This window comes from Brucella pseudintermedia (assembly GCF_008932435.1).
GTDB lineage: Bacteria > Pseudomonadota > Alphaproteobacteria > Rhizobiales > Rhizobiaceae > Brucella > Brucella pseudintermedia.
The window spans coordinates 1-42394 of sequence record NZ_WBWE01000021.1; the positions used below are offsets into that span (position 1 = coordinate 1).

Here is a 42394-nt window from a genome sequence, read left to right on the forward strand (position 1 = left end):
CGCGCCCGGTGCTGACGCGTTCGGTGATGCTGTGGGCGCATGAGCCCTGCCTGTTTGGCTGGGTTCGCGGCAAGAAGCCAAGGATCAATCGCGAGGGTTTTGAAAGCTGGCCGACCACGGTGTGGAATATTCCGTCGTCCGAGATTGAAACCCGCGAGCACCCGACATCAAAACCGGTGCGCGTGTTCACGCTGCCAATGCTGTTGCACACAAGAACCGGTGATATCTGTTACGAGCCGTTTTCAGGCTCCGGATCGCAGCTGATCGCTGGTGAGAAGACCGGCCGCAAGGTTTATGGCCTCGAACTGTCAGAAGCCTTCTGCGATGTCGTCGTCAAACGCTGGCAGGAATATACCGGCAAGCCGGCGACGCTGGATGGTGATGGCCGCAGCTTTGACGCGATCACGGCAGAGCGTGTGCCGGAACAGGCTGATGCGGCATGAAGCAATCGCGCACCATGTCGCTGGTAGAAGCCTTCGCCAATGTCGCAGTTGGTTATGGCATCGCGGTCATCACCCAGATTGTGGTGTTCCCACTGTTCGGACTGACGACCACACTCGCCGAGAACATGGCGATGGGCGCCATCTTCACCGTCGTCAGCATCGCCCGTAGCTACTGTCTGCGCAGGGCGTTTGAAAGCTTGTGGCTGAGCAGAAAACCCAGCGCATGAAGCTTCGGTGTCGAGCTTTTCTGGTCAAGCTTTCCTGGCGCTTGGGAAAAACAATGCGGCAGATTTGCCCCTGAGATCCTCGGCTTCTTTGGCCAGACGAGCGCTGCGTAACCGCAGTGTCTTTTCCTGGCGAGCCTGAGCGATCGGGTCGCATTTTTGGTCGGCGGGCTTCCGGAGAAGAAAGGGTGTTTGAATTTTAGCGAAAGCTATCTCAGCTGTTTGGCGAGATATGCTGTGTGTTGGTGTCATTGTTGGTGTTGTCTTCCAGAGGCCAGCTTCGGTGAGCAGCCATAAAAAAAGGCCAGGCAAATTGCCTGACCTTGATTGGTATTATGCTTTCGCAGTGCCAGTACATCCGTGGTCAAGGGAAAGCGGATACCGTTTTAGGCAGCTTGCAGGTTGCAAGCCGACATTTTGCCCGACTTCATGTCGCGCTCCATGTCATAGGCAATCTTCTGGCCTTCGACGATTTCGCGCATTCCGGCGCGCTCGACGGCAGAGATGTGAACGAAGGCGTCAGCGCCGCCGTTGTCAGGCTGAATGAAGCCGAAGCCTTTTGTGGAATTGAACCATTTAACTGTGCCAGTGGTCATAACGAACCCTTTCATAGCAACATAGAGGACTGCAGCGCCGAGGCGTTACGGATGATGATAGCGATGTTTTAAAGGGAGGGTTCGTTCAAGGCGCGGTGCCAATCGCGCAATAAAAAAGCTCAACAAGAAAATATCGATGGCCTTCAATAGGGGCGATTGGACTTGGTGTCAACTTTTACTTTTGCCAATCGTTACGCGAACCGAAATTATCTGGTGCTCACACAAGGAGTTCTGACATGGCCGGCCGCAAGCCGCTGCCAACACATCTGAAGCTGGTCAAGGGCACGGCCCGTCCGCACCGCATGAACAAGGCCGAGCCAAAGCCGGTGGTGGCAGTTCCCGCGCCGCCGGATCATCTCGACGAGGAAGCGCAGGCGAAGTTCGCCGAGATGGCCGAGATGCTGGCGCGCCATGGCGTGATGACCAAGCTCGATACCGGTGCGCTCGCCCGTTACGTCGTCATCTGGCGGCGCTGGCTCGACGCAGAACAGGAAGTGAAGCGCCGTGGGCCGGTGGTGAAGACGTCAAACGACAACATCATCCAGAACCCGTTCCTGGCCGTCGCCAACAAGTGCCTGGCACAGATGGCGCAGATTGAAAGTGAGTTCGGGCTGACGCCGTCGAGCCGCTCGCGGATTCGCATGGCGGAGCCGGCTGAGACCAAAGACCCGTTCGAGGATTTTTTGACCCGTGGCAGAAAAGCGTAAATCCGGATCGGCGAGGAAAGCGCCGTCCTGTCCGGTCGAGGCGTACGCGCGCGCTGTCGCCAGCGGCAAGATTGTTGCCGGGCGCCTGGTGCGGCTTGCCTGCGAGCGTCATCTCGCCGATCTAAAGATGGGCGCCAAGCGCGGCCTGGTCTGGGATGGCGCTGCGGCACGCCATGCGATCGACTTCTTCGGTCATCTCCGCCATTCGACCGGCGAATGGGCCGGCGAGCCGTTCGCGCTGCAGCCCTGGCAGCAGTTCGTCGTCGGTTCGCTCTATGGCTGGAAGCGAAAGAATGGGCTGCGCCGTTTCCGTACAGCTTACGTCGAGGTGGCGAGGAAGAACGGCAAGTCGGTGCTGCTGGCCGGCACGGCGCTTTATGCCTTGATTGCCGATGGCGAGCCCGGCGCGCATGTCTATTCGGCGGCAACGACACGGGATCAGGCGAGGATCGTCTTTGGCGAGGCCGAGCGCATGGTGGCGGCAAGCAGCGCCCTGCAGGCAAGGATCACCAGGACGGTGAACAATCTGGCGGTGCTGCCAACCTCGTCCTGGTTCCGGCCGTTGTCAGCGGATGCCACCAAGATGGACGGTTTGAACATTCATTTTGCGGCTGTCGACGAGGTGCATGAACATCCTGGACCCGAGATCATCCAGAAGCTCAACACCGCGACGGGTGCTCGGCGGCAGCCACTGATCTTCGAGATCACCACGGCGGGTTATGATCGCCATTCCGTTTGTCGCCAGCATCATGAGTTCTCGGTCAAGGCGCTGGAGGGCACGGTGCCGACAGACTCGTCCGACAGCTGGTTCGGCTATATCGCCACCATCGACGACGGCGACGACTGGACTGACCCAGAAGTCTGGGTGAAGGCCAATCCGAGCCTCGGCGTCACCGTCAAACGCGATGACCTCAAGCGCCAGATCGACGAGGCGAAAGAAATGCCGGCGCAGCAGAATGCGATCCGCCGGCTGCGCCTCAACGAATGGACCGAGCAGGTCACGCGCTGGCTCGACATGAGCGTGTGGGAGGAAGGCGGACTGCCAGCTGCCACCGACTGGCGCATCGTCAAACACGAACTGGAGGAACTGGAAGGCAAGCTGCTGGGGCGTGAATGCTATGGCGGGCTCGACCTGGCCCGCGTCAACGATCTGTCGGCCTTCGTGTTGGTCTTCCCGCCGACACTGGATGAAACGCTTGGAAAGCTTGCCGACAAATGGATCGTCACCTGCCGGTTCTGGATTCCCGAGGACGACATAGTCCGCCGTGTGCGGCGCGACCGCGTGCCCTATGACGTCTGGCGTGATCAGGGATTCCTGACCGCCACCCCCGGCAACGCCACCGACTTCGCCTTCGTCGAGAAGGAAATCCTCGAACTGGCATCCCGCTACGATCTGCGTGAACTCTCCTACGACCGCACCTTTGCCGGCGAGATTGTCCAGCATCTGCAGGATGAAGGCCTGAACCTCGTCCAGTTCGGCCAGGGGTTCTTGTCCATGGCGGCGCCGACGGCGGAACTGGAGCGGTTGTCGGTCTCTCGCGCCCTCTGGCATGGCGGGCATCCGGTGTTGCGCTGGAACGCATCGAACGTTGCCGTGCGCCATGATCCGGCCGGCAACATCAAGCCCGACAAGGAGCGCTCGAGCGAACGCATCGACGGCATTGTCGCGATCTGCAACGCGCTTGGTCGGGCGCTGGCGCGTGACGTCAATGCCGGCCGCTCGGTTTATGAGAGTCGCGGCATCCTGATGCTGTAGGCGCAGGCGCGAAAGAAACGGGAAAAAATGGCATTCTGGTCGAACTGGTTCGGCGGCGCAAAACCGCCGGCCGCATCTCCGCGCGCGTCGTTCCAGGATGCGGGTGGCGGGATCGTCATCACCACGGCGCAGCAGCTGGAAGAGGCGCTGCGGTCCGGAGCGGTGACGGCATCGGGCACGACGGTGACACCCAACAGCGCCATGCGGGTGGCGGCTGTCTATGCCTGCGTGCGCATCATCTCGGGTGCGGTGGCGACACTGCCCTTGCACATCAAGCGCCGCGTCGATGAGCGCACCCGGCAGGATGCGTCCGACACGCCGATCTGGACGGTGCTGCGACGACGGCCGAACCGCTGGCAGACGCCGTCGCAGTTTCGCCGCATGCTGCAGGCGCATCTGCTTTTGCGCGGCAATGCCTATGCCATGATCGTGCGCTCGCGCGGGAATGTGCAGGAACTGATCCCGCTGCATCCCGATCGGGTCGAGGTGAAGCAGACCGACGATCTGACGCTCGAATACACATACAAAAGACAGGACGGACGGCGCATCCAGCTTGCTCAGACGGAAGTGTTCCATCTGGTCGGCCTGACGCTCGACGGCGTCCATGGTGTGTCGGCAATCTCTTACGCTCGCGAGACCATCGGCCTGTCGCTGGCCATGGAAGATCATGGCGCTTCGACCTTCCGCAATGGTGCGCGTGTCAGTGGGGTGCTGAAGCACCCCAACAAGCTCGGGCCAGAGGCTGTCGCCCATCTCAAGGCCGGGCTCGAGGAGTTCCGCTCCGGCGGCGAGCAGGAGGGAAAGAACCTGATCCTCGAAGAGGGCATGGACTATGCCCGCATCGCCATGACGGCCGAGGATGCGCAATGGCTGGAGGCCAGAAAGTTCAGCCGCACCGACATTGCCATGTTCTTTGGGGTGCCGCCGCACATGATCGGCGACACCGAAAAATCCACCAGCTGGGGCACCGGCATCGAGCAGCAGTCGATCGGCTTCGTCGCCTATACGCTCGAAGACCATCTGACCATGTGGGAAGAGGCGATCAACCGCGACCTGATCGACCCAGAGGGAAAGCACAACGACAATCTCTATGCCCGCTTTAATCGGGCGGCGCTCGTCAAGGGCGACATCAAGGCGCGCTGGGAAGCTTACGTCAAAGGCCTGCAATGGGGCGTCTACAGCCCGAACGAAATCCGAGCACTCGAAGACCAGAACCCGCGCGATGGTGGGGATGTCTTCTATCCACCGCCTAACACGGCGGGGATGCCGATCACCAACGATGGCGACAATGGCGACAATGATCGGCCGCTCATCGAAAAGGACACTGACACATGAGCCTTCGCAAACTGCCCGAGGCACGGACGTTCCCTCGGCCGCAGAACTACCAGTGGGATACGCCGAGCGACGTGCTGGCGAAATGGGCAGAGCACCCTTTTGCCGCTGCGCCCGATGCCGACGCCACCATCTCCATCTTCGACGTCATCGGCGACGATGGCTGGACAGGCGGCGGCGTCACGGCAAAGCGCATCTCGGCGGCGCTCCGTTCGATCGGAAACAAGGACATTACTGTCCGTATCAACTCGCCGGGCGGCGATATGTTCGAGGGGATTGCGATCTACAATCTGCTGCGTGCCCATCCGGCCAAGGTTACGGTCGAGGTGCTGGGCTGGGCGGCGTCTGCCGCCTCGATCATCGCCATGGCCGGGGATGACATTCGCATGGGGCTCGGCTCCTTCATGATGGTGCACAATGCTTGGGGGCTGGTGATCGGCAATCGCCACGACATGCGTGACGCCGCCACCCTGTTCGACCAGTTCGATGCTGCCATTGCTGATATTTACGCAGCACGCACCCGCATGAAGCGCGCCGACATCGAACAGCTGATGGATGCGGAAACCTTCATGACGGCGGCACAGGCTGTCGAATATGGTTTTGCCGATGTCGTCGACGATGCCGAAATCCACCCAGAGACCAATGCGCCCGCGCAGGTCCGTCCTGAAATCCACGCCAAGCGCCGCATCGATGCGGCGTTGGCACAACAGGGCATCTCGCGGACGGAGCGGCGCAAGATGTTCAACCAGATTGCCGGCATGCACGACGCTGCCGAAACCGCCATGCACGACGCTGGCTCCCATGCAGCCGCCATTCAGCGGCTGATCGACACCATTAGATCATAGGAGACCCGAGATGGGTATCGAACTGAACCCCGGTGGCCGCGGGCCAGTCCGGGGTATCCTCGGCGTGCGCGCCGAAACCGGTAACGCCACCAAAATCCTGGCCGAACTGCAGAAGACCTTCGAGGACTTCAAGGTCGAGCGCGACAAGGAACTCGCCGACATCCGGGCCGGCATGGCCGATGTGGTCCAGACCGAAAAGGTCGACCGTATCAATGCCGAGATCACCGCCCTGCAAAAGGCCCTCGACGAGACCAATGCCGCGCTGGCAGCGGTCAAGGTCGGTGCTGTTGGCGGGACGACCGATCCGGACAAGGCCGAACACGCGCAAGCCTTCGACCGCTTCTTCCGTCGCGGCGTCGATGCCGGCCTGCGTGATCTGGAGGTCAAGGCCAAGCTGACCACGCAGTCCGACCCCGACGGTGGCTATCTGGTGCCGGAAGAAACCGAAGCCGGCATCGACCGTGTTCTCGGCACGGTGTCGACGATCCGTTCGCTGGCCCGCACCATCTCGATCTCGACCAATACCTACAAGAAGCTGGTCAATATGGGTGGCGCAACGTCCGGATGGGTCGGCGAGGAACAGGATCGTCCTGGTACCGCCACCCCGACCTTGCGCGAGATCGCCATCAATACCGGCGAGATCTACGCCATGCCCGGCGCCACGCAGACATCGCTCGACGATGCCGGCATCGATCTGGCGGCGTGGCTGGCCGATGAAGTGTCGATCGAGTTCGCTGAGCAGGAAGGAGCTGCCTTCGCCAATGGCGATGGCGTCAACAAGCCACGCGGCATTCTTGCCTACGACACGGTGGCGAATGCTTCCCATGCATGGGGCAAGCTCGGCTTTATTGCCTCGGGCAAAGCGGATGGCTTCCTGGCTGCGACCGCTTCGGTCAGCCCGGCCGATTGCCTGATCGATCTCTACTATGCGCTCAAGTCCGGCTACCGGAACGGGGCATCGTGGCTGATGTCGGATGCGACCATGAACACGGTGCGCAAGTTCAAGGATGCGGAAGGCGCCTATATCTGGGCGCCGCCATCGGGTGCAGCCGAAGTCGCCACTATCCTCGGCAAGCCGGTCTACACCGACGACAACATGCCGGCGGCAGAGGCCAGCAAGTTCCCCATCGCCTTCGGGGACTTCGGTCGCTCCTACCTGATCGTCGACCGCATCGGCATCCGGGTGCTGCGTGATCCGTTCACCTCCAAGCCGAACGTCCTGTTCTACACGACCAAGCGCGTCGGCGGCGGCGTGGTCAACTTCGAGGCGCTCAAGCTGCTGAAGGTCAGCACCTGATCCACATGACGGGCGGCTCCGGCTGCCCGTCTCTTCACAATTCCCATTCATCGAAAGGACTCCTGTCATGAAGGACGGTATCTCCGGCCTCAGCCTGGTTGCGTCTCTGGTTCCGGCCGTGGTCACGGCCACCACCAAGGGCAGCCATGCCGATCTGCAGGGCTACAACGCGGCAACGCTGATCATCACCACCGGGGCGATTGCCGGCGACGGCGTGTTCGACGTGAAGCTGCAGCATGCCGACACCACGGACGACGGCGACTTCAGCGACGTTGCCGCAGCCGACCTCCAGGGCACTCTACCGGCAGCGCTCGAAGCCGACACGGTCTGCAAGCAGGGCTACAAGGGCAACAAGCGCTACATTCGTGCCGTCATCACCAAAACCTCCGGCACGTCGATCGCCGCGGGTGCGATCTTTGCGCTCGGCCATCCCCACGACGCGCCGGTCGCCTGATCGGTCAGAGCGGCCAGACAGTCGGCAGCGCCGAGATTCTGGCCACCCCCCGTTCATCAACCTGTTGGAAGACAGCCATGCTCGCTCCCGTCCGCACGGTTGCGCCCGCGACCATGCCGGTGACGCTGGCCGAGGCCAAAGCCCATCTGCGTGTTGATCATGATGACCAGGACGATCTGATCACCGCCCAGATCAAGGCGGCGACGGCATATCTCGACGGCTATGCCGGCATTCTCGGCCGGGCGCTGATCACTCAGACCTGGCGGCAGGATCTTGCCGGCTTTGCCGATCGCCTGCCTCTGCCAGTATCGCCGGTGATCGCCATCGTCAGCGTCAGCTACTGCGACGTCGGCAATGTGGTGCAGACATTGGACGCCGGCGTCTATGACCTGTTTACCGACACGCGTGGCGCCTATCTCACCCTGCGGCCGGGGCAATCCTGGCCGGCCACCTTCCGTCGCGCTGACGCCGTCTCCATCACCTTCATCGCCGGCTTTGGCGCGGCGGCCGACGTGCCTGAGCCCATCCGCCAGGCCATCCTGCTCATCGTCCAGCGGCTGTTCGATGGCGCTGACACCGAAATCGATATCGCCATCGAGGGCACCGTTCATGCCCTGATTGCACCCTACCGGAAAAGTCCGATCTGATGGCCAGGATCACCGCCAACGATCTGCGTGATCGTGTCAGCTTCGAAAAGCGCGAGGAGATCGATGATGGCTATGGCAACACCTATGGCCAGTGGGTGCCACAGTTCGAGCGCGACGCCTGCATTCTACTCTCCAAGGGCGGCGAGACCGTCATTGCCGCACGCCTGCAAAGCGTTCAGCCGGCGCTGATAATCGTGCGCTACGATGCCGAGACCGCAACCATTACCGCTGCCTGGCGGCTGATCGAGACCCGTTCCGGCACCACCTACAACATCCGCACATCCGCCGACATGGAGCGGCGCGGCCGCTTCATCACCATGCTTTGCGAGGCCGGCGCGCCAACGTGACCGTAACCCTGGCGTGGGCCGTGGCGGGCCAACGATAAGAACGAAACCCTGATCGCACCCCGCCTGGCGCAAGAGCTATGCGTCCTGCCTTTACACTGGCATGCCCGCGAAAGGACATCATCATGAACGCCAACGTGCCCACCGGCGCGGCGACCCTGCCTGCGTCCGACAAATATCATGTTTACCGGCCCATGCTCGACTTGATCGGTTTTGCCGAGGGTACCGACCGAAAGCGCGGCTATAATGAAACGCTCGCCTATGGCGCCTTTACCGGCGGCGACGTCGATCTGGTTGCCATGACATTGCAGGAGGTTGATGCGCTGCAGACCCGGATGCTGAAGCATCCGGACAACCGCTTTAACTCATCAGCGCTCGGCCGCTACCAGATCGTCCGCACCACGCTGCGGACGATCGCCAAGACGCTCAAGCTTCCGCCGTCGGCACTGTTTGATGCCGAGATGCAGGACCGATGCGCCTGCTACCTCCTCGGCCTGCGTGGCATCGACAAGTATCTGGCGGGGCGGCTCTCGGAAGATACGCTGATCAACAATCTTGCCCATGAATGGGCTTCGCTCCCCACTGCGATGGGCAAGGGTGCTTATGCCGGCCAGAACGCAGCTGTCGGTCCGGATCGCGTACGTCAGGTTCTTGTCGAGGTTCGGAAACGCCATGGCGCAACCCAGCCAGCACGCGAGATTGTGGTTGAGAAGGAAATCGACAAGCCTGTGGTTCCGGTCAGCGTTGAAACAGAAATCCGCAAGCGTACCGATCAGTGGAGCTGGATCACCACCATCTTCGGCTCGGGCAGTGCCGGACTTGCCGCACTTGCTGGCATGGACTGGCAGTCTGTTATGGCAATCGGCGCGCTTGCGCTGGGCGGGCTCATCATCGCGCTGCTGTTACGGCGTCAGATTGTGTGTGCCGTCAGAGACGTGAGAAGAATTATCGAGGGGTGACCGTACAAATTGAGACAATGGTATTAGGCATAAGCAGCGCTCAATAAACAAATTTCACGCACTCACGAAATTGCTCACAGAACTTGCCACCGTTCGATTGCGACCGCTCCTTTTAGCTTCGTAAAGGCGATTATCGGCCGACTTATAAAGATGCTTCCATCGACCGCCCGTCGCGGTCGCTATGCCGAAGCTGGCTGTTATGCGGGCTCGATCAACAACATGCGAAAAATTTGCCTCCGAAATAGCGGTGCGAAATCGCTCCGCGCATTCGTAAGCTTCTGTGCCGTCTGTGTCTGACAGAAAGATGGCGAATTCTTCGCCCCCAACGCGCCCGACTACATCGCGTTTGCGCTTGGTTCGCACCAGGACCTTTGCGATCTCCTGCAGCACCCTGTCTCCGACCTCATGACCAGGGGCATCATTGATCGATTTGAAGTGATCGATATCGCATAGAATTAGCGAGGCGGTTACGCTACCAGACCGCCGAACAGCAGTTGCTATAGCGTCTTCGAAGCCACGGCGATTTAGGATCCCGGTCAGATGGTCAATATCCCGCTCATGGCGAAGGTCATCTATAACATCTGCGACGGATGCAGCGAGGATCGCCAAGGCAAACCCTGAGCCCAGCACTGCAAGTGAGAGTTGAAGCGCTTGCCAGAATACTGAATTTTCAAAGACCGCTGGGTCAATCGGCTCCGAGAAGCCGATTGTTAAAATAGTGCGGGGAAAAAAATGCAGGCCGAAAGCAAGCAGACTCCAGAAAAGGATACGGTCTCCCAAGCGCCCTCCTGCGAGACCTGACAAGCGATACGCTGCCACGAGAAGAATAATGCCATAGCCGAAATTCTGGATGTAAATCCGAGCTATCAGGTTTCGGTCAACGTAGAAGAAATACCAGAGCAGCCCCCAGAATACGACAAAAATCGCGATGTTTGCGCCGAGGCCAAGGCTTCTTTCGGAGCGCAAAAGAACACCTTCGACGGCCATCAAAACCGCCGTCGTGTACAGCGCTCCCGAAACCATCGCGTTGAGGCCAATATCCACAGGACAGTGGAGAATCTGGCTAGCAGCGCCCATTGCGAAGAGCATACACGCGCCGGCTAGCAGCAGGAGATAGTTCCGCTTTCGGTCGATCAACCATGCAGAGGCGAACGCAATCCCGAATACGACGAGTATTCCAGGACCGATTAAGGATAGGGTAATTCGGACGATGGCGGGATCCATACTATTGGTCTGCTGTCATTTTGTCAGAAATCGCACAAAGTGCGGCCGTATAAACGAAATTTTCCGTTAAATTGCAAATGTCCGTGGCGCCCTGTGAGCGAATGGAAAGAGATTTCAATCTGATTGGCGGAATGGGCAGTAGAAAAGAAGGCCAGCGTTCTGATGCTGGTGCGCCCGACGACTATGTATTCCCGGGCGCGCCGATAGCCTTTGTGAAGCCGATGGTGGAAGGCGCAGAAGAAGTCATCCGCAATGCCACTACGCTCGGGCCACAACGCGGCAGTTCGGCGGCGGTGGCGCTGAACGTCTGGTAGCCATTGGATAGACGGCCTCGACATCGAGCGTTTTATGAGGCTCACGGCTTGGCGTTATCGTCCGGATTGCCCCTTCTGGCCCATATGATGCGGCACGCCTCGTCAATCTACTCATCTTCATCAAAATCAGCTAGCGTTTGCTATCTCAGGGAACCCTGTCCGACCGCTATAGTGAGCGCAGGGAGACAGCGGCGAAGGTCGAAGAGCGTGTTAAACTGGCGGCCATGTGAGACGCCACGGCGGGACGAAGCAGTCCCGCGCTTGAGCGCCATCAAAGAGCAGACTTACATCTTGTGTAGTATCGGGAAAGGAGAACTCTCATGCGTGGATTTGTTGATGATATCGAAGAACTGACCGAGGGGAATACGGATTTCCGCCGTGTGCTCTACACAGCGAAAAACATGCAGCTCGTGGTGATGGCCCTTGATTGATGGGGTGGTAAGCAAGATCAAGTCCGATATGGCCATGATCGTACCCGCTGGCGCGCGGCACAATGTGAAGAACACAGGCGACAAGCCGTTGAAGCTTTATACGATCTATAGCCCCCCGGAGCATGTTGATGGCGTGGTTCACCCAACCAAGAGCGATGCCGATACTGACCATGAGCACTTCGATGGAAAGACAAGCGAAGGGTAGTTCGCCATTTCCAGGGCAGTCGCCTGTTAGTCGAAGCGGGAGAACAACGAAGCAGTATCTAACCAGGAGATAACGTGAAGGCCCTGATTAATCTCGATCGTTCGATCGCCCTAACCACGCTGACCGTTATCGGGATGCTGCTGGCCATTCTCGCGTTCTGGCCGCTGCGAGGGGATGTCGCCGGCCTCGTTTCGGCGGTGGGTCTTGCCCTTGTCTATCTTGCAGGCGGTCTGCCCGCAGGCTGGCGGGCTGCCGTCACCTTGTGGGAAGAACGCATCCTCGACATCGACCTTCTCATGGTCGTTGCCGCCGTCGCTGCGGCAGCGGTCGGCGCTCCGTTCGAAGGCGCGGTTCTGCTGACGCTGTTCAGCATTTCGACCACACTGGAAGAGCGCGCGCTCGGTCGCGCCCGCCGGGCTATCGAGGCGTTGATGGCGCTGCGCCCGGAAACGGCGCTGCGCAAGGAGGCGGACGGGTCGGTGTCGGAAATCCCCGCCGCCGATCTGCGCGTGGACGACATCGTGATCCTGCGTCCCGGCGCGCGCGTTCCTGCCGATGCGGTGATCGTCAGCGGTCGCGGCTCTCTCGATGAGGCGAACATCACCGGCGAATCCATGCCGGTCGCCAAGGAGCCCGGAGCGCAAATCTTCGAGGCCACGGTCAATATCGACGGCGTGCTGGAAGCCGCTGTGACGAAGACGGTCGCGGAAAGCACTGTGGCGCGCATGATCGCGCTGGTCACCGAAGCGCAGGCAGCCAAGGCTCCTTCGGAGCGGTTCAGCGCATGGTTCGGTCAGCGCTACACGATTGCGGTGATGGCGGGCGCAGTCCTTGCCTTCTTCGCCTTCTATTGGCTGGGGCGCGATTGGGAGGAAGCGCTTTATCGATCCGCAACCCTGCTGGTGGCGGCAAGCCCCTGTGCGATCGTCATTTCGGTGCCCGCCGCCATTCTGTCGGCGCTGTCAGCGGCTGCGCGCGGCGGCGTGCTGTTCAAGGGGGGAGCCGCCCTTGAAACGCTGGCAGCCGTGGACGCCTTCGCTTTCGACAAGACCGGCACACTGACTACCGGCAAAGCGTCCGTCACGCAGGTGGTCGCGCTCGATGGCGACGAGCAGGCTTTTCTGTCGCTGCTTGCCGGTCTCGAAGCCCAGTCGGAGCATCACAGCGCCGCAGCCATTCGGCAGGAAGCCGCCATCCGGGGCGTTGCACCGGTCGAGGTCAGCGATGTCGCCACGCGACCGAGCGCGGGCATTGTCGGCAGTGATGGCGCAGGTCTCCTATGGGCGGGCAACCCGCGCCTTGCCGAGCAGATGGGCGCTTCCATCGGCCATCCGGCGCTGCGGGCATTGGCGGCGGATGCGCAGACGGTCATCTATGCGGGTCGTGACTCGCATGTTCTGGGCGCGGTCACCGTGGCCGATACCGCGCGCGCAACCTCCAAGCCTGCACTTGCGGCACTACGCAAAGGCGGGGTCGAGAGTATCGTCATGATGACCGGAGACCGGCTCCCTGTCGCTCTGCGGATCGGCACGGAACTTGGGCTCAGCCCTGAGGAAATCCACGCCGACATGCTGCCCGAAGACAAGGTGCGGATGGCTGGCGAACTTGCGGCAAAGGGCAAGGTGGCGTTCGTGGGGGATGGCGTCAATGACGCGGCGGCACTCGCCCGCGCCGATGTGGGGATCGCCATGGGCGCGGCGGGATCGGACGTCGCGCTTCAGGCCGCCGATGTGGCACTGCTCTCGGAAGACATGGGGCGGCTTGCCGACGCGCACCGGCTCGCTCGCAGGACGGCAGTGATCATCCGGCAGAACCTGACCTTCGCCATGGGAGCCATGGCGATACTCGTCATCGGCGGCCTATTTTTCGAGCTGCCCTTGCCATTGGCGGTCATCGGCCACGAAGGCGGAACGGTGCTGGTGGTGCTGAACGGCCTGCGGCTGCTCAGGGACCCCATCCGCGCCAGAGAGGCAAAGCCGACATCCACTTTCCGTGCGGAGAGTACTACGGACGAGGGCAGTCCTGTGAAGCGCCATGCCTACACCAGAAAGGTGCCACGGCGGGCGGCGTGACCAAGGTAGTTGCGCGGCGCGTCTGTCGAAAGACGGTGCTCCTGCCCCTTGTCGTGATCCATCTTCGATAAGATGGCGCGCATCCGATCCGCGGGAGGATTGGCCATCGCGTCACGTGCAGCAGGGCCGATCCAACGGAGGGTTATGGCCAGTAAGCGCAAGTCGTTGCAGCGCTCATGAACAGCACTGTTGATCTGGATAACTGCCGCCATGCAGAGGGCAGCTTCCCGGCATCTATTCCCCTGTGGAGGGCGGCGTACCCGAACTGATGCAGCTACACGGTTTCAAGGTGACGATTTTCTTACCGCTCTCTGTGAACGGCGCTCGGGCGAGGGCTTCCACGGTTATGGCGTCCAGCACCTGCAAGCGCTCAAGCAGCAGTGAGAAATTGCGATCGAGTTCGGCATCGAACAAATCCTCGCCTGAGAGCATTGCACGGCTCTGTTCGACCCTGTCGCGCACGAGCAAATAGACTGATGGCATTGGTCCTTCCACCTCCTGTAAGAACAATTCCAAGATGGCTGATCTGCTCCCAGAACCAAAGCCGAAACAGGCAGTCAGCATTGCCAAAGGCATAACAAAACTGGTGCAATTCTAAGGGAATTGTTTCATTATCATTTGCCGACCTCGCAAGGAGGCTGGGAGGATACGCATTTTCTCTTCCGACGATTACCTGTCTGAAGGCATTATGATTTAAGGTAAGCAGCCGCGCGTAGCGCGTGTTCGATAAACCGGATCCACCACATGGCTCTTTTGCTGACATTGCAATTCATCGCGCTTTCGCTGTTTCCGCTATATTTTACCACGCTACCTGCGCCAATGCGGCGGGTTCATTTCTATGTCTATATAGCGCTCGTCCTGCTCATCGGCGGCTTTATGGGGAACGTCTATTCGGTGCCGATAGCCGATGGTGCCGTAATCTCGGGCGGCAACCTCTGCTACGGCGCCTTCATGATGGCGTCTGTGATGTTTGTCTGGGTCGAGCGAGACACGTTCATCTTGCGACATCTCGTCCGGCTTGTGATTTTCGTCAATATTTTCAAGATCGTTTTTGCCTTTCTCACTCAAGCCCTTTTGAGGGCGGACGGCGTTATCAATACCCACAATGTTCCGCCGGACATGTTTGAGGCGTCCACCTACCTGATTGTTGTAGGCGGCGTTCTCATTATCGCTGAATTGCTGATCCTTCTGTTCATTTTCGAGGCGGCCAAAAAGAGGATAAGCTCGCCGCTCGTCAATGGCGCGATCTACATCCTCGCGTTCATTCTTGTCCTCGTGTTGGATGGCTTTGCCTTTTTCTTCATTGCCTTCGGCGTCGGTTCGGAAATCGTGGACATTGTTTTCGGAGGCATTCCCGGCAAGGTGTTGATGGCGACGGCCTTCAGCATACCGCTCGGTCTGTTCATGTTCTGGCAGCGAGAGGCATTCGTCGATTATCTTGAGAGCGACGTAGTCCGCTGGCGTCTTCTGACTTCCAGTAGCGCCGGCCTCATCAGGGAGATGGCCAGAAAAGATGAGGAGGTCCAGCGCGGAGCTGCCGTGTTCAGGAACTCGTCCGAAGGCCTTGCGATTGTTGATGCGTCCGGTGCGCTGCTCAAGGCAAATTTGGCATTCCGGAAGATGCTTGGGATCGACCCTGAGGCTAAGGACGTGAGCAATGCGTTCTGGTACGCGAACAAGCCCCTCAACCTGCCGAAAACGCTTGGGGCGCGGTGGCGCAACGAGGTCACGTTTGGGCGAGACCAGCAGAGTGTCGGCATTCTTTCCATCGTCCCTGTTGAAGGGGAAAGCGGCCCCCGCGACACCCACGTCTTTTCCCTCGCTGACATAAGCAAGCAAAAACACACGCAGGAAAGGTTGGAATACCTCGTACTACACGACCAACTGACCGGGCTTCCCAACCGTCGTTTTCTGGACCAACACCTGAGCGGCCTTCAAGAAACGCCGCATATACTCATTGCGGTCGATCTCGATCGTTTCCGCGACATCAACGACAGCTACGGCCACGCTACTGGGGACCGCTTCCTTCAAGTCATAGGTGAGCGTCTTGACACACTCCGAACGACGCATCTCGGAGAAGGCGATGTGCTCTGCCACATCGGCGCCGATGCATTTGTCTTCGTCGTCCGGTCACGGGATCGCAAGTTCGTGGAACGCATCACAGAAGATATTCAGCGCGCGATTGAGCAGACGATCCACATTGACGACAGTCTAGCGGTATTCACCACCGTAACGATCGGCGTGAGCTATCAGGACATCGAGCAGAATGGTGATGCCCTTTTAGAGGCGAACACCGCCCTCTGTGCAGCAAAGCGCAAACGGCGCGGTTCTATCGGGGTCTATCATCACGGCTTGAGTGGCGAGACCCAGAAGAAAATGGAACTGAGCCTCAAGCTGAAAAATGCGTTGGCGGATAATTTGCTGGACGTTCACTATCAGCCACAATTCGATACTGTCAGCCGCAAATTGCGCGGCATGGAAGCGCTTGCCCGGTGGACTGATCCGGAACTTGGCGTCATCTCGCCGGGCGATTTCATACCCGTGGCGGAGGCGACCGGCCTTATTGAAGTCCTTGGCGAATATGTTCTTGAACGCGCTTGTCAGGATGGGCGGCGATGGCTGCAAGACGGGCATCCACCCATCACCGTGTCAGTCAACATTTCGGCAAGCCAGCTCAGATTCGGGCGCTTTGCATCCGTCTTGCCCAGAACACTGGAAAGAACGGGCTTCCCCGCCCGGCAGCTTGAAATCGAGATAACCGAATCCTCCTACATTGAGCGTGAGGAAGAAGTGACGCCCTTGCTCCACAAATTGAGGGAAATGGGTGTCAGCATCGCCATCGACGATTTCGGTACGGGATACTCATCTCTTGCCTACCTGCGCGACATGCCGTGCGACTATATCAAGATCGACCGGAGTTTCATTACCGACATCCCCCACGATGCCAAACAATGCAACCTGACCTCCGCCATAATCGGACTGGCCAAGAGCATGTCGTTCAAAGTGGTGGCGGAAGGGGTGGAAACCAAGGAGCAACTTGATTTCCTGGCGGCTCAGGGCTGTGACCTTGTCCAAGGATACTATTTCGCACCCGCTCTGCCGAAAAACGAACTGGAAGCGCTGTTGGAGCGGGCGGAAAAGGGGGCCGGTTAATGTGCTCGACATGACTATCGCCGAACGACCCCAGGCCGAGAAGCCTAGCATATCGGGCAGCTCGGAACGCTCCCATGATTGCCGGTCAAGCGGGCAGTTCGCTTGTGCATGGTGCGGTGCAGGTGGAGAGGGCATATCTCCAGGCCCTGCGAGTGGGTTCAGGGCGGCGCGATAGCCCTCTGATCGGGTTCAGCGCCGATGCGCTGGCGGCATCCAATCGGCGCACGGTTGGTCAGGTGTCCAGAGGGCTGGAACGCCCTTTGCTCGATGGGTGCAGGGAGAGCCGAAGTCTCCCGCGCGTGGTCAACCGGCGCAACGGTTGGATGGCAGAATGAGGCTCGATGCTGAGGTTCCGCCACGGCTCGGGGGATGCAACGGGGGTGGCCTGTTGCCACTCGGCCAAGGTGAAGTTGAGCGGATTCTTCCAGCCATTTTCCTTGTAGCCGTCCGGCAGTTGCCAGCCGTGCTCAAGGAACAGGTCTTTCGATAGGCTATTCAGCCGGTTCTTGAAGTGCGTTTCGACTTTCTCCAACACGTTCGGAAAATATCCCAGTGCCCATTATGCTGGTCGGAAAAAATTCTCGGAGCCGGTTCCAGGAGGAAGGCAACGGGATTGAATCGTGTGCATTTTTGGTTATATTGAGTACACCGACATGAAAGGAGCGTTGCAATGTCTCGAACGACCACGATGACGGTCCGCATCAGTGGCACGCTCAGCGATTTCGTTGCCGCCAATGTCAGCGAGAACGGATCTTATGAAAACATCAGCGAATATGTCCGAGATCTGATCCGCCGCGATAAGGAGCGGGTAGAGATGGAAGCATTTGATCGGCTGAAGGGTGAACTGACACTTGCTTTCGCCGCACCCGAGGCGTCCTACAAGCCGCTCACTGCGCGCGAAGTGATCGCGCGGAACCGGGCCTGATGGCTGCTGTCCGTGTTCAGGAGGCAGCCTCTCACCGTCTCGACGAGATCTACCGCTACACGCAGGAAAGATGGGGTACCGATCAAGCAGATCGGTACATTACCGGATTGTTCGATGCTTTCGGCAAGATCGAAACTCACAGTGTCATGTCGAAGCCCGTCCCTGCGGAGTTCGACGTAGAGGGATATTTCTTCCGATACGAACGGCATTTCGTCTATTGGCGCCGTCTCTCGAACGGAGATATCGGCATCGTTACAATCCTCCACCAGCGCATGCACCAGATGGATCGGTTCCGCGAGGATTTTGGCTTGTAACCCCGGCTGCCACCGGTCGGCCGAGAGAGTTCATCAACGGGTTCTCACTCTTTCGCCATCCGAGGCCCGCCACAATTTCTTCAGACTGGAGAAGGTTGGATATCAGGCCCTTCCTCTCCGCCATTTGATTCTTCCCTAGAATAGTCACGTAGAATCGGTCGGTTGAGTATGTTCCCGCCTGTTCCGCGTACTACGCTTCAGTCGCACTAACCCACCTCACCATATGCATTCCAGATATTCCTTCAAAAGAAATTTATGCAGATACATTGATGCCGAGCAATAAGCCGCAAGTTCGCTTCTCCCATGAACCGCCTATCGCATCGAAATGACCCACCTGAAGCTGAATAAAATTCATTGAGGCAGAAGAATTTTGAACAGAATATTTCAATATATATTATGCAAATTTCATATTATCTATTAGCAATATTAAATATACCATTGAGAGGAACGTATAGGTTGACATTTTTATTCGCTATATCGTAGCCATACCCTTAAAAATGGGAGGGTTATTCAGCACACATCGGTAACCGAAAGTTTCGTATCGAATGACACAACCCGCAAGGAATTGGGCAATGCGTTCGACTCGCAACCGGAAATTGCCGATGTACCGCAAGGATGGAGCGTCTATCACGCTGTCGAACGGACCGAGCTCTCAGCGCCTGAAGAGCACTCGTTCCACCGCGTGCTTCCACTTCCGTTTTTTTCCGGCGGGAAACTCGTCAAATCAGCCGTCTCAGATGAGTTCAGGTTTTCCTGCTTCTCCTAATTTGAACTCCATATGAAAGGGCAAGGGCATGAATGCTCCGGAAACCTCGAAATTCAGAGATTATGCGCGCACGCTGGCAGCGCGCAGCGTTCCTAATGGCATTTTGAACCGTAGCGCCGCATTGCGCGGGACGCGCTTTTTGGCCGATGCCGCCCGTGCCGCCAAATCCGGTAAACGACGCCCTTTTCAGATGGTAAATGTGGGCGCTTGCGACGGCGTCCTTTTCGATGACGTGACCCCTTGGCTTCACCGGATACCCCACTCCAAAGCAGTTCTGGTCGAACCGGTACCGTATAACTTGATCAGACTACGCAAGAACTATCCGGATGCAGAGCGGTTCAGGATCGAACCGATTGCCGTCACCAGGGAACGAGGTTCGATCACCGTCAAGACTTTCGATGCAAAAGCCCTGGAAGAAGGCACTTTGCCCCTTGAATTCATAGGTTGTTCTTCGGTCACAGATACAAATCTGATGTCCGGCAAGAATGTATGGGGGCCGGATGATCCCAATTTCCATAAGTTCGCTCCACATCTGAAGGAAATCGTGGTTGCTTCCGATACGTTGCAAGCTGTGTTGGATCGCAATAATGTCGAGTATATCGATGCATTCTTGGTCGACTGTGAGGGCGCGGACTGGATTGTCTTCGACCAGCTCGATTTGGAGCGCTATCGCCCCGGCCTGATCAAAGTCGAAGTGGGCGCCCTATCCCCGACTGATGTCGGCAACGTCATCGTAAAGATGAAAGCCGCCGGTTATGATGTTGGCATCTATTGCGAAGATGTCTGGGCATTTGGATAACTGCGCTTCTCGGGAGCGATTTTCGAGTACCGGAGCAGGGCGTACTTGCAAGCATAGTCGCGAAAAGTTGCAGCCTTTTCGGGACTATGCGTCCGAGAAAGGTACGTGAGCACCGGAATAAAGCCGAAGGTTTGCGCCTCCGGCTATGATTTTTAATGGAGGCCTTCTTCCTTGAGCGCCTTCTGCGCATTCGGGCGTGCGAGCACGCGCTCGCGCAGTTTCAGTGCCTTTGGATAGGCGCTCAAATCGACTTTGAGTCCCACACCCCAGCCGATGACCACGGATGCATAAGCGTCGGCCTGCGTGAAATCATCGCCAAGCCAGTAGGCCTTGCTGTCCGACAGCATGGCTTCGAACTGCCCCATGCGGCGATTGATATTGGCGATGACGCCAGCCTTCGCTTCGTCGCTCAGATCCGGCGCAAACAGCCCGCTGAATGCCGAATGGAGATCCGAGCAGAAGCCCAGGGCTTCCTGCAGGCGTGCACGTTCCATCGTGCCATAGGCGGGCTTGAATGCCGCAACGTCGGAATGGTCCCCGATATATTGCAGGATTGCCGCGTTCTGCGTGATGACGGTGCCGGGCTTTATCTCCAGCGCCGGGACCGCCCCGCGCGGATTGATCGCGAAATAGTCCCCGCCATCCGACGTCTTCTTGGCCTTGAGGTCCACAGCTTCCAGCTCATAAGGAAGGCCCGCTTCCTTCAGGACGATATGGGGCGCGAGCGAACAGGCACCAGCCTTGTAATAAAGTTTCATGAACATCTCCATCGGTTCAACGAAAGATGTCTATCAATTTTACCCGTGCCCGCAACAAATGAGGGATCACATTTCTTTGTGCCGACCCAAAACTCGAAATATCTTCCTATAGAAGGCTATTCATCAGAAAAGCGATGCTATCCGCGCGGGTTTCGACGATTGCATCCGGGTCACGACGACCAGCTTGTTGAACTCGCCGCGCTTGAAGGCGCGCAGGAAGCGAGGATAATCCTTGAAGACCACGCAGCCATTGGAATCGCCGCGACGCCCCAGCATGAAAGTATGCGCCAGAAGTCCATCGCGATTGTAGCGGTTGTTGCCATCGACGGGCGTCAGGCGGATCGCCTCGACACCATGGAACAGCGCCTCGCGCATACGCAGATTATAAGTGTGCGGCGGCGTGGGCCCACGGTTCTTCTGGTTTACATAGCGCGGATTGTCCCGCATCGGGCCGAGGCCGGAATGGGCTTCCAGACGCTCGCCGCCAGGCAGGTAAACAGTGGCAGCGGAAATATCGTAAATGGCAACCTTGCTGCGCGAAGCCTCATTGAGGAGCGGACTGAACAAGCCGGTGCGCGGCTCCTCGATTGCGCCGCTTTCCGGCGCATAGGCGAGCTGGGTCTTCTCATGCATACGCGAACGGCGCAGCGAAGGCTTTGCGCCGGGCAAAGGCACGTCATCGGGCAGATACGCATCCCGCGTGTCCTCCACGGCCACATCCGCCCTCTGGTCTGGAGCGAGTTGCGGGACAGGCACGGCATTGCCGACAGGGAGATGTGCCTGCGTCTCAGCCGCATCCATTTCTTCAGCTTGGGACAGAGGCTCTATCTTGCTGAGCGCCGCTGCCGCGTCAGGCGCTGGCGTATAGGCAAGCGCTGCCGCACCGGTCGTTTGTTGCGGCTGAATACTTGCCACGACGGGTTCTTCCCGCCGAACGCGATCAGCGCGCAGTTCAATGAGGGATGCCGTATCGACGGGTTTGTCCTCGATTACGGAATCGGGACCGATATCGGCGATGATTGGCGCATCATCCGCGTCCTTGCTCCGGCGCCAGTCGAGGTTGGAATAGGCAGTGTCGGCGGTATAGGCGTCGATGAAGCCTCGCCGGATGCGCTGCGACGGTGCGAGCTTGTGATCTACGACCGCAAGTGCCTGCGGCGCGGTCAGGGAGACACGGCGCATAACCGGGGCCACAGGTGCAAAGGCCGGCACTACCGTTTCCAGCGTACCGAGCGCGGTCATCATCCAGCTTCCGGCCACAAGGCCCGTCGCCGCGAATGCCGCAACGCGTATCAGCCCCCTGAAACCGAATGGAAGCCGGATGCTGCTGCTGCGCGGAGCCGCGTAGCCATACACTTCTGTTACACACGCCATGATACAACCCGAGTGGAAAACAACTTTCCCTGCACCGCCTTGCATGTCGGTCCGGCAAAAGACGAACAAGACATGGCAAGGCGGTGACTGGAAGGTCATCTCCAGCATCGCCAATTATGGTAACCAAATCCTTTACGGGATGAAGAAAACCGGATCGGCGGGAACGGGTTCAGGCTGTCAGAAGGAATGCGCCTTGCTTGGCGCTTGGAAACTCCAGCCCCTCCACCGCAACCCGATTGCGACCGCGATGTTTGACCCGCATCAGGGCGAGATCGGCCCGTGCCGCTGTTTCCCATACTGTCTCGCCGCCGCGCACCATGGCGATACCGAAACTGCATGTCAGCTGGCGGCCTGAAGGCAGCATCGGAAACTGATGCCGGGCCACGCGTCCGCAAAGCACGTTGGCCAGCCTCTCGCATGTTTCGGCATCGCCGCGGACCAGAAGAACAAACTCTTCGCCGCCAATGCGCCCGACAATCGTTGTATCGGCAGCGATGGTTTGCAGGATACGGGCAAACTCGACCAGAACCTGGTCGCCGGCCGCATGACCCAGTGCATCATTGATCGACTTGAAGTGATCGATATCGGCAATGATGACCCCGTGATCGCCGCGCTGGGGCTCGGCCAGACGCAAGCGCGCCCGGCGTTCCAGGCCGCGGCGGTTGAAAACGCCGGTCAGCGGATCTGTATCGCGCTCTGCCTGCAATTCCTGCACCACATCGGAAGTCGTCACCGCCAGAAGGACAAGGCCAGCGATCACACCGGCAAAGGAACCGAAGATCATGACGCCCTGCCAATAGCGCGAGCGCATCAGTTCGGAGGGGCGGACAATCTCATTGGGGAGCCCCATCGCCATTCCAGCCTGTACATAGAAATGCGCGGTCAACAGCAGCAACGCACCCAACAGCACGCGATCGATCAAGCTTCGATAGGCAAGACCGCGCGCCTGAATGCAAAGCACCGCCATCAGGCTTCCCAATGCCAGATGCACCACGGGCGCAATCCGCGCATAACCCATGCCGTTTGCGTAGCAATAGACCATGGCTGCCAGAAGACCGAACCCGATCAGGCGTGGCGCAAGCCGCGAATAATGCTTGCCCATCCGCATCATCACACCTTCGCAAAGCAGCCAGCCGCCCGTAAAATGGAGAGCTGTGGTTATCGGCAGCGTCAGGATAAGGCTGTCAGAGATCAGCGATATCGGAATCAGAAGCCCAACGGCGAAACAGGCAAAGCTGAGGCCGAAAAACAAGAGATGCCTGCGCTTCGTGTCGAGCATCCAGATGCCCAACATCGTCACTGCAAACAGCAATACTATAAGCGGCGGCACAAACTTCACAAACGGGCCCTGATCGGTCGAAAATAAAATTGCAAAAAACGCTATTTCAGATTGAACGTAATGTGCAATTACAAACCGGGAGCAAAGTCAAGTTAATAGCTTGTAATATTGATGAACACTAAAGCCTAAAGCAGCAATCTCGAGTATAAGCGATTGCTAAAAACCATCTGAAAACAACATCATTCAGCACGAAGCTACTTTCACGCAGTTTTTACCCCGAGATTTATCCCCAGAAGCTTTTCCGCGATCATACGACCTATGGGTATGGAAGATGTCGCAGCAGGTGACGGCGCATTGCAAACATGAAGCATTCTCTCCGTTTCCCTGAAGAGAAAATCATGCACCAGCGTCCCGTCATCAAGCACGGCTTGCGCGCGTATTCCGGCCCCCGGCGCACCAAGATCGGAAAGCTCCAGCGTCGGGCAATATTTCCGGCATTCCTTTAGATAGCGCGCGCGAGACGCGGAATTACCGAACTCGGACAGTGCCGATCGCCAGTTCTTCACGGCCATCTTCCAGAAGCCGGGGAATGCCGCCATGTCTGCAACATCGCCCGCACGGAAACTGCCCTTGTCATAACCTTCGCGCGAAAAGCCCAGAACCGCATTCGGGCCGACAGTAACGCCGCCATCAATCGTTCGCGTCAAATGGATGCCGAGGAACGGCAGGTCGGGATCGGGAATGGGATAGATCAGATGCTTGACGATATTCGCTTTCGACTGCGGCAAGGTGTAGTATTCGCCGCGAAACGGCACGATGCGGTGACGGATATCCAGCCCGGCAAGACGCGCAATGCGGTCCGACTGCAATCCGGCACAAGCAACCAGTTTGAAAGCACGCACGGTTTCGCCATTCACCGTCACCGCAACGCCGGTGTCATCCTCCCGGATCGCGGTCACCGGCGAATTGAGCCGAACGATACCGCCGCGCTCGACGATTTCGGCCGCCATGGCCCGCGATACCCTCGCATAATCGACAATGCCCGTCGCAGGCACGAGAAGCGCCCCCACTCCTGCAACCGCGGGTTCGACCTTGCGGAGCGCCTGCTGATCCACATGCTGGAACGCGATATCGTTCTGGACCGCACGTCTGGCCAGGGCCTCCATGCGCTCCAATTCTGGCGTGGAGGTCGCGACCAGCAGTTTGCCGCATGTTTCGAAGGGGATGGAATATTGCCTGCAAAAGGCTTTCGTGGCTTCCGCACCCGCCCGGCACAATTGCGCCTTCAACGAACCCGGCTGATAATAGATTCCGGCATGAATGACGCCGCTATTGTGCCCCGTCTGATGCCGCGCGAAATCGCTTTCCTTCTCCAGCAGAATGATCCTTGCGCCCGGCTCGGCTTCCTGCATGGCTTTTGCTGTCGCGAGCCCGACAATGCCGCCGCCGATGACGCAGTAATCATAGTCTGCCACGAAGTCCCCTCCTCATGCCCTCTCCGACGCGCGCCCTGCCTTGCTGCCGCCTTGCAGGGTGATTACCTGTTACTTATACGATTGCAGCCTTGGTTGCAGCACCGCAAAATGGCATTCTTTGCCAAATCCGGTTCCCCCTTGCGGAGATGTTACATGCGCCATCAGTTCGACCTTTTTGCTCCTTCCCACGGGGAAAGGGAGGAACGGGCAGAACTCCGCCCTGCACGCAGCAGGTCCGGCAAGGCAACCAGCATCGATGAAGCGGAGATGGTGAAGCGCCTGAAAGAAAGCGGGCGCTACCGCATCCTGCAACGGCTCGATCCGCCGCCGACCGTTTCCGATGCCGACAGCGTCGCCTTCCCGCGTCTGGGCGTTATCGTCGACACGGAAACAACTGGCCTCAATCCGGCGCAGGAAGAAATCATCGAAATCGGTGCAGTGGCCTTTCGCTATGCGGACGACGGATCGATAGGCGATGTCTGCGCCACGTTCGGCGCGCTGCAACAGCCATCGAAGCCGATCCCGGCTGATATTACCCGCATCACCGGCATCACCGACGAAATGGTGAAGGGACAGACAATCCCGCGCGAGAAGCTGGACGCGCTCATCGCCGAAGCCGACCTGATCATCGCGCATAATGCCGGTTTCGACCGCCCGTTTCTGGAACGTTTTTCCATCGCCTTCGCCAGCAAGCCGTGGGCCTGTTCGGTCAAGGAGATCGACTGGACCGCGCGCGGCTTTGAGGGCACCAAGCTTGGCTACCTGATCGGCCAGAGCGGCTATTTTCACAACGGCCACAGGGCCGAAGACGATTGCCAGGCTCTGCTCGCTGTGTTGAGGGAACAGTCAGGCGAGACCACGCCTTTTGCCGAACTGCTGAAGGCAAGCCAGCGCGCGCGGATGCGCATCTATGCCGAAAACAGTCCTTTCGAAATGAAGGATCACCTCAAGGCGCGCGGCTATCGCTGGTCGGACGGCAGTGACGGCCGCCCGAAATCATGGTGGACGGAAATCGGCGAAGAAGAACTCGAAGCCGAACTCGACTATCTGCGCACCGAGATTTATGGCTGGCGCGACGCCGACCCGCTGATCCAGAAGCTCACTGCCACGGACCGTTACAAGGAACGGGCGCCGCTGCGGGCGAAGAAGTAAAGAGGCTGCATTCAGCGCCGCCCTCATCCTGAGGAGGTGACCTGAGCGTAGCGAAGGTTACCGTCTCGAAGGATGAGAGGCGGGATTTGGCGATCACGCGATAACGGGCCATGGGCGTTGCACCGGCCGCATCTCCTCATAAGCCCTTGCAAGGCGCAACACGCCCAGATCGTCGAAACGCTGGCCGAAAATCTGCAAGCCGATGGGCAGGCCCTTCGATGTGTAGCCGCAATTGATTGAAATCGCGGGCTGTTCCGACATGTTCATCGCGACCGTAAAGGCAATGTGCTCGAACGGGCGCTGCGGATCGTTGACTGGAGAGGCCCATTCCGCCGGATAGGTCGGCATCGGCGCGGTCGGCGAAATGATGAAATCGAAGCCCTTGGAAGCCGCGAGCGCGGCATTGCGCATGGCGTCCATCTGGGCAAAACCGAGATAGACTTCCTCGCCGGAAAGCCCTTCGGCGGTTTCGGTCCATTGATAGATGTAAGGCAGGATTTTCGCCCGGTTTTCCGGCGTCATCTTCTTGATGTCCGACCAGGAGCGCGCGCGCCAGAACCGATCCAGACCGTCAATCATGGTGCGGTTCAGGAACGGCGCAACCGGTTCGATGATCGCGCCCGCATCGGCAAATGCTTTCGCGGCTGCTTCAACGGCGGCGCGGGTTTCATCCCCGGTCGGTTCGCCAAAACCGGCATCGAGCCACAGGCCGATCTTCAGGCCCTTGACGTCGATATTGAGGTCCATCCAGTCGATGTCCTGATAAGGCAGGCTCATGGCGTCGCGGCGGTCGGGCCGCGACAGCACCGACATGTAAAGCGCGCTGTCGGCGACAGTGCGGGTCATCGGCCCGGCCACGCGACCAAGAAACGGCGGATCGATGGGAATGCGCCCGAAGGAGGGCTTCAGTCCGACGAGACCGCACCAGCCCGCAGGCAGGCGGATGGAACCGCCAATATCCGTGCCGATATGCAAGGGACCGTAACCGGCGGCAGCCGCACTTCCCGCTCCCGCGCTGGATCCGCCCGGATTGGTGTTCAAGTCCCACGGATTGCGCGCCAGCTTGTGAAAGCTCGACAGGCCCGAAGACAACATGCCGAGATCAGGCATGGTCGTCTTGGCCAGCAACACGCCGCCAGCCTCACGGCTGCGCGCCGCAGGCGGAGCGTCGGCGGCGGCAGGCTTTAGCGGCAGCGCAGCGCAGCCGAGCGGCACTGGCGTTCCTTCGGTGGCGATATTCTCCTTGATCGTCAGCGGCACACCATCGATGGGACCGGCAGGCTCACCCTTCGACCAGCGTGCTTCGGAGGCTTTCGCTGCCGCCCGCGCCGCATCCGGATCATAGGCCCAAAGCGCATTCAGCTTCGGCTCATAGGCTTCGATACGGGCGATGACCGCTTCCGTGACTTCGACCGGCGACAGCGACTTCGCCTTATAGGCGGACACGAGTTCGACGGCTGACAAATCGGCAAGATTCGACATAGGGATTCCTCAAATCACTCAGGCAATTTCAGTGTGTAGCTTGAGGGCCGTACGCGCTTGCGGCGACCCGAAAACGGCTTCGGCACGGCATCGACCAGCGCCCGGGTATAGTCATGGCGCGGATTGTCGAAGACTTCATTCGTCGGCCCCTGCTCGACAATATTGCCGCGATAGATCACGGCCACGCGGTCGGTGATGGCGCGCACGACACCCAGATCATGGCTGATGAACAGATAGGAAAGGCCGAACTTTTCCTGCAAATCCATCATCAGGTTCAAGACCTGCGCCTGAATGGAAACGTCGAGCGCCGACACCGGTTCGTCCGCGACGATTAGCGCCGGTCTGGTGATGAGCGCACGCGCAATGGCAATGCGCTGGCGCTGCCCGCCGGAAAACTCGTGCGGATATTTTTCCGCCGATGATTTCGGCAAGCCAACAGCTTCCAGCACTTCAGCCACGCGGTCGTCGCGGTCTTTGGCGCTCGTGCCGCTTTCCAGCGATACAATCGGCTCGGCAATGATGCGCTTGACCGTATGGCGCGGATCGAGCGAGCCGTAAGGGTCCTGAAAGATCGCCTGAAAGCCCTTGCGCGCCTCACGCAAGCCGGCGCGATCAAGCGCATAGATATCCTGCCCATTGATGAGGACCTGTCCGGATTGCGGACGCTCCAGCCCCATCACGGCGCGCGCCAGCGTGGATTTGCCGGAGCCACTTTCACCCACGATGCCAAGGCTTTGCCCGGCTTCGATCTCGACATTCACACCATGCAACACCCGCAATGCGCCGGGCTTGGAAAAAAACGACGCACGCGGAAGCTGGTATTCGCGCACCACATCGCGCACCTGCAAGATCATGTTGCTCATGCCAGCACCTCGCCGTCGCGCGGGTGGATACAGGCGGCGCGATGCGCAATCCCCTCGTTCTCCCCGATCAGATCCAGCCCCGGTATCGCCTTGCGGCAATCGTCCTGCACGAATGCGCAGCGGTCGGCAAAGGTGCAATAAGGCGGACGCGCCAGCGGGTCCGGCACGACACCTGGAATGGCGGCAAGCCGCTGGCGCCCCGTGCCGTGGCTGCGCACCAGCGCGGCACCATGGGGAGAAGCCTGGAACAGCCCCCGCGCATACGGATGCGCCATGCGATTGAACACCGCTTCCGTGCGTCCGGTCTCGACGATGCGGCCCGCATACATCACGGCGATGCGGTCGGTCATTTCCGAAACCACCCCAAGGTCATGGGTGATGAGCATCAGTGCCGTGCCGGTTTCATCGATCAGCTCGTCCATCAGGTCGAGAATCTGCGCCTGCACGGTTACATCGAGCGCCGTTGTCGGCTCATCGGCGATCAGCAGGTCCGGCTCGCAGGCAATCGCCATGGCGATCATCACGCGCTGGCGCTGCCCGCCGGAAAGCTGGTGCGGATAAAGATCGAGATCGAAGCGCGGCGCAGGCAAGCCGACACGATCAAGCAGCCGGCGCGCTTCACGCTCCGCATCGGCGCGGCTTTCGCCAAGATGCAGGCGGCGGCCTTCGGCGATCTGAGCGCCGATGGACTTGACCGGATTGAGCGCCGTCATCGGCTCCTGAAAGATCATCGCCATGCGCCGCCCGCGCATCTTGCAGAGTTCCGCTTCAGGCTTGTTCGCCAGATCCTCGCCGTCGAAGCGCAAGCGACCGCGCACACGCATCCGGTCGGGCAGCAGGCCCATGGCGGCAAGAGCGGTGATCGACTTGCCGCTGCCGGATTCCCCCACGACGCCGAGGCGCTCGCCGCGATTGAGCGTCAGGGTAATGTCGGACACGATATCGGCGACCTTGAGACCGATCGGCAGTTCGACGGACATAGCGTCCATTTCAAGCAAAGGTGTTGTCATCTCTGCCTCCTGACGCGCGGATCGAGCACATCGCGCAATCCGTCACCCAGCATGTTGAGGCCAAGCACGGCGAGCGTGATGGCAAGGCCGGGGAAAATGGCGAGCCATGGCGCGTCGTAGATGAAAGTCTGTGCATCGTTGAGCATCTTGCCCCAGCTCGGCATCGGCGGCTGGGTGCCAAGCCCCACATAGGACAGGCCCGCTTCCGCAACGATGGCGAGGGCGAACTGGATCGTCGCCTGCACGATCAGCACATGGTTGATATTGGGCAGCACATGCAAAAGCGTGATCGAAATATCGCCGCGCCCCGCACAACGCGCCGCCTGCACATATTCGCGCTTCCAAAGGCCGAGCGATGCGCCGCGCGTCACGCGGGCAAAAACCGGGATGTTGAAAATGCCGATGGCGATCATCGCATTGACAGCGCCGGGCCCGAAAATGGCGGTAATGATGACAGCAGTAAGAAGCGCTGGAAACGCGAAGGCGAGATCGGTCATGCGCATGACGAAACCATCGATCAGCCCGCCACGCGCCGCCGCAAGCGACCCGAGTGGAATACCGATACCGGCCCCAACCAGCACCGCGATGATCGACACGGCGATGGAATTGCGTGCGCCGACCATGATCATGGAAAACACGTCGCGTCCAAAATTATCCGTACCGAACAGATGATTGAAGCTCGGCCCCTGCAACTTGTCGCGGAAGTTCATCGCCGTCGGCGAATAAGGTGTCCAGACATAGGAGATGACGGCCATCGCGATCAGAATGATCGTGATGAGCGAGCCGACGGCCAGACTGCGGCTGGTCAATATCGTTTTGAATATGCCCGGTTTGGGGAAAGCCTGCGCCTCGCTCATCGGCTGCCTCCCGTCGAAAGGCGCGGGTCGATAAAGCCATAGACCAGATCGACAACGAAATTGACCGCGATCACGGAAGCCGCCAGCAGCGTCACCAGCGACTGCACGGTCACGAGATCGCGCTGCGCAATGGCCTGAAACACCAGCCGTCCAAGGCCGGGCAGATTGAAGACGTTTTCGATGATGATGGTTCCTGCCAGCAGAAAGGAAAATTGCAGGCCGATGATGGTGACAACAGGGATCAGCGCATTGGGCACCGCATGACGCCAGAGCGCGGCCTTGCGCGTCAGGCCCTTGGCGCGCGCGGTCCGCACGAAATCCTCACCCAAGGTTTCGATGACGGCGGATCGGGTGACGCGGGCCAGAATGGCGGCAAGCGGCAGGGCCAGCGCCAATGCGGGGAGGAACAGCGAACGGATGCCGTTCCAGAACCCGCCTTCCCAGCCCGCGAAACCCGAAGCCGGAAACCAGCCAAGCTGCAAGGCGAAGAGCAGGATCAGAAGCAGGCCGAGCCAGAAATTCGGGATCGCGACACCGACCTGCGCCACGCCCATGGAGAGCACATCGCCGGTCTTGCCGCGCTTGGACGCCGCATAGACGCCGACCGGAATGGCAACCGCGACCGACAGCACCATCGACAGAAGCGCCAACGGCAGCGTGACCATGATGCGCGGCCCGAGCAATTCACTGATCGGCACGGAATAGGTGTAGCTGGTGCCGAAATCACCTTTCAGAAAGCCGCCAATCCATGTGAGATAGCGCCACCAGAGCGGCTGATCGAGACCAAGCTGTTTGTGAAGCGCGGCCAATGTTTCAGGCTGCGCATTGATACCCAGGATCACCGCTGCCGGATCGCCCGGCAGCACCTGCATGAGCAGAAAGACGATGACGGAAGCCGCAAGCGTCGTAAGCAGGAGCGAAACCAGTCGCCCGGATATATAAGCCAGCAAAACGACCTCCTTGAAAAGACGGATATCCGCTTTTCACATTCCAATTCGCCGCACACCCTCCCCTTGTCTTTATGGGACGTACAGCCATTCATGGTGTTGTCCGCCCCTTTGCAAAAGCGCCGGGGCGGATGTTTTATTCGGCCCAATAGGCTTGCGTCAGATCGTCAGCCGGGATCGGCATGTTCTTCCACAGGCCCTTTACGTTCTTGTTCCACACGCCGATTTTCGGCAGCGCATAGAGGAAGACGTTCGGTTCGTCAGCGGCAAGCTTTTCCTGCAGCTTCTTTACGAGTTCGAGCTGTTCCTCGTCGCTTCCGGCCTCTGCGTAAGCCTTGTAGAGCGCCTTGTATTCCGGGTTCTGATAGTTGAAGTAATATTTGTCGCGGGCGTAGATATCGAGATCGCGCGCTTCCGTGTGCGCGATGATCGTCGCGTCGAAATCCGACCGCTTGAACACCTGATCCAGCCACTGGGCGAACTCGATCGGGACGAGATTGGCCTGAATGCCAACTTCCGCCAGCATGGCCGCGATGATCTCGCCGCCGCGTCGCGCATAGGCCGGTGGCGGAAGCGTGATGGTGATTGACGTGCCTGCCGGAACGCCTGCTTCTTCCAGCAACTGCTTCGCCTTCGCCGGATCATACGGATAGGTCTGCGAGAGATCGACATAGCCCGGATCGACTGGCGCATAATGCGAGCCGATCGGCGTGCCGAAGCCGGAATAAACGCCTTCGATCAGCGCCTTGCTGTCGATGGCATGGGCCAGCGCCTGACGCACCTTCACATTGTCGAACGGAGCCTTGGCATTGTTGAGCGACAGCAGAACCTTGCCCGCCGTATCGCCCACTTCAACCTGCAACTTGTCGTCGCTCTTGAAGCGGCTGATCAGTTCCGGTGCCTGGAACATCGGGAAGACATCGATGTCACCGGCAAGGATGGCAGCGGCAGCAGCCGACGGATCGCTCACAAAGCGGAACGTGACGGCGGAAAGCTTCGCAGGCTCGCCCCAGTAATCCGGGTTACGCTCCAGCTCCACGCGGTCGCCCTGCACCCAGCGCTTGAACTTGAATGGACCTGTACCCACCGGCTTGGTCTTGTTCTCCGCTGCCGAATTCGGCGCGACCATCACCGCATCGCCCCAGCCCATATTGAACAGGAAGTTCGAGGTCGGGCGCTTCAGCGTAACGACGGCGGTCGCCGGATCAGGACATTCCGTGCTTGCAATCGGCTCGAACAAGCCCTTTTGCGCATTGGTGGAATCGGGCGCCACCGCGCGCTCATAGGAGAATTTCACGACCGAGCAGTCGAACGGCGTGCCGTCATGGAACTTCACGCCGGAACGCAGCTTGAACGTATAGGTTTTCTTGTCGTCGGAGACGGTCCAGCTTTCAGCCAGAAGCGGCTTCACCGTGCCGTCCTCGACAATCCGAACCAGACCTTCATAAAGGTTCGCATAGGTAACCTGCCGGATACCGGCGGCGGCGTTGGCGGTCGGATCGAGGCCCGGCGGCTCCAGCACTTCGCCGACCACCAGCGTATCTTTCGCAAAAGCACCGTTGATCGATGCCAGCATCGCGGCTGTGACCAGCCCGGCTTTCAGCAGCTTACCCATGGTTCCCCTGTTTCCTTCTTTATTTAAATCGAGCGCCCGCCATCCACGTCGAGCGCAACCCCTGTAATCATAGAGGCAGCGGGCGAGCAAAGGAAAGCCGCAGCTTCAGCCAGATCGTCGGGTTTCAACAGGCGGCCCATCGGGATGGAATCGCGGAATTTTTTGCGGATTTCCTCGGTGTCCTCACCCATGAAGGTGGTGAGCAGCGGCGTTTCACCGGCAACCGGATTAAGCGCCACAACGCGAATTTTCGCGGGCGCAAGTTCGATGGCCAGCGCCTTCGTGACCGACACGACCCAGCCCTTTGTGGCATTGTACCAGGCAAGATTCGGACGCGGACGCCCGGCTCCGGTCGAAGCGACGTTGAGAATTACGCCCTCACTGTTACTCTTGAAATGCGGAATGAGCTTGCGCGTCATCAGATAAACGCCGCGCACATTGACGCCGAGAATGCGGTCGAACTCTTCCGGCTCCACCAGTTCGGCATTTTGCGGCTTGTGACCGATCCCGGCATTGTTGATCAGAATATCGACCTTGCCGAATTTCGACAGGGCAGCTTCCACCGCCGCATCCACATCACTTTCCTTGGAGATATCGGCAGCAACGGCCAGCGCCGCATCGCCAATTTCACCCGCAACGCGTTTCGCGCCCGCCTCGTCGCGGTCAACGATGACGACCTTTGCGCCGCCATCGGCAAAGCGCTTTGCCATGCCTTCGCCAAACCCCGAACCTGCTCCCGTGATGAGCGCGACCTTACCTTCAAGCGACATCGTGCTTTACCCTAACCATGATATACAGAAATCGTCTTCAGCGAGGCGAATCCATAGAGCGCCTCGAAACCCTTCTCACGGCCATGGCCGGATTTTTTCACGCCGCCGAACGGCAGCTCGATGCCGCCGCCAGCGCCATAATTATTGATGAAGACCTGACCGGAATGGATGGCGCGGGCCAGGCGGAATTGGCGTCCGCCATCATTCGTCCAGATACCGCAAACGAGGCCATAGGATGTACCATTGGCAATGGCGATGGCTTCCTCTTCCGTGTCGAAAGGCAGGATAACCTGCACCGGACCAAATATTTCTTCCTGCGCCAGACGATGATCGGCAGGCACGTCGCGGATCAGCGTCGGCAGGACATAGGCCCCGCCTTCGGGCGCATCTTCTGCGAGCACCCCTTGCGCGGCGATGGCCAAGCCGCTTTCCTTCGCCAGATCGAGATAGCCATCGACAATCGCCTTCTGGCGCTGCGAAACAACCGGGCCGACAGACAGGTCGGCGCTGGCCGGACCAACCTTCAATGCGCGGTAGCGCTCGCTCATGCGGGCGACGACTTCCTCATAAATGCTGCGCTCGACCAGAATGCGCGAAGAGGCCGAGCAGGTCTGACCGGCATTCTGGATGCCTGCGTTGACCAGAAACGGCAAGGCACGGTCGAGATCGGCATCAGCGAAGACGATCTGCGGCGATTTTCCGCCGAGTTCCAGCGTCACCGGCACGGTGTTCTTCGCCGCCGCCGCCTGCACCGCCTCGCCCGTGCGCACCGATCCGGTAAATGAGATGTGATTGACGTCAGGATGTTCGGAAAGCGCCGCACCGGCTTCCGCGCCAAGCCCCGTCACCACGTTCAGCGCGCCCTTCGGCAAGCCCGCCTTTTCGGCGATCTTCGCAAATTCGAGGATCGTGAGGCAGGCTTCTTCGGCAGGCTTCACCACGGCTGCATTGCCCATTGCCAGTGCCGCACCAAGGCTGCGCCCCAGAATCTGCATCGGATAGTTCCACGGAATGATATGGCCCGTGACACCATGCGGCTCATAGATCGACAGGACCGTGAAGCCGTTCTGATAGGGCAGCGTATCGCCATGCACCTTGTCGGCGGAGGCGCCGTAAAACTCAAGGTAACGCGCCAGCGCCACCACATCGGCACGAGCCTGCGTGACCGGCTTGCCGACATCCTTCGATTCCAGATCGGTCAGGAGGTCGATATTCTTCAAGACCTCTTCCGAAATGCGATGCAGCACGCGGCCACGCTCGGTCGCCGTCAGCCTGCCCCAGTCGCCCGAAAGCGCGCTGCGGGCCGCAGCTACCGCCAGGTCGATATCGGCCTTGGCGCCGCGCGCAATCAGCGCCAGATCGCTGCCATCGGACGGGTTTTTGAGCGTGATATGCTCGCCGCCAACGGCATCCTGCCACTGGCCCGCGATGAAATTGCCATAACGGAGCAAGCCGGCTCCTCCCGTCTTGTTCTCATGCTTCATTTTCGTTCTCCCGAAGCGGCATTCCCGCCTCCAGTCTTGCCGTGGTTGCGCGGATATGGGCCCGCGCCAGCCGCTCGGCCTCCTCACCGTCACGCGAAGCGATGGCCTCGACGATGGCTCCATGCTCGCGGATTGCATCGCGCGCCCGATCAACCGACAGCGAAAAGGACGGCGCAAAAACCTGCGATGTCATGCGCAACAGCGGCACGAAGGCAATCAGCGAAGCATTGCCCGCCGTGTTCATCACCGCCATATGAAAATCGACATTGGATTGGGTATAGGCCTTCGGGTCCCACGGATCGACAACCGCGCCCTGCCCCACAACATGCGCGCGCAGCTTTGCGATATCCGTTTCCGTCGCCCGTTCGGCGGCAAAACGCGCCGCGACCCCATCCAGCACTTCACGCACCGCATAGGCGTCGATCAGGCGGGTAAGATCAGCAGAAGCGACGCGCACGCCCCGCCCCGGCAGGTGAATGACCAGCCCGTCACGCTCCAGAACACGCAAGGCTTCGCGCAACGGCGTGCGGCTGATGCCGAACTCGGCCGCGATATGTTCCTGCCTGAGTATCGCGCCCGGCGCGTAATCACCCGCATAAATTCGCTCGCGAAGCGCCTCTGCCACTTCGTCCAGCAAACGGGTCTGACTGCGCCATTCAAAAGCCGCCAATCGAAAAGCCTCCCAACTTTTCTGGACACAATATCCTGGATACAAAATCAGTCAATCTGAAAACCAATTTGCTTTTCAGAAATTAAGCTGGAATGAAAAGACCGGAAATTTCGTAAATGGCGCTTGAAACGATGCAAACTATCAAAGCGCCTCGAAATAGCGCCGGGCAACCCATCCGAAGATACCTCACTCGCCAACGATTTCCGCCAGCATTGCAGCGAGTTGGCGGATCTGTTCGGGTCCATTGTCCATGTGACGAATGACGATTTCCATCGGCTCGACGGACGGCAACCCCGCTGCGGCAGGCACGACACGATGACCGGGCAATGCCACCCGGGTCGGCAGCAGGCTGACGCCCAGCCCCTCGGCAACCGCGCTCTGGATACTTGCCAGGCTGGAGCTGGTGAAAACCACATGCCAGCGCCTGCCCATCCGGTCGAGAGCTTCCATCATGTCGCTGCGGTAAAGGCCGTTCGGCGGGAACGCGACAAGCGGCAGCGGATCGACATGCGATACGGGAAAACTGGCACTATCAAACCATGAAAGCGGTTCCGGCCAGCGCATCGTCCCGACCGTTTCGCCACGCTTCTGCTTCACCATGACAAGATCGAACTCGCCGGTCTCGAACCCTTTCTGCAAATCACGGCTGAGGCCGCTTGTCACTTCGAGTTTCGTATTTGGGTGGGCGCGCATGAAACGCGCCAGAGCAGGCGTCACCAGCCGCGAGGCGAAATCTTCCGGCAGGCCGAGGCGGAACACGGCGGCGAGCGCCGTGCCGGTCATTGCGGCTGTGGCCTCGTCATGCAGGTGCAATATGCGGCGGGCATAGCCCAGCAGCTTTTCGCCCGCATCGGTCGGTCGCACATCATGCCGGGCACGTTCCAGAAGCGCCTGCCCGGCAGCTTCTTCCAGCCGGATAATCTTCTGACTCACGGTCGATTGTGTCGAATGCAGTTGCAAGGCCGCTACCGTGAAACTGCGGCTGTCGACAACAGCCACGAAGGCCCGCAAAAGATCGAGATTGAAAGAAGTATTCATAGAGCCACTGGAAGCCAGTTCAACATTTAATTTCCAAATATGTCACTCCGCTTGTATGAATGCAACAAGCAGGAGAACCAGCCGATGCGTCAAACAATATTCAGCTTGAGTGCCTTGGCATTGATTGCAGGGACCATAGTCATGACCGAACCGATATTGCCCGGCCACCATGCCGCCGCCCATGCCGAAACTTCTCTTCTTCAAGCCGCGGCAGCCGGTGACCTTGCCTCGGTCAACGCAGCCATCAAGGCTGGAGCGGATCTGGAAGCGCGTGGCAGAAACGGAGAGACGGCGCTTCTTGCCGCAACTCACGCCAACCATGTCGATGTCGCTCGCGCACTGATCGACGCTGGTGCCGACGTCAATGCCAAGGATGCCATCAAGGACAGTCCCTACCTTTATGCGGGCGCACGCGGGCACCTTGAAATTCTCAAGATGACACTTGCACATGGCGCGGACCTCAAAAGCACCAACCGCTATGGCGGAACGGCGCTCATTCCAGCCTGCGAACGCGGGCATGTCGAAACCGTGCGCACTCTGATCGAGGCTGGCGTCAAGGTCGATCACGTCAACAATCTTGGCTGGACGGCGCTTCTTGAAGCCATCATGCTGGGCGATGGCGGCCAGCGCCATGTCGAGATCGTCAAGCTGCTCATCGATGCCGGTGCCGACGTCAATCTGGCAGATAATGATGGCGTAACGCCGCTTCAACACGCCCGCAGCCGCGGCTATGCGCCGATGGTGGCACTACTGGAAAAGGCAGGCGCGAAATGAGCAGCGACAACACATTTCTCGATCAGGCCATAAAGCTCGCCTTCGATAATGTTGAAGAAGGTGGACGCCCGTTCGGCGCAGTGGTCGTCAAGGACGGCAACATCATCGCAACCGGCGTCAATCGGATGCAGGCCGATTGCGACCCGACCGCCCATGCTGAATTGCTGGCATTGCGCGCGGCAGGCAAGGCGTTGCAATCACCGCGTCTCGATGGCTGCGAAGTCTATGCCAGCGGCCAGCCCTGCCCCATGTGCTTCGCCGCGGTGCGCATGGCGGGCGTCGAGAAAATCCGTTTTGCCTATTCCAACGAGCAGGCCGAACCGTTCGGCCTTTCAACCGCGAAAATCGCCGCTGAACTCGCCAAGCCGATCAACGAACAAACCGGCATCAGCTTTGAGCACTCCCCACGGCAAAATGATCCTGAACTCTACGCAGCCTGGGAAAGCAAGAACAAGGCAGGCGCCTGAGACATGCAGACCACCAACCACGCGGCCGCGGGCAGCGGGCGCGCTCCGAGCTTTGCCCTCCTCGCGCTTGTCGTCCTGATCGGCCTCAATCTCCGTCCGTTCCTCACCGCGCCGGGACCAGTGCTTTCGGCTATCGCAGCCGATACAGGCATGGGCTTCGGTGCGCTGTCCCTGCTCACCTTCCTGCCCATGATGCTGATGGGGCTCGGCGCTTTTGCAACCCCGCGCATCCAGTCGCTGTTCGGCACCCGGCGCAGCATGTTCGCAGCGCTTGCCATTCTTGCAGCAGGCTCCCTTCTGCGCGGCTTCGTGCCGGACGGCGTTTCGCTGGTGCTGACCGCCGTCTTGTGCGGCGCAGGCGTGGCGATGATTCAGGCCTTGATGCCCGGCCTCATCAAGGCCAGCTTCCCGTCGAGCATTGCCCCAGTCACGGGGCTCTACTCAGCCATGATCATGGCGGGCGGCGCACTCGGCGCGCGGCTGACACCATGGCTTGCGGGAAGCCAGCATAACTGGCGGCTAGCCCTTGGCGTTCTTGCAATCCCCGCAATACTGGCCCTGCTGACCGCAATTCCCATTCTCCGCGAAACATCATCCTCCGGCAAAAAAACCGGAATAACCGGTCATCTGCTGCGCCGCCCACGCACCTGGGTGCTCATGGCTGCTTTCGGTCTGGTCAATGCCGGTTATTCATCCATGGTTGCGTGGCTCGCTCCCTATTACCAGTCGCTCGGTCTTGCTGCCTCCACCACCGGCGATCTCGTCGCGGCAATGGCAGTCGCGCAGGCGCTCGCGGCATTCGGACTGCCTCTGCTCGCCCGCCGCGGCACCGACCGCCGCCCCTTCCTGCTGCTGACATTGGCCATGCAGGCGGTCGGCTTCGCTGGCCTTGCCTTTGCGCCGCACTTTTCCCCGTTTTTCTGGTCCGCCATCTGCGGCGCAGGTCTCGGCGGCAGCTTCGCCCTTGCGATGATTACATCGCTCGACCATCTGCCCAGGCCCGACGAAGCAGGCGCACTTACCGCCATGATGCAGGGCGGCGGCTTTCTGATCGCCGCTCTCGGTCCGGTCGCCACCGCGTTCCTGCATGGCCTGACCGGTTCGTTCGCATCGGGCTGGATCATGCACCTCATTCTGGTCGCAAGCATCTGCCCGCTTTATCTGAGCTTCAATCCGCGCAAATATGCGCATGTGATGAAACTGCCGGTTCAGGCGGAAAATGGCGCATGATAGCGGTATCCGGCCAGTTTGACGTTCCGTTCCCGCTGCAGCCGTGCAAGCAGCGCGCAGGCACTTCCGCCATGCGCGCTGATTTCATCCACAGCTTTGGGAAAAACCGCAAATATCTTGCACAAAGAAGCAAATTTCCCTGTTGCAATCTCCGAAGCGTTGGTCCATATAGCGCCTGTCTGACGGAAACGAACGGTTCCGGAATGACTGGCGCGAGCGGGTGTAGCTCAGGGGTAGAGCACAACCTTGCCAAGGTTGGGGTCGAGGGTTCGAATCCCTTCGCCCGCTCCAGTCACTCAAATCAGGTTTTACGAAGGCTGCCGACAGGCGGCCTTTCGTGTTTCAGGGCACCGTGTCATTTGATTTCAGCCAGAACATTTCCAGCAAAAGTGTGAAACGGTTTTGCGTTCGGAAATGCTGCAGAAAAACAAATAGATAGAGCGGTTCTAACGATTCCGTTGAAACTGGAACCGCTTTAGATCAGCTTAAACGGCAGCCCGGTAAGGAGCGCCTTTATATAGCGTTTCTTCTGAAAATAGCCATTGAGGGAAATACGCGGAATAGCCGTGACCGGCATCCTGCCAGCCCGCTGCAGCACGCCCGGCTGTGTGGTTACTCCCGCATCGAAGCCAGCTTTTGCGACGGCATTGATTTCCCGCTCACCGACTGCCGTCTTCCAGCCATACGGATAAGCGAAGGATCGCGACCTGTAGCCGGCATAGCGTTCAACAGAGGCAGTCGAATCAGCGATCTCCCTTGCCAGCCTGTCGTCATCGACACGACGCAGGTTGACATGAGTGACCGTGTGCACTCCAAGGTGCACAAGCGGATTGCGCGCCAAGTCGTGCAGTTCCGAGGGGCTCATCACCGATTCATCGACAAGAGAAATTGCGTCAATCCCCGCCATCTTCGCGGCCTTGTCAAGGCGGGCTACTGCTTCATCTTCTTCGAAACATTGCACGAACCGGACAAGCCGGGCAAAGGCCGCTGATTTCTGGCTATGGCTTTTCGAACGGACATCGACAGCGCCGTTTCCAAAGTCGAACTGGAAACAGTCGGCTTCCATCACCAATGCGGCACTGGTTCTCCACCACATGGATCGCTTGCGTTCCACAAAGCCGGTTGTGATGAAAATCGTGTAGGGAATATCGTACCGGGCAAATACGGGGGCCGCAAATTCGGCATTGTTGCGATAGCCGTCATCCAGCGTGAAGGCGACATATTTCCGTCCGTTATCCGGTTCGGAAAGCAGGTTCGGCAAATCGTGCAGGTGAACGGGCACAAGGCCTGCTTCCAGCGATGCTTCTATCGCCAATTCGAGCGTCTGCGGCGTAATCGAAAGTATTGCGTTGGGATCCAGCCTGTCTGTCGCTTCTTCCGGTTTGACGTGGTGCATCGTGAAGACCACACCGCGTCCGGCGGCAGAAGGGAAAAGCGCCGCCGCACCGGAAAAGGCGATAGCCTCCAGTCCCCCACGGATCAGCGGATATTTCAAACTGCCCTTTATCGACCGCAGCGACATGGCCAATTCTTTTTCCCCAAAAGGCTCCTACGGCAACTGCCTTGCCCCCGTTGGCCTATAGCAATTCCGTCACCCCACGTGAATTGCATTCATCCATTCACGCGAAAGGCCGCACACTGAGCGCACGGCCTTTATCACGCTCTTCGTTAACACATCAAAGCGAAGTCGAACTCTTCCACCAGTCGGTTCCGCCGTCATGCGCATATTGGTCAATTTCTGCCAGTTCCGCGGCGCTGAATTCCAGACCCTTCAGGGCACCCAGTGAATTTTCAAGCTGTGCTACCGAACTTGCCCCGATTAGCGAAGAAGTGACGCGCGGGTCTCGCAGCGTCCAGGCGATGGCCATCTGAGCCAATGTCTGGCCGCGACGTTCCGCAATGGCGTTCAGCGCCCGGATGCGGCCCAGCAGTTCTTCGTTCTGTGCGCTGGCCTTCAGCGAACCACCCTGATTCGCTCGCGCGCCCTCGGGAATTCCGTTCAGGTAGCGGGATGTCAGCAATCCTTGAGCGAGCGGCGAAAAGACGATGCACCCGGTACCCAGCCCCTCCAGCGTATCGAGCAAGCCATTTTCGATCCAGCGATTGAACATATTGTAATTGGGCTGATGGATGAAAAGCGGCACGCGCTCTTCCTTCAGGATCGCCGCTGCCTTCAGCGTCAGTTCCGGCGAATAGCTGGAAATACCCACATAAAGCGCCTTGCCCTGTCGGTGCAAATGTGCGAGCGCTCCCATCGTCTCTTCAAGCGGGGTCGTGGCGTCGACACGGTGAGAATAGAAAATGTCGACATAGTCGAGCCCCATGCGCTTCAACGACTGGTCGAGACTGGCGATCAGATATTTGCGGCTGCCGCCAATCCCGCCATATGGTCCTGGCCACATCTCCCAGCCGGCTTTTGAAGAGATGATCATCTCGTCGCGATAGGGCCGAAAATCACTGGCCATGATACGGCCGAAGTTTTCTTCCGCCGATCCGGGCGGCGGCCCATAATTGTTTGCCAGGTCGAAATGCGTCACGCCCAGATCGAACGCCCGGCGCAGGATTGCGCGACCGTTTTCATAGACATCCCGTCCGCCGAAATTATGCCAGAGGCCAAGCGAAATCGCTGGCAGATCAATGCCGCTTCGGCCGGTGCGGCGATAGATCATATCCGATTGATAACGGTCGGCCGCTGCAGAATAATGCATGATGCATCTCCATGAATGAAATGATCAATCATGCGGAAAAGCCGATGCCCCTTCCCGCATGACAGACGTGACGCATATTTGAACCCGAAAGGCACACAAGACAACGGCAATCTGTTTTATACCATTCCGGCGAACAACCGTTTCCGCTCTATCCGGATTATGCGTAGTCTACGTAATCAGTGAGCCGCTCTGACCCAACGCTCGATGCCGGTGATATGACGCGACGCCAAATAGCGGCCCCGTTTGCCATCCGTTCGATGCAATTCGGCTCACGTTGCAATGCGGATGGTGATCCTGTTTCGAAGGATATTAATTGGGATCTATTTCGCTCGTGGGGAACTGGTTCAGTAGAACAATTCCTTTTCGCCACCTTCAAGTCCTTGTGTGAGGGTGAGATTTCAGCGTCCAGCGCGTTGTCTGGGGTGCGGCTTTTGTTGGTGAGGGGAGCTATCTTAGCTCTACAAACACAAAAGCCCCGCGTTTTGTTGCGGGGCTTTGTATGTGATTTTGGTTGCGGGGGCAGGATTTGAACCTGCGGCCTTCAGGTTATGAGCCTGACGAGCTACCGAGCTGCTCCACCCCGCGCCAGGGTGTTTGTTTTAGAACCGGTTGGGTATTTTTTGCGTTTAGCGCT

43 protein-coding genes and 2 tRNA genes are annotated in these 42394 nt (G+C 59.2%); 23 read left to right on the forward strand and 22 right to left on the reverse strand.

Annotation, left to right across the window (positions count from 1 at the left end; genetic code table 11):
- Both F9K78_RS20565 and F9K78_RS20570 read left to right on the forward strand, forming a co-directional pair.
- Positions 1–443, forward strand: a 443-nt coding sequence (locus tag F9K78_RS20565) for a DNA methyltransferase (protein WP_167518149.1), incomplete at its 5' end; no start/stop codon positions are given.
- Positions 440–670 (forward strand): DUF7220 family protein, encoded by a 231-nt coding sequence (locus tag F9K78_RS20570; protein ID WP_091524575.1) that lies wholly within the window; start codon positions 440–442, stop codon positions 668–670. The genes F9K78_RS20565 and F9K78_RS20570, both read left to right, overlap by 4 nt.
- Before the next feature lie 383 nt (positions 671–1053).
- On the opposite strand, the gene F9K78_RS20580 is transcribed toward F9K78_RS20570, so the two are convergent.
- Positions 1054–1263 (reverse strand): cold-shock protein, encoded by a 210-nt coding sequence (locus F9K78_RS20580; protein ID WP_091524570.1) that lies wholly within the window; start codon positions 1261–1263, stop codon positions 1054–1056.
- A 236-nt stretch (positions 1264–1499) separates the two neighbouring features.
- Here F9K78_RS20580 and F9K78_RS20585 point away from each other — a divergent pair, with 236 nt between their 5' ends.
- From F9K78_RS20585 to F9K78_RS20625, 9 genes are all read left to right on the forward strand, one after another.
- Positions 1500–1970, forward strand: coding sequence for a phage terminase small subunit P27 family (locus F9K78_RS20585; protein ID WP_151682692.1), 471 nt, complete (start codon positions 1500–1502; stop codon positions 1968–1970).
- Entirely contained in the window at positions 1954–3726 is a 1773-nt protein-coding gene (locus F9K78_RS20590) for a terminase large subunit (RefSeq protein WP_151682693.1), read from the forward strand. The genes F9K78_RS20585 and F9K78_RS20590 overlap by 17 nt, the downstream gene beginning before the upstream one ends.
- Positions 3727–3753: 27 nt before the next feature.
- Entirely contained in the window at positions 3754–5061 is a 1308-nt protein-coding gene (locus F9K78_RS20595; RefSeq protein ID WP_235925493.1) for a phage portal protein, read from the forward strand.
- The gene (locus tag F9K78_RS20600) at positions 5058–5903 is read left to right on the forward strand and encodes a head maturation protease, ClpP-related (protein WP_151682694.1); all 846 of its coding nucleotides are present in this window, start codon (positions 5058–5060) and stop codon (positions 5901–5903) included. Before F9K78_RS20595 ends, F9K78_RS20600 begins: the two co-directional genes overlap by 4 nt.
- A 10-nt stretch (positions 5904–5913) precedes the next feature.
- Positions 5914–7200: a phage major capsid protein gene (locus tag F9K78_RS20605; protein WP_151682695.1), complete on the forward strand. Its 1287-nt coding sequence runs from the start codon at positions 5914–5916 to the stop codon at positions 7198–7200.
- Between the two features lie 67 nt (positions 7201–7267).
- On the forward strand, positions 7268–7654 hold the full coding sequence (locus F9K78_RS20610; RefSeq protein ID WP_144864371.1) for a hypothetical protein: 387 nt from the start codon (positions 7268–7270) through the stop codon (positions 7652–7654).
- A 77-nt stretch (positions 7655–7731) separates the two neighbouring features.
- Positions 7732–8301, forward strand: a complete 570-nt coding sequence (locus F9K78_RS20615; protein ID WP_151682696.1) for a head-tail connector protein — start codon at positions 7732–7734, stop codon at positions 8299–8301.
- Complete coding sequence (locus F9K78_RS20620) at positions 8301–8648, forward strand: phage head closure protein (protein WP_109708012.1); 348 nt, start codon at positions 8301–8303, stop codon at positions 8646–8648. Before F9K78_RS20615 ends, F9K78_RS20620 begins: the two co-directional genes overlap by 1 nt.
- 122 nt (positions 8649–8770) lie before the next feature.
- Positions 8771–9604 carry a lysozyme family protein gene (locus F9K78_RS20625; RefSeq protein ID WP_151682697.1) on the forward strand — a complete coding sequence of 278 codons (834 nt, stop codon included), beginning with the start codon at positions 8771–8773 and terminating at the stop codon, positions 9602–9604.
- A gap of 54 nt (positions 9605–9658) precedes the next feature.
- On the opposite strand, the gene F9K78_RS20630 is transcribed toward F9K78_RS20625, so the two are convergent.
- Positions 9659–10828 carry a GGDEF domain-containing protein gene (locus tag F9K78_RS20630; protein WP_151682698.1) on the reverse strand — a complete coding sequence of 390 codons (1170 nt, stop codon included), beginning with the start codon at positions 10826–10828 and terminating at the stop codon, positions 9659–9661.
- Positions 10829–10959: 131 nt separating this feature from the next.
- Here F9K78_RS20630 and F9K78_RS20635 point away from each other — a divergent pair, with 131 nt between their 5' ends.
- The 3 genes from F9K78_RS20635 to F9K78_RS20645 all read left to right on the forward strand — a co-directional run bounded on the left by F9K78_RS20635 (position 10960) and on the right by F9K78_RS20645 (position 13850).
- Positions 10960–11142 carry a hypothetical protein gene (locus F9K78_RS20635; RefSeq protein ID WP_139207969.1) on the forward strand — a complete coding sequence of 61 codons (183 nt, stop codon included), beginning with the start codon at positions 10960–10962 and terminating at the stop codon, positions 11140–11142.
- A 423-nt stretch (positions 11143–11565) separates the two neighbouring features.
- Entirely contained in the window at positions 11566–11778 is a 213-nt protein-coding gene (locus F9K78_RS20640) for a cupin domain-containing protein (RefSeq protein ID WP_235925494.1), read from the forward strand.
- 134 nt (positions 11779–11912) lie between these two features.
- On the forward strand, positions 11913–13850 hold the full coding sequence (locus F9K78_RS20645; RefSeq protein ID WP_151682702.1) for a heavy metal translocating P-type ATPase: 1938 nt from the start codon (positions 11913–11915) through the stop codon (positions 13848–13850).
- On the opposite strand, the gene F9K78_RS20650 is transcribed toward F9K78_RS20645, so the two are convergent.
- Together F9K78_RS20650 and F9K78_RS20655 are read right to left on the reverse strand one after the other, a co-directional pair.
- Entirely contained in the window at positions 13817–14062 is a 246-nt protein-coding gene (locus F9K78_RS20650) for a hypothetical protein (RefSeq protein WP_151682699.1), read from the reverse strand. The genes F9K78_RS20645 and F9K78_RS20650 overlap by 34 nt on opposite strands.
- Before the next feature lie 22 nt (positions 14063–14084).
- Entirely contained in the window at positions 14085–14333 is a 249-nt protein-coding gene (locus tag F9K78_RS20655) for a hypothetical protein (RefSeq protein ID WP_151682700.1), read from the reverse strand.
- Between the two features lie 261 nt (positions 14334–14594).
- On the opposite strand from F9K78_RS20655, the gene F9K78_RS20660 reads away from it, so the two are divergent.
- Positions 14595–17003, forward strand: coding sequence for a putative bifunctional diguanylate cyclase/phosphodiesterase (locus F9K78_RS20660; RefSeq protein WP_151682701.1), 2409 nt, complete (start codon positions 14595–14597; stop codon positions 17001–17003).
- Between the two features lie 232 nt (positions 17004–17235).
- Here the strand turns inward: F9K78_RS20660 and F9K78_RS22030 are convergent, their stop codons facing one another.
- Positions 17236–17538 carry a hypothetical protein gene (locus F9K78_RS22030; RefSeq protein WP_199224817.1) on the reverse strand — a complete coding sequence of 101 codons (303 nt, stop codon included), beginning with the start codon at positions 17536–17538 and terminating at the stop codon, positions 17236–17238.
- Positions 17539–17673: 135 nt separating this feature from the next.
- On the opposite strand from F9K78_RS22030, the gene F9K78_RS20670 reads away from it, so the two are divergent.
- From F9K78_RS20670 to F9K78_RS20680, 3 genes are all read left to right on the forward strand, one after another.
- Positions 17674–17928: a ribbon-helix-helix domain-containing protein gene (locus F9K78_RS20670; protein WP_091519403.1), complete on the forward strand. Its 255-nt coding sequence runs from the start codon at positions 17674–17676 to the stop codon at positions 17926–17928.
- The gene (locus F9K78_RS20675) at positions 17928–18242 is read left to right on the forward strand and encodes a type II toxin-antitoxin system RelE/ParE family toxin (RefSeq protein ID WP_091519401.1); all 315 of its coding nucleotides are present in this window, start codon (positions 17928–17930) and stop codon (positions 18240–18242) included. The genes F9K78_RS20670 and F9K78_RS20675 overlap by 1 nt, the downstream gene beginning before the upstream one ends.
- A 794-nt stretch (positions 18243–19036) precedes the next feature.
- The gene (locus tag F9K78_RS20680; RefSeq protein ID WP_121987379.1) at positions 19037–19807 is read left to right on the forward strand and encodes an FkbM family methyltransferase; all 771 of its coding nucleotides are present in this window, start codon (positions 19037–19039) and stop codon (positions 19805–19807) included.
- Between the two features lie 152 nt (positions 19808–19959).
- On the opposite strand, the gene gst is transcribed toward F9K78_RS20680, so the two are convergent.
- From gst to lhgO, 4 genes are all read right to left on the reverse strand, one after another.
- Positions 19960–20565: a glutathione transferase gene (gst, locus tag F9K78_RS20685; protein WP_121987378.1), complete on the reverse strand. Its 606-nt coding sequence runs from the start codon at positions 20563–20565 to the stop codon at positions 19960–19962.
- Positions 20566–20688: 123 nt separating this feature from the next.
- Positions 20689–21939, reverse strand: a complete 1251-nt coding sequence (locus F9K78_RS20690) for a DUF2778 domain-containing protein (RefSeq protein ID WP_235925495.1) — start codon at positions 21937–21939, stop codon at positions 20689–20691.
- Between the two features lie 169 nt (positions 21940–22108).
- Positions 22109–23278, reverse strand: coding sequence for a GGDEF domain-containing protein (locus tag F9K78_RS20695; protein ID WP_121987376.1), 1170 nt, complete (start codon positions 23276–23278; stop codon positions 22109–22111).
- 200 nt (positions 23279–23478) lie between these two features.
- On the reverse strand, positions 23479–24693 hold the full coding sequence (gene lhgO / locus F9K78_RS20700) for an L-2-hydroxyglutarate oxidase (protein WP_121987375.1): 1215 nt from the start codon (positions 24691–24693) through the stop codon (positions 23479–23481).
- Between the two features lie 153 nt (positions 24694–24846).
- On the opposite strand from lhgO, the gene F9K78_RS20705 reads away from it, so the two are divergent.
- The gene (locus tag F9K78_RS20705; protein WP_121987374.1) at positions 24847–25845 is read left to right on the forward strand and encodes a 3'-5' exonuclease; all 999 of its coding nucleotides are present in this window, start codon (positions 24847–24849) and stop codon (positions 25843–25845) included.
- 93 nt (positions 25846–25938) lie between these two features.
- Here the strand turns inward: F9K78_RS20705 and F9K78_RS20710 are convergent, their stop codons facing one another.
- The 10 genes from F9K78_RS20710 to F9K78_RS20755 all read right to left on the reverse strand — a co-directional run bounded on the left by F9K78_RS20710 (position 25939) and on the right by F9K78_RS20755 (position 36581).
- Complete coding sequence (locus tag F9K78_RS20710; protein ID WP_122066389.1) at positions 25939–27327, reverse strand: amidase; 1389 nt, start codon at positions 27325–27327, stop codon at positions 25939–25941.
- Between the two features lie 14 nt (positions 27328–27341).
- Positions 27342–28190, reverse strand: a complete 849-nt coding sequence (locus F9K78_RS20715; RefSeq protein WP_121987372.1) for an ATP-binding cassette domain-containing protein — start codon at positions 28188–28190, stop codon at positions 27342–27344.
- Positions 28187–29200 carry an ABC transporter ATP-binding protein gene (locus tag F9K78_RS20720; protein WP_121987371.1) on the reverse strand — a complete coding sequence of 338 codons (1014 nt, stop codon included), beginning with the start codon at positions 29198–29200 and terminating at the stop codon, positions 28187–28189. The genes F9K78_RS20715 and F9K78_RS20720 overlap by 4 nt, the downstream gene beginning before the upstream one ends.
- Positions 29197–30057, reverse strand: a complete 861-nt coding sequence (locus F9K78_RS20725) for an ABC transporter permease (RefSeq protein WP_121987370.1) — start codon at positions 30055–30057, stop codon at positions 29197–29199. Before F9K78_RS20725 ends, F9K78_RS20720 begins: the two co-directional genes overlap by 4 nt.
- The gene (locus tag F9K78_RS20730; protein WP_121987369.1) at positions 30054–31007 is read right to left on the reverse strand and encodes an ABC transporter permease; all 954 of its coding nucleotides are present in this window, start codon (positions 31005–31007) and stop codon (positions 30054–30056) included. The genes F9K78_RS20725 and F9K78_RS20730 overlap by 4 nt, the downstream gene beginning before the upstream one ends.
- Before the next feature lie 133 nt (positions 31008–31140).
- Complete coding sequence (locus tag F9K78_RS20735) at positions 31141–32619, reverse strand: ABC transporter substrate-binding protein (protein ID WP_121987368.1); 1479 nt, start codon at positions 32617–32619, stop codon at positions 31141–31143.
- 23 nt (positions 32620–32642) lie between these two features.
- Positions 32643–33389 (reverse strand): SDR family oxidoreductase, encoded by a 747-nt coding sequence (locus tag F9K78_RS20740; protein WP_121987367.1) that lies wholly within the window; start codon positions 33387–33389, stop codon positions 32643–32645.
- 11 nt (positions 33390–33400) lie between these two features.
- Positions 33401–34873 (reverse strand): aldehyde dehydrogenase family protein, encoded by a 1473-nt coding sequence (locus F9K78_RS20745; protein ID WP_121987366.1) that lies wholly within the window; start codon positions 34871–34873, stop codon positions 33401–33403.
- A complete protein-coding gene (locus F9K78_RS20750) occupies positions 34863–35543 on the reverse strand; it encodes a GntR family transcriptional regulator (protein ID WP_121987365.1) in 681 nt (226 codons plus the stop codon). Before F9K78_RS20750 ends, F9K78_RS20745 begins: the two co-directional genes overlap by 11 nt.
- Positions 35544–35729: 186 nt before the next feature.
- On the reverse strand, positions 35730–36581 hold the full coding sequence (locus F9K78_RS20755) for a LysR family transcriptional regulator (protein WP_121987364.1): 852 nt from the start codon (positions 36579–36581) through the stop codon (positions 35730–35732).
- A 141-nt stretch (positions 36582–36722) separates the two neighbouring features.
- On the opposite strand from F9K78_RS20755, the gene F9K78_RS20760 reads away from it, so the two are divergent.
- The 4 genes from F9K78_RS20760 (at position 36723) to F9K78_RS20775 (ending at position 39343) form a co-directional block, all read left to right on the forward strand.
- The gene (locus F9K78_RS20760; protein WP_235925496.1) at positions 36723–37355 is read left to right on the forward strand and encodes an ankyrin repeat domain-containing protein; all 633 of its coding nucleotides are present in this window, start codon (positions 36723–36725) and stop codon (positions 37353–37355) included.
- Positions 37352–37822, forward strand: coding sequence for a nucleoside deaminase (locus F9K78_RS20765; RefSeq protein ID WP_121987362.1), 471 nt, complete (start codon positions 37352–37354; stop codon positions 37820–37822). The genes F9K78_RS20760 and F9K78_RS20765 overlap by 4 nt, the downstream gene beginning before the upstream one ends.
- Before the next feature lie 3 nt (positions 37823–37825).
- On the forward strand, positions 37826–39052 hold the full coding sequence (locus F9K78_RS20770) for a cyanate transporter (RefSeq protein ID WP_121987361.1): 1227 nt from the start codon (positions 37826–37828) through the stop codon (positions 39050–39052).
- Positions 39053–39268: 216 nt separating this feature from the next.
- Positions 39269–39343 (forward strand) — tRNA-Gly (locus F9K78_RS20775).
- A 184-nt stretch (positions 39344–39527) separates the two neighbouring features.
- On the opposite strand, the gene F9K78_RS20780 is transcribed toward F9K78_RS20775, so the two are convergent.
- From F9K78_RS20780 to F9K78_RS20790, 3 genes are all read right to left on the reverse strand, one after another.
- Entirely contained in the window at positions 39528–40574 is a 1047-nt protein-coding gene (locus tag F9K78_RS20780) for a polysaccharide deacetylase family protein (RefSeq protein WP_121987360.1), read from the reverse strand.
- A gap of 154 nt (positions 40575–40728) precedes the next feature.
- A complete protein-coding gene (gene mgrA, locus F9K78_RS20785; protein WP_121987359.1) occupies positions 40729–41760 on the reverse strand; it encodes an L-glyceraldehyde 3-phosphate reductase in 1032 nt (343 codons plus the stop codon).
- Between the two features lie 508 nt (positions 41761–42268).
- Positions 42269–42345 (reverse strand) — tRNA-Met (locus tag F9K78_RS20790).
- Positions 42346–42394 lie beyond the last annotated feature (49 nt).

What these genes read in the sequence shown, in the direction of transcription:
- F9K78_RS20720 (WP_121987371.1), bottom strand. Translation starts at nt 29,200, where the DNA reads ATGACAACACCTTTGCTTGAAATGGACGCTATGTCCGTCGAACTGCCG.
- F9K78_RS20760 (WP_235925496.1), top strand. Translation starts at nt 36,723, where the DNA reads ATGACCGAACCGATATTGCCCGGCCACCATGCCGCCGCCCATGCCGAA.
- F9K78_RS20765 (WP_121987362.1), top strand. Translation starts at nt 37,352, where the DNA reads ATGAGCAGCGACAACACATTTCTCGATCAGGCCATAAAGCTCGCCTTC.
- gst (WP_121987378.1), bottom strand. Translation starts at nt 20,565, where the DNA reads ATGAAACTTTATTACAAGGCTGGTGCCTGTTCGCTCGCGCCCCATATC.
- F9K78_RS20580 (WP_091524570.1), bottom strand. Translation starts at nt 1,263, where the DNA reads ATGACCACTGGCACAGTTAAATGGTTCAATTCCACAAAAGGCTTCGGC.
- F9K78_RS20605 (WP_151682695.1), top strand. Translation starts at nt 5,914, where the DNA reads ATGGGTATCGAACTGAACCCCGGTGGCCGCGGGCCAGTCCGGGGTATC.
- F9K78_RS20595 (WP_235925493.1), top strand. Translation starts at nt 3,754, where the DNA reads ATGGCATTCTGGTCGAACTGGTTCGGCGGCGCAAAACCGCCGGCCGCA.
- F9K78_RS20690 (WP_235925495.1), bottom strand. Translation starts at nt 21,939, where the DNA reads ATGGCGTGTGTAACAGAAGTGTATGGCTACGCGGCTCCGCGCAGCAGC.
- F9K78_RS20675 (WP_091519401.1), top strand. Translation starts at nt 17,928, where the DNA reads ATGGCTGCTGTCCGTGTTCAGGAGGCAGCCTCTCACCGTCTCGACGAG.
- F9K78_RS20600 (WP_151682694.1), top strand. Translation starts at nt 5,058, where the DNA reads ATGAGCCTTCGCAAACTGCCCGAGGCACGGACGTTCCCTCGGCCGCAG.
- F9K78_RS20770 (WP_121987361.1), top strand. Translation starts at nt 37,826, where the DNA reads ATGCAGACCACCAACCACGCGGCCGCGGGCAGCGGGCGCGCTCCGAGC.
- F9K78_RS20705 (WP_121987374.1), top strand. Translation starts at nt 24,847, where the DNA reads ATGCGCCATCAGTTCGACCTTTTTGCTCCTTCCCACGGGGAAAGGGAG.
- F9K78_RS20585 (WP_151682692.1), top strand. Translation starts at nt 1,500, where the DNA reads ATGGCCGGCCGCAAGCCGCTGCCAACACATCTGAAGCTGGTCAAGGGC.
- F9K78_RS20660 (WP_151682701.1), top strand. Translation starts at nt 14,595, where the DNA reads ATGGCTCTTTTGCTGACATTGCAATTCATCGCGCTTTCGCTGTTTCCG.
- F9K78_RS20635 (WP_139207969.1), top strand. Translation starts at nt 10,960, where the DNA reads ATGGGCAGTAGAAAAGAAGGCCAGCGTTCTGATGCTGGTGCGCCCGAC.
- F9K78_RS20655 (WP_151682700.1), bottom strand. Translation starts at nt 14,333, where the DNA reads ATGCCATCAGTCTATTTGCTCGTGCGCGACAGGGTCGAACAGAGCCGT.
- F9K78_RS20625 (WP_151682697.1), top strand. Translation starts at nt 8,771, where the DNA reads ATGAACGCCAACGTGCCCACCGGCGCGGCGACCCTGCCTGCGTCCGAC.
- F9K78_RS20630 (WP_151682698.1), bottom strand. Translation starts at nt 10,828, where the DNA reads ATGGATCCCGCCATCGTCCGAATTACCCTATCCTTAATCGGTCCTGGA.
- F9K78_RS20570 (WP_091524575.1), top strand. Translation starts at nt 440, where the DNA reads ATGAAGCAATCGCGCACCATGTCGCTGGTAGAAGCCTTCGCCAATGTC.
- F9K78_RS20670 (WP_091519403.1), top strand. Translation starts at nt 17,674, where the DNA reads ATGTCTCGAACGACCACGATGACGGTCCGCATCAGTGGCACGCTCAGC.
- F9K78_RS20650 (WP_151682699.1), bottom strand. Translation starts at nt 14,062, where the DNA reads ATGGCGGCAGTTATCCAGATCAACAGTGCTGTTCATGAGCGCTGCAAC.
- F9K78_RS20645 (WP_151682702.1), top strand. Translation starts at nt 11,913, where the DNA reads ATGCTGCTGGCCATTCTCGCGTTCTGGCCGCTGCGAGGGGATGTCGCC.
- F9K78_RS20715 (WP_121987372.1), bottom strand. Translation starts at nt 28,190, where the DNA reads ATGAGCAACATGATCTTGCAGGTGCGCGATGTGGTGCGCGAATACCAG.
- F9K78_RS20735 (WP_121987368.1), bottom strand. Translation starts at nt 32,619, where the DNA reads ATGGGTAAGCTGCTGAAAGCCGGGCTGGTCACAGCCGCGATGCTGGCA.
- mgrA (WP_121987359.1), bottom strand. Translation starts at nt 41,760, where the DNA reads ATGCATTATTCTGCAGCGGCCGACCGTTATCAATCGGATATGATCTAT.
- F9K78_RS20740 (WP_121987367.1), bottom strand. Translation starts at nt 33,389, where the DNA reads ATGTCGCTTGAAGGTAAGGTCGCGCTCATCACGGGAGCAGGTTCGGGG.
- F9K78_RS20610 (WP_144864371.1), top strand. Translation starts at nt 7,268, where the DNA reads ATGAAGGACGGTATCTCCGGCCTCAGCCTGGTTGCGTCTCTGGTTCCG.
- F9K78_RS20615 (WP_151682696.1), top strand. Translation starts at nt 7,732, where the DNA reads ATGCTCGCTCCCGTCCGCACGGTTGCGCCCGCGACCATGCCGGTGACG.
- F9K78_RS20710 (WP_122066389.1), bottom strand. Translation starts at nt 27,327, where the DNA reads ATGTCGAATCTTGCCGATTTGTCAGCCGTCGAACTCGTGTCCGCCTAT.
- F9K78_RS20780 (WP_121987360.1), bottom strand. Translation starts at nt 40,574, where the DNA reads ATGTCGCTGCGGTCGATAAAGGGCAGTTTGAAATATCCGCTGATCCGT.
- F9K78_RS20745 (WP_121987366.1), bottom strand. Translation starts at nt 34,873, where the DNA reads ATGAAGCATGAGAACAAGACGGGAGGAGCCGGCTTGCTCCGTTATGGC.
- F9K78_RS20680 (WP_121987379.1), top strand. Translation starts at nt 19,037, where the DNA reads ATGAATGCTCCGGAAACCTCGAAATTCAGAGATTATGCGCGCACGCTG.
- F9K78_RS20620 (WP_109708012.1), top strand. Translation starts at nt 8,301, where the DNA reads ATGGCCAGGATCACCGCCAACGATCTGCGTGATCGTGTCAGCTTCGAA.
- F9K78_RS20755 (WP_121987364.1), bottom strand. Translation starts at nt 36,581, where the DNA reads ATGAATACTTCTTTCAATCTCGATCTTTTGCGGGCCTTCGTGGCTGTT.
- F9K78_RS20725 (WP_121987370.1), bottom strand. Translation starts at nt 30,057, where the DNA reads ATGAGCGAGGCGCAGGCTTTCCCCAAACCGGGCATATTCAAAACGATA.